Source organism: Methylomonas rosea (assembly GCF_024505055.1).
GTDB classification, from domain to species: Bacteria; Pseudomonadota; Gammaproteobacteria; order Methylococcales; family Methylomonadaceae; genus Methylomonas; species Methylomonas rosea.
This window is the reverse complement of sequence record NZ_JANIBL010000006.1, coordinates 1-57,671: the sequence shown is the minus strand read 5'-3', so window position 1 is coordinate 57,671 and position 57,671 is coordinate 1. Positions and strand designations below refer to the sequence as shown.

Here is a 57,671-nt window from a genome sequence, read left to right as displayed (position 1 = left end):
GGTTGAGCAGACGCCGGGCAGCCATGAGTTTGGTATGTTGATTACATTTATAGAGGTCGCTCCGATTCTGCTAGCCGGCAAAACGCCGGATAAAACTGCACAACCCTATGACGAAATCGCACAAATTCGCCGAGAGTTGGCGGATAGTCGCGAACTTTTACACAGCGTGATTAACCAGCTCGAATCCGCCAATGCCGAATTGCAGATGCTGCGTGAGGAAGTGCAATGCTCCAGCGAAGAGTTACAGGCCTCCAATGAGGAACTGCAAGCCTCGAATGAAGAATTAACCACACTAAACGATGAGTTGCGGGTCAAGTCAGTGGAGTCTGCCCAGCTCAATGCCACGCTAACCAGTATTCAAAACTCCCTGCGTAGTAGTCTGGTCCTGGTCGACAAAGAAGGCCATGTCACGCGCTACAACGCCTTCGCTACCCGGGTGTTCGGTTTAGTGCCGGACGATATCGGGCAGTTTTTGTACGGAATTCCCTGTCATATCCCGATACCTAAGTTACGAGATTACGTAAGCAACGTAGTGCTCAGTGGCGACTCGGTGGTGGAACAGATCCACCACGGCGATTTTCATTTTCTGATGCAGATCGATCCATTCGAGAACGAGGTGGGCGACATTGCCGGCGCGGTATTGAGCTTTTCCGATATTTCCGAGTTGTATTCCGCCGAAGAAGCTCAAAGAAATATTGAAGCCCGCTTTCGGCTGTTTATGGATAACAGTTCCGCTGCGGCTTGGATTAAAGACGAGGAGGGGCGTTATGTTTATTTGAATAAAGTGTATGAGCAGCGCTTTCGGGTAAAGCTCCAGGACTGTCTGAATAAAACCGATTTTGAGGTGTGGCCGCAAAGCGTTGCCGAACAGTTACGCGCCAATGACTTGGTAGTCATGCAGACCGGGCAGGCGTTAGAAATAGATGAAACGATCATCGAAACGGACGGTAGCGAGCAAATTTGGCATAGCAGCAAGTTTAGCTTTTGCGATGTGGAAGGTCGGTGTTATGTCGCCGGGGTGGCGACAGAGGTGACGGCTCAGCGGCAAGCCGAGAGAGTACTGCGCGAAAGTGAGCAACGCGTGCGTTTGGCTATGGATGCCGCCAGAGGCGGTTCCTGGGAATGGGAATTGGCGACTAACCGGAATTATTGGTCTGACGACCTATGGGGTTTGTATAACATTCCCTATGGCTCGGTCGAACCCTGTTATGCGTCTTGGCGGAAAACGGTGCATCCGGACGACATCGCGCGGGTAGAGGCCATCAACGCAGATGCGGTCGCGCGTTCGGCTGCGTTCGAAACTGAATGGCGGGTCGTGCTCCCTGAAGGGCAGGAGCCGCGCTGGCTAATGTGCCGAGGTCGCCCGCTGTCGAATGACGATGGCAGCGTGATTAAATATATTGGTGTGGTCATCGATATTACCGCGCGAAAGAGATCCGAAGAGCAATTGCGCAAAAACGCTTTGCTAGAGGAAGAGCTTAGCCATTTGCAGGGGCTATTGGAGTCGGCTTTTGCGGGCTATTGGGATTGGAATATTCCCAAAGGCAGCGAATATTTTAGTGATACCTTTAAAGCTATGTTGGGTTATGGGGACGACGAATTTCCAAATGTCCCGGAAAGCTGGCAAAAATTTATTTTTAGCGAGGATTTGCCCCGTGTTACCGAAAAGTTCGAGCGGCATGTAGCCAGTCATGGTGCAGAACCGTATTACAACGAAGTGAGGTATCGACACAAGAACGGTTCCACGGTTTGGGTGATTTGCGCCGGCCGGGTGGTGCAATGGGCGGAAACCGGTCAGCCGCTTCGAATGGTGGGCTGTCATATCGATATTACGCAGATGCACCAGCGCTTGGACGAACTGGTTGAAGCGAATCTGCGTGCCGATACCGCCAACCAGGCAAAAACGGCATTTCTGGCCAACATGAGTCACGAAATCCGCACCCCGCTCAACGCCATTGTCGGTCTCACCCATATTTTGTCCCGCAAAGTAAGAGACCCGGAGCAAACGAGTTTTCTGAAGCAAATTGGCGACTCGGCGCAACATTTGCTTGGCGTGATCAGCGATATCCTCGATTTGTCCAAGATCGAGGCGGAAAAGTTGGTGTTGGAATCCGTGGAGTTCGATTTAGGTGACGTGGCGGCCAAGGTTCAGACGATTATGCACGAATTGGCTGAAAACAAAGGCCTGAGCTTAAGCGTGGATTGCTCAACTTTAAACTATCTATTGTGCGGAGACCCCATCCGCTTTAGCCAGGCGTTAATAAACTACATCAGCAACGCGATCAAGTTTACTGACAAAGGTTTTGTTCAGGTCCGGATTTTCCCGGTTAGCGAACAGGGCGATAAAGTGCTGTTGAGGGTGGAAGTGCGAGACAGCGGTCGCGGCATCCCGTCGGATCTGATTCCAAAGTTGTTTTCTGCATTTGAGCAAATCGATAATTCCATCACCCGCAAGCACGGCGGCACCGGCTTGGGCTTGGCAATTACCAAACGGCTCGCTCAATTAATGGGCGGCCAGGCCGATGCCACTAGCTCGGTGGGACATGGCAGTACCTTTTGGTTTACCGCTTGGTTAAGCAAGGGCAGCCATATAAGCGGCACCAGGCAATTGCTGGACAGCGGCGATGACACCGCAGAGCAGATTCTGCGTAGCCAGTATGCCGGCACCCGTTTGTTGCTGGTAGAAGACGAACCGATCAATCAAGCGGTTGGCGTCATTCTGTTGGAAGCGGCCGGTTTTGAGGTCACGGTAGCGGATAATGGCGCGGACGCGCTGGCTCTAGCCAAACAACAGCCGTTTGCTTTGGTGATTATGGACATGCAGATGCCGGTGATGGACGGGCTTGAGGCTACCCGGCAAATCCGCTTGCTGGACGGCTGGCAAAGTGTACCGATTATTGCAATGACCGCTAACGCTTTTGCTGAAGACCGTGAGTTGTGTTTGCAAGCGGGTATGAATGATTTTCTCTCCAAACCGTTTGATCCTGCCAGCCTTTGTGCTCGTTTGTTGTATTGGTTGGAGCACAGTGCGCGGTCTTGAATTGGAAGCTTTGCTGGTGGTTCTCGATGTGCATCATGGTGTTGTTGGTTTCTGCCGTAAATGCCATCAGGCGAGTTGTGATCCCCGGGCTGTCGCAAAGTGGGCTTGAGCCCCCTGGAATCTGCGGAATTGTTTAGGGTATTAATCTCAACTAACTGGAATGACGTTGCCGTGATTAGAAACCCCATGCTTTTAGCCGCTATTGCCGTCCTTAGTGCCTGTACGCAGCCGGATCAAGCCAATCCTAAGATGCCACTGACACTGGAAGCCGCTGTTGCCGGCGAATGGCGGGATCCCGCCAATGCCGCCCGCGACAAATGGCGGCATCCGGCACAAACGCTAGAGTTCTTCGCTGTGAATCCTCGGCAAACCGTTATCGAAATAACGCCGGGTTATGGCTGGTATGCCGAGATTCTGGCGCCCTTTCTCCGCGAAAGCGGCCATTACGTCGCCGCTGTGATAAACCCGGATAGTGCTGTCAAAGACAGCGCCAAAAACTATTATGCAAAACAATTCAACGCGCTTGACCGAAAATTGCAGGCTGCGCCGGGGTTATACGGCAATCCGCAGATTCGGCTTTTTGATGAGGCTACGCCGACGTTCGGCGAACCCGGTTCAGCCGATGTGGTGTTGACGTTTCGCAATGTCCACAACTGGCGAGAAGCGGATACCGTGGCATTGATGTTCAGGGGGTTTTTCGACGTACTTAAACCAGGCGGTACGCTGGGCCTGGTTGAGCACCGGGCGAATAGCGATGTGGCGGACGACGATTTCTCAGGTTATATCGGGCAAAATCAGCTGATTGCCTGGGCCGGCGCTGCCGGCTTTGTGTTGCAGGCTGCCAGCGAGATCAATGCCAATCCGGCCGACAGCAAAGACCAAGAGGGCGGGGTGTGGCGTTTGCCGCCGGCATTCAGCCTTGGCAGCAAGGATAGGGATAAATACGCGGCAATCGGGGAAAGTGATCGCATGACCTTGCGGTTTATAAAGCCCGGAACGGCGCTCGGTGCCGTTCAATAGGCTTTGGAATACCCGCGGCGAAATTAGCCGGCGGATGTCGATAATATTGACTATCTCTAAAAGAAGGGATTTACTCCGTAACAAATTTTCTTTATCAAAGGTGCCGAATCGATGAACGAAACACTAATTGCCGTGGCTGTTGAAAAGGATGGGAATATTGCCCCGCATGCCGGCAGGGCGTCGCGCTGGCTGGTCTATGTCGCCGGAAATGAAGCGGAGGCGAGTCTGGCCTGGACGCTTGATCTCACCGAGATTGGCAGCCTGCATGAATGGCATGTGCGCGGCGACGGCAACCGCCATCCGCTGCATTATGTGGATGTGGCTATTGCCGGATCAGCGGGAGACGGGGTGAAGCGCAACCTGCTGGACAGAAACACCAAGCTCCACACCACTGTCGAGACGTCGCCATCCCAGGCCGTTGCGGCTTATCTCGCCGGAGAACTTGTCGATGGGGCGCCGCATGAAGAACAACACTGCCTAAAATCCAGCGAATAAAACGGTAGTTAGCTGATGGGATTAAGGCGCTCAAAACTCCCAAACCACTTTGCCGTACACGCCGCGTTGCACTTCGGCGGCTTGGGTGAAGGTTTCCTGAATGTATTCCAGATGCTGGTTGTCCAATAGATTTTGTCCGACCAACGATAACTCGACAGCTTGATTGAGCTTCCAGGCCAGACGCAGATCCAGCGTGGTGTAGGCTTTGATATAGGCCGGCCCGCTTAGGGTAAAGGCGCTGGCATTGTCCACATAACGCAGCCAAGCATCCAGGGTAATGTCCTCGGTGGGATTGAGCATCGCGCGCAATGAGGTTTTATGCTGCGGCGAAACCGCTTCCTGGTAATACGGATTGCTGGAAAGCTCGGTTTTCAACACGCTATAACTCAAATCCCAACGCCACCAATCCAACATCTTCCAAACCACAGCGGTTTCCACGCCATAGGTTTTACCCTTGCCGGTATTGTCGATGGTCAAAGGCTGTTTTATAAAAAACGGCACATTTGAAAGATCCGTCGAGCCTGGATGATAGGAGCGCAGATTTTGATAATCGTTATAAAACAGCGATACATCCAAGGAAAAACTATTGCTGGGCGTGTAGCGATAGCCGGTTTCATACGCCAACACCTGTTCGGCTTGGTAAGCGTTCGAACCGGTTACCGCCAAGGCGAGCGGCAAAGGCGTGCTGTTGGGGCTGGTAAGCGGAGGCACGACTTGGCCGATTAGCTCCATATGCGCATCCACCCGCGACGGAATGCGCACGCCTCTGGAAACGGCTGCCCAGAGTCGGTGGTTGGGGTCCGGCCCCCAGAGCAGACGGGCCGTGGGTTGTACTTCTATGCCGGTGTAATCGTTATGTTCCAGTTTGGAACCCAGCGTGAGCCACAGTTGTTCGTCAACTAAGGTCAATTGGTCCTGTAAGAACGTACTGAAATAACTCTCACCGCGTTGCGGTGGAGTAAAATTAACAATACTCTGTTTAACTTGGTTTTCTTTGGTGTAGGTATATCGATAACCAGCCCCCCAGATTATGTCGTTCCAATCGTTCAGGGCAAAGCGGTGTTGAAAATCCACATCTCCGGTATAGCGTTCTTCTTCAATAAAACTCTCTCTGCGGTCGTAACTGTCAAAGTACAGTTGTAGGGCGTAATTGGAGGTGTCGGAAATCCGATGTTGCAGCCGGCCCATCAAATTACCGCCGGTGGCTTGAACCTGGTCGGCGATGGTTTCCCGATAAGGCGCGGTGAGCGAGGCTAAACCGATTTGCTGGTTTAAATTGCTGTGATACACATCGCCTTGCACGGTTGCGGAGTCGGCAGCCGACCAGTCTGAATCTATGCGAAAACCACCCTGCATTTTGCTCCAGGCGTCGCCGGCAGCTTGGCCGGCTGGTCTGCTATGGGCGTCGCGTTCAAAGCCCTTGATATAAGCTCGGCCGCTGGTGGTTTCATTGAGTTTGCCGCCATACCGGAATGCGCCAAACCCGCGTTCTTCGCTGCCGCCGCCGGCGCTGAGCAAGCCGCCCTGCGTGTCGGCAGAATGTTTGGTGATGATGTTAATCACGCCGTTAACGGCATTGGCACCCCACAACGCTGCACCGGAGCCTCGAATCACCTCGATGCGCTCCACGTCTTCCAGCATCACGTCTTGCATTTCCCAATACACGCCGGAGAACGCCGGCGTGTAGATATTTCTGCCGTCGATTAATACTAATAATTTATTGGAAAACCGGCCGTTAAAGCCGCGCGAACTGACCGCCCATTTGTTGGCGTCGATACGGCCGACGTCAATACCGGGCGCCAGACGCAGTGCGTCCGGAATGTTGGTGGCGCCCGCGCGTTTGATGTCGTCGTTGCTGATGACAAATACCGCCGCCGCCGCATCGCCCAGCGCTTGGGCTTTCTTGGAAACGGATGTGATTTTTACCGATAGCAGTTCTTCTATATTCAACTCGGTTAAATCGGTGTCGGCCGAGGCAATTTCCGCATGGACAGCCAAGGATAGCGCGCTTATCCAAACGGTGTAAAAGGTGTTTTTCATTCTGCTGCAAATGGGGCAAGGCGAGAGACATGATGTCTCTTAGTTAATTCTTCAGTTGCAAATGTAGCGCAGCATCGATTTATCACAAAGTTTTTGTAGCATTTAGGTCAGTCTATTGACTGATAGTGTTGCGGATTACACAGATTCGGCGAATGGCGGGCGCGCTTTAAGGCTAAGGAATGGAGGAGTGCAAGCCGAGTGCCCGCTTGCGTGATTGCGGCGGGACGAGCTTAAAGTTTTCAGCGGCCTTCTAGCTTAAGATGCTCAAAACCTTGATCTGAAGCAAGGTGTTATTAACCAGGCTCTACCATAGCCTCCCTCCCGTGCAGGCTGGGGCCCAGTGTCATACTGGATTCGCCACGCGGTAACGGCTCCCGCTTTCCCGTGAACGACGACACTGTGAATTTAAGGGCCGAGTTGATAATTAGGTAGGTTTCATACATCCGCCCACATCCGCAGCAGGTTGTGATAGCAGCCGGTCAGGTTGACGGTTGGGGCGCTGTCGCCTTGGGTGTTGCGCAATTGCAGGATAGCCATATCCATTTCAAAGAGTAAGCGGCGGCGTTCGGTTTCGCGCACCATGCTTTCCAGCCAGAAAAACGAGGCCAAGCGCGCGCCGCGCGTCACCGGTGCTACCCGGTGCAGGCTGGAGCCCGGATATAGCACCATGTCGCCCGCTGCCAGTTTCACTGCATGTTCGCCGTAGGTGTCTTCGATGACCAACTCGCCACCTTCGTAACTGTCCGGGTCGGCCAGAAAGATAGTAGCCGACAAATCGGTGCGCACCCGTTCGCCGCTGACCTGACATTGGCGGATAGCATTATCGATATGGTTACCGAAAGTGTTCTGCTCTCCTGCGTAGCGATTGAATAGTGGCGGGTAGATTTTTTTCGGCAGCGCCGCCGACAGAAATAGCGGATTGCGATTCAAAGCCTCCAGTACGATGGCGCGGGCGGCATGGCTTTGTTCGGTTTGCTCAGGCAATTGCCAATTGTTTTTCACTTGTGCGGACTGCGTGCCGGCGGTGATACGGCCATCCGCCCAAGGAGCGTCGGACAATAGCTCGCGAACTCGTTTTAATTCTGCGGGGGAGAGGACTTCCGGAATTTCGATCAACATGGTCCTAACCCGCAATGGCTTGCATGGCAAAAAACACCGCCAAACTCATTGAACCCAGCCCCAACCCCGCTGCTGCAATGCGATTGCCGTGCAACCGGGTCCATAGCAAAGTGCCGGTCAAACTCAGCAACAGCAAGCCGCCGGCCAAAGTGTCAACCAGCAACACCCAGCCCACGCCCATGCCGGTGCCCTTGTGCAGGTTGTTCAAGGTATTCAACAAGTTTGCTTCGCCTTGCTTGACCGTGACAAAAGCATTGCCTTCCCAGTAGTCCGCAGACAGCATTTTTTGCGGATTGCGGACGTTGATTTGCCAGGAGGCCGGTTGCTGGACCGCTTGATTATTCCAAGTCACGGTTTTAGCGGGTTCCTTGCGGATTTTGGCATGGGCGGTATCGACGCCTAAAGTTTGGCCTAGCCAGGCGGCCAGCGCTTTCGGGTCAGAGGGATGAGGGTCCGGCAATGCCAGTTGAATTTCTTTTTGTTCCATGCGGCCGATGGGTATTTTCAAGACATCGCGGTGATTCATTAAAATCCCGGTAAAACCGAATAGTAAACCCAGCGCCGCGCCCCACAGCCCGAACCAGGCATGGGTGCGGCGCAGCCATTTCAGAAAGGCGCCGCGAGATAGGTTTTTCGGTAAAAACAGGTAACCGCCGTTGGTTTTCTTGGGCGGGCGGTTGGCTGGCGTGGACAGGGGGGCGGTAACTGAATTCATGGCTAAAGTTCCAGAAGCTGTGGCAAACGAATAATGGGGTTGTTCGGTTGTGGTGCCCGCACGGTTGAATGAAACGGTCGCGCAACCGACCAATCGAAATCAACCGTTCAGGCATGCGGAGTTCAATATTTAAAACTCACCGTCAACTGCCCGGATACCGGGGTTCCCGGCAAGGCCGAGTTGGTTTGGCCGGATTCGTAATAGACGGTATCGGTCAGGTTGAACACGTTAAGCTGTACGTCGTAATGTTTTTGGTGATAAGCCACCACCGCGTCCAGGCGAGCATAGCCCGGTAGGACCGCCTCGTTGACGCTGTCGGCGTACCGATGGCTGGCGTAGTAAACCCCGCCGCCGATTTCCCAATTGTCGGTCAAATGATAGGTGCTCCAGGCCACGCCGCTGTGTTCGGGGACGTTGACGGACGTCATCCCTGCAAATGACTTCAACAAGCCGCTGACCGAGCCGGTTGCGGTTGAGCTGGATTTAATGATCTTCGCATCCAGGTAGGCGTAGGTCAGCGACACGTCCCATTTCGGCAAGACTTCCCCCGCCAGACCGGCCTCGAAACCGTCCGTACGCTGTTCGCCGGCCAGGATTTGCAGGTTGGCGTCCAGCGGCGAGGTCGTCCGCGCATTGGTTTTTTCCAAACGGAACAAGGCGGCGGTTGCCGACAGCTTGCCATCGAATAACTCCCACTTGCCGCCAATCTCGTAGTTGTTGTTTTGCTCGGGCGGCAGATTGGCATTATTGGCTGACAGGCTGAGACTTTCGGCAGACGGATTGAAGGATTTGCCGTAGCTGAAGTAATAGGACTGCGCTTTGTCCGGTTGCCAAACGATGCCGCCGCGCGGGCTCCACTGATCGACACTGCTGCTGAAATCGGCAGCGCCAATGCGGTCGGTCTGCTGCGCGTCGAACACGTCGTAGCGGGTGCCGGCCAGTAATTTCCATTCCGGATTGATCTCGAATTGATCCAACACATAGCCGGCATAGGTTTGTGCTTGCGTCAGGCGACTGGTATCCAGTGTGCCGCTGAAATCGTAAGCCAAGCCGGTGACACTGGCATTAAGACGCGGGTTGAAGATCGAGACGCGGCTGACGCCGGTCGAGTTTTTTGATTTGTAATCGTACTCTTCCCAACCGAATTCACTGCCGAACATCAAGGTATTGTTATAGCCAAACAAGGGCTTTTTATAAACAAAATCGGTCTGGTTGTAGACGTTTTCTTGAGTGTTCAGACGCAAGGCCTGCGAGCGGGCGATGGTGCCGGCATTCGCACCGGTATATGCCGCGGCGCCGGAATAAAGATGGGTCAGGTATTTACGTTCGTAATCGCCGTAGCGGATCGAGTTTTTGACCGAAAAATCCTGATTGAAACGGTGCGTTAAGGCCACGGTGGCGACATTGACATCGGTATCCATCAGCCGGTTATCGGTAAAGCCATAGAAGGTGTTGATCGGTACCCCGGCCGGCCGGCCTTGATACATGGGCACGCCGTAGTCGAATACGCCTTCGTCTTGTTGATGCAGCAGGTTTAAGGATAATTCGGTATCCGGGCTGATGTCCCATTTAAAGGAGGGCGCAATCCCCCAGCGGTTGCTGTAGTTATAGTCGCGGTAGGAGTCGGCGTCCTGATACATGACGTTCAACCTTGCCGACAGGTCTTGATACTTGGTCTCGGCATCGATCGCGGTGCGTTTGAAGTCGTACAAGCCATAAGTAAAGCTACCGTTAATCCCCGTTCTGCCGGTCGGTTTTTTCGCGACTTGATTGATCACGCCACCGGTGGCGCCACGGCCGAATAAAATCGACGACGCGCCTTTCAGTACTTCGGCTTTTTCAATGAAAAAGGTGTCGCGGTTGTATTGGCCATTGTCCTTGACGCCATCGAGATATTGATCGGAGTTGGCGGAAAAACCGCGCAGCGTGATCGAGTCGCCGGTGCGGCCGCCTTCGCCGGCGGCAATGGTCAGGCCGCTGACGTTGCGTAATGCGTCGCGCAGATTGAAGGCGTTTTGCGATTCGATCAATTCTTTCTTCACCACGCTGATCGATTGCGGGATGTCGCGTAAGGCCATTTCGGTCTTGCTGCCGGTAGTGGAGGTCTCGGCTTTGAAGCGGGTGGTTTTATCTCGATTGGCTTTGACCTTGACGTCTTTTAATACCACTTCCTGCTCTTCGTTACTATTGGTTTCGACGGGCGGCTCGGCGGCGAATGCCATCCCGCTCAGCGCTGCGCCCAGCGGTAATAGGGCCCCAAGACGCCATTTAGCAGTGGAGGTTTTTTGGGTGGTCGAATGGTCTGCGGACATAGTATTCCCTTGATAAGCATTAATGACGTTGCTGGCTGCCTGGCGGGGAATGCTGGGTGGCTAAGATTTTCGGTGTACTGGCCGGCATATCATTGGCCGGTAATCGATCTTTATTCGAGACGTACTGATCCCAAAAGAGCTGGACATTAGATTGTTCTCAAATAATAACGATTCTCATTTTATTTTTTTTGACGCCAATGTCAACTCCGGAGTTTGTTGCCAGTCTGTTTCCAATACAGAAACGTCTTGGGCCGGGTGGGTATCGACTGGAATTTCGGGAATTAGAATGCACTGTTCTAGAGCATGGGTATTCATCGAGCATGTCACTGCTTTTGCGATGCAAAGTCCAGGTTTTTGCCGATATAGCTGAAGAGAAGTAGTGCTTTACTTTTTAAATGAGAATAATTATCATTTGAATAAAATTCGATCCAGGATGTTTTATCGTGAACAAATTGTTGGCATTTTTTCAGGAACCTTCCGCCGTCAGGTTGGCGATTGCGCCGGAGGTGTTGGCAACGTTGGTTGAAAAAGGCGAATTGCATGCCACCGATTTTAGATGTCTGGATTTGAGATCGAAGCGCATAGTCTGGAAGATGTTTCTATTGCTGGCGATGTCGAAATTGGGTGGGAATCTGCATCACTCGGAGCGGCATTGAGTCTCCAGCACCGAATTTTTTATACAGCTTGAGCTGTCTTATGAAGGAGTAAAATGATGAGTAAGAAACCTTGTACCCACGAATGTCTGGCGGCTACCGAATTCAGTAAAGTCTTGATTTGCCGAGAATGCGGTGTTGTGCATTTACATGTGCAGAACATGTCTTTGCGCCTGGAAGTGAGCGATTTCCTGAGTTTTGCCGATACGATGGCGGAAGCCGCGCACCAGGCCAGAGCCGGTCAAAAAGACAAAAGCAAACGCGCCGGATTTACTGTTGTTAAATCCAGCACCAGACTTAATTAGCAAAACTGCACTAGCCGCAAAATCCCTCGGAGGTTTTTATGAAATACCATCCAGGCGCGATCATGATCGCCTTGATTTCTGTTACGTTGTCCTCGTATTTTGTGGCGGCAATTCTGTTTCCGGATACCGGCGCGAAAATAGTTGCGGGTTTTCAAGGCGAAGGTGCGGTGGTGATGTGGATAGCATTAGTAGCGTTAATGCTCGCCGTGGCTTTTTACGTTAAAACTAATAAAACCCTGATCGACCGTGTGCTTACCGGTCGGGCTAGCACAAAGGAAATCTCAGACTCTTTTTTGACTATCGGTTTTTTCAAGAAAAAAGATTGAGGGCGAGAAGCAGTCAGTGGTTACAGGCACCGGTGTCATTGCGGAGGCATACTCCCGCAACCGATTTTAGCTTTGATAGTAATTTTTTAAGAATACCGGGCCTGTACTGCACCAGCTGAATCCCTTTATTCACCATTGTATCTAGGGATATTAGCTTGTCTGGTCGGCGCTCCTTCCCAGCTATTTGTCGCCTAGCGATTGTTTTTGTGCTCATTCCAGACCTTAGAAAAATTCTGCAATACGAATCATTATCAATTGTATAATGGCCGCACACATAATAGGGGATTGGGTATGAAACGTTTAATCGCGCTAGCTTTACTTTCCACCAGCATGAATATTTTTGCGAATCAGCAACTGAGCCTCGAACAACAATTGGGCGAGCGCCTGTTCAGCGACAAGAACTTGTCTTTGAATAAAAATCAGTCTTGCGAAAGTTGTCATAGTCTAAAACCCGCACGAGCCAAATCGTTAGTAACCAAAATAGTGCCGGGTTTTGTCGACCCTGATAACGTGAAAACAGGTAGCGCGGTATCGGATGGCTCGATTCCAGGCTTGACCGGCGGGCTTAACGCACCTAGCGCCGGTTATGCCGCCTATAGCCCTGAATTCCACTGGCATGTGGAGGACGAGGATAACGATGCGGACGGTTTATATATAGGTGGGCAATTTTGGAACGGCCGAGCCAGTAATCTGATTGAACAGGCCAAGATGCCTTTTCTGAATCCAGTTGAAATGGCCATGCCTAACGAGTTGGCCGTGGTTAGTCGATTACAGCGGGATAAAACGTATCGGCGTCTATTTCGCCAAGTCTATGGATTAAACTTAATTGAAATCGCTGATTCAGAAAAAGTCTCGCAACTCTATCAATTGGTAGCTAAGGCCATCAGTAACTACGAAGAAAGCGCGGTGTTCAATAAATTCAACTCCAAATTCGATTATGTATTGTCCGGTAAAACCAGTTTTACTCCTCTGGAGGCCCAAGGATTCGAATTGTTCAACCGCGAGGATAAAGGTAATTGTGCCGCCTGCCATGTCAGTGAAGCGACTGTCGCAGAAGACGGCACAGTCGAGCCGCCTTTGTTTACCGATTTTAGTTATGACAACATTGGCCTTCCACGTAATGTCAACATACCCGGCAACCCAGAACCAAATCCGGGGCTTGGAGCACGGACCGATTTAACAACCGATGCTGTAAACGAATTAGGCAAACACAAAGTTATGTCCTTGAGAAATATCGCTCTGACCGCGCCTTACGGTCACAACGGTTCGATGGCGAGTTTGGAGCAAATCGTACATTTTTATAACACCCGGGACTCCTTGGGTTACGTCGATGACATCAATCATCCGGGATTCGGCAAAACCGGCTGGCCCGCACCCGAGGTTAGCGAAAATTTGAATGGTGACGAGCTAGGGGATCTTCATTTGAGTGACGAAGAGGAAAAAGCAATCGTCGCCTTTATGAAAACCTTAACCGACGACTATCCAAAATGGGGCCATGATCGTCGTGTCCCACCTTGGTCGCCATCACCTTTTGCGCAACCTAAAAAAATGATAAAAGGCAGACTATCCAAAGCGCACTTAAATCGTATTTTACGTATGAGCAGATAGTTTCAATACACTGCTGTGAGCCAATAGTCTGCTGTAGGTTCAACCGGGCACAGAGAGTTCTTAAACTAGCGGAGGCATAGCCTATTAGTAATTAGTCCCTTATAGGGCCCTGTCTTTTTGCTTTTGTCCAGCAATGGATTTCCAGTAGAGCAATCGCCGACCTACAATTCGAATTCTTTGCCCGGCGGAATAGCCTTTTTTAGTTGACACAGAAACTACCGACCGCGCTATCGTGGCACAAGCTTGAATCCAGACATACGACTCTGTCCGCCATGCCTATGGTTTCCGGTCGATGGGCGATAGTTAGGCGGGTGATGTTTAACGAATTGATTGCCAAATTCACCTTCCGTTCTTTGTCGACATCTAGGTGGCTGGTCGCTTCGTCCAGGACCAGTACCGACGGCACTTTGTAGAGCGCCCGTGCAATGATGAGCCGTTGCTTCTGCCCACCGGAGAAGCTGCTGCCCATGTCGCCCACCTGGGATAGGTAACGCATGGGTAAAACCTCGATTTCATTGTCGACGCCGGCGAGTTGAGCGCTTTGTTTAAGCAGCTCGAAATTGGTTTGTAAGTCGAATCCGGAAATATTTTCCTGAAGGCTCCCGGAGAATAACTGGTCTTCCTGCAACACTGCCCCCACCAGCCGGCGCCAGTTTGCCAATCCGAATTGGCTTAAAGGCATGCCGTCGATTTCAATGACGCCTTCGGTCGGTTCGAGCAAGCCCAAGCAGAGTTTGACCAAGGTACTCTTTCCGCAACCGGAAGGGCCGACGATGGCGATGTGTTCGCCGGGTTGGATGGACAGATGCAAATTGCGAAATACCCACGGCATATTCGCGCCGTAGCGAAAGCCCAGGTTTTTAAACTCGATGCTGGGGCTGAAATCCTTTCGGTTGATGACTTTGTCCGCCGCGAAGCCGTCGGTATGTTCCTTTTCCGCCAAGACAATATCCGCTAAACGCTCCACATGCAGACTGATCATGCGCATCGACATCAGGTTGTCGATCAGCCGTTGCATTCTCGACGTAAAGTCGTCCTTGTACGAAATAAACGCCATCAACATGCCGACGGTCAGGGCGTTGTCCATGACCATGGTCGCGCCCACCGCCAGTACGGTGATGGCTTCGGCGGCAAACACCGCACTATAACCGAGCGAAAATCCAAGTGACATTTTTTGCGCGCCAATGCGTTTATTGACGCCGGCCACGAACAAATTCAGCCAGCGCGCCCGGCGCTGCTCTTCCAAACCCGCCAACTTCGTGGTGTGAACGGCCCGAATGCTTTCCAGAAAATGGCTTTGCGCCTTGGCTTCGAGCGCCAATGCTTCATCGGTTAGTCGGTGGTAAATGCCATGGGGCAAAACGCGGATCAGCAGATAGGCCAATGCGGCGGCGATGGCGAAAGCGCTCAACATGGGGCTGTACAACAACATCACCGCCAGGACAATTAAACCGAATCCGCCGTCCAAGACCACTTCCACTAATTTGCCGGTCAGCGTTTGTTGAATAGCTTGCATCGATTGAAACCGGGACACGATATCGCCGGTGTGCCGCATTTCGAACCAATGCACGGGCAGCTTTAACAGATGGCCAATAATGCGACCGGCCCATTGCAGATTAAACTGCGTCGCCAGCACGATGGCCAGCCAGCTTCTGACGGCTTCCAGGACGATTTTAATCACGGCAATCAAGGCATAAGCCAAGGCCAATACCAGCAGGAAGTCCCGGTCGCCGGACACAATCGCACCGTCCACGATCCATTGCGCGACTATCGGCGTCAACAATGCGAATAGTTGCATGGCAACGGCCAATACCGCTATTTGCGTCAAGCTCCGTATCAGGCCTTCGACCTTGCCGACCAGTTTGGCGATGGGAATATGCGGCGTGGGTGCTATGCGTTCGAACGCCGGCGAGGGCGTCAGCTCCAACGCCATCCCGGTAAACAGTTTGTTGACTTCGGCCGGAGAAACTACTCTTTCGCCCTTGGCCGGGTCATGGATCAGCACCCGCCCGCGCGTCACTTTTTTAAGCACCACAAAATGGCTCATTTGCCAATGCAAAATACAGGGTAGACTGAGTTGGTCGAGTTCGTTCAATTCCAGGCGTAACGGTCTGCATGAGAACCCGAGCGCCGCCCCGATACCGACCAAATCCATCAGAGTGGAGCCGCGTAGTGACACCGCATACTTTGCGCGCAAGTCGCTCATGGTGTGTTCGGCGCCGTGGCAGGCGGCGACATAGCCCAAACAGGCCAAGCCGCATTCGGCCGCGGTGGTTTGCAAGTAAGACGAATAATGTGAGTAGTTACGGTATTTCATTGGTTGCGGCGGCCCTTGGCAATATGGAATCGGACAGTCAATCGTTCAGGGTTCGACCGGTTCACCGCGAACGGCTTCATTTGAGGCATTCGCCGCCGCACCGATTTCGGCATCGACAAAAATCTCCAGTAATTCATCGGGATTGACATGGCGCGCAATCGCCTCGTTCACCTGAGCCAGCGTCAAGGCTTCAACACGGGTATTGAGTTCGGCGTAGTACTGCATATCGCGGCGCAAGCGCAATAGCAGATTCAGCTTAGCAAACAGCTTGTCGTGGTCGAGCTTGCTCAGGTCATTGCGATGACGCCAGTTATCTTTTGCGCTGTTGAGCTCCGCCTCGGTGAGTCCGTTTTTTACCAGCAGCGCCAATTCCTCATGCACGGCTTTTGAGAGCTGTTGCCGCAGCGACGGCGCATAGGTGGCATTGATGGTGAGGGTGGCTCGCGGTTCGAAGGCCGATGCGCTCATCTTGCTGGCCACGCCGTAGGAAATGCCCTCTTGTTGACGCAGACGTTGACCAAGGCGGGATTGCAGCACATCCTCACCCAACACAAAATTAACCAGCGCCAAAGCCATCGCGTCGGTGTCGTCCGCTTGCAAGGGTCGTCTGAGCTGAGCCGTGTAAATGCCGTGCGCGCCCTCGGGTACGGCAATGAAATGCTGGCCGGGAGCCAATGCGGCGTAAGGCACCGGCGGCCTTTGGTAGGCTTGCTTGCTGTGCCAAGAACCTAACAGGCTTTCCAACTGCCGGCGTGTTGCCTTTACATCAAACTCCCCGGACAGTATCAATTCGCCGTTCGTGCCGTAATAATCGGCATGGAAGGCTTTTACATCGGTTAACTCGATACGTTCCAAAGCAGCGAGCGCTTCCACTATGCCTGGTTCACGACGGATGTCACCGATAGGATATTGGTTGGTGAATGCCGTGAGGGCTTCTTCCGCAACGACTTGCGGTTTTGCGCCCTGGCTTTGGTAGGCGACTTGCAACCGGTTTCTGACTTCCGTGAATCCCTGCTCCGGCCATGCCGGATTTCGAAGAACATCAATCAGTATGCCAAGAAATTCCGGCAATGATTTAGCGGGCAGATCGAAACGAATCGACAAGCGGTCGTCCGCGGGCGTCATCGACAAGTGTGCATCCAAAGCAACCAAGCGATCGAACCATTGCTGCCGATCCAAAGTGTTTGAGCCGTGGGCCAACAGACTGCCGGTTACGTCCGCCAAAATACGTTTGCCGAACATACTTTCCGCCGTGCCCATGCGCAGATTCCACAGGCCTTGCACGCGGCCGGTCGGTATCGGCTTAGGCCAGAGGGCGACCGCCAGCGACTCGTGGATGGTAAAGCGCTCCATTTGCGCATCGAGGGCCGCCGCCGTCGCGTCGTTACTCGCTGGGCTTGCAGCTTCCGGCGGATACGTCGGCGCAGAAGCGGGGAGTGACGCGCCGGTTGCTGCGTGCTCTACGACAGATACCTTTTCCGCTGTGAAACCGGCCGCGTGGTGATTGCTCATCAACTGCGCAACCGGGGTGCTCTGCTGGAAAACCGTTTTGGCTATTTGCTGAATCTCCGGCAAAGACATTTCTTGGGTCGCGTCGATGCTCTCGAACCACAGCCGCCAGTCGCCGATGGATGCAAATTCAGCCAATCGGTAGCCGAAGGCGGCGGCTTGAGATTGCACGTGTAAAGCTTCGTTGCGTACCAAGTTTTTGGCACGCTCCAGTTCTTGTTCCGTGAACGGGATATCGCCCAGCGACTGCACTTGGACTGCTAAGGTGTTTTGGAGCTGTTCCAACGCTTCGCTATCGGCTGTCAGCGGGAGCGCAGCTACTTCGAATGCACTCGCATTGCGTAATAGCAACGGCATTGCCGAGACAGAGGCCGCCTGTCCGGCGCTAACCAGCGACTCATGTAAACGACTGGCCGGAGAACCGGCCAGCAACCCGCTCAATAGGCCCATGGCCGCAACATGCTTGGCATCGAACGAATGCTGTAACGGGTAAAATAATGAGACGGAAGCAACGTCGCCGTCGCCGCGAAAACTCCGCTGCGAGTCGCTACTCTCCCCTCCGGATGCCGCCTGGAATGTGGGGGGCGGCCCGATTTTGGAAGATTTAATCCCACCAAAATGAGTTTCCAGTTGCTTCCAGGTTGCGGCAACGTCAAATCGGCCGGTAATGATCAACAGCGCATTGCCGGGGCGATAGTGTGTCCGATAAAAAGCCCGGACGTCGTCGATTGCGATACCGCGTAATTCGGCTTCGTTACCTATCGGCGGACGACCATAGGGGGCAAAGCGAGTGACAGCCGGCAGTACTTGTTGCGCCAATTTTTGCTGATGATTGCTATCGCCAAGCTCCTTTTCTCGCAATACCACGGGCAATTCTCTGGCAATATCCGCTTCCGTAATCGTCAGTTTATGCATGCGCAAAGCCTCTTGTTCCAGCAGCCAGTTCAAAGTGGGCTGGTCGCTTGAAAAGGCCGTGTGGTAGATAGTGCGGTCGAAATTGGTATTGCCGTTATAGGCAATGTTGCGGCGCGCCATCTCGCTAACCAGTGCGTGTTTGCCCTGCGTCGTGGGCGCGCTAAACAGCAAATGCTCCAGCAAATGTGCGAGGCCCGACCTTCCCTGGGGATCGGCGAGCGAACCGCTGAAATACACCAGCGTCACCGCCGTCTGCTCGGCCGTACTATTGGGAACCAATAAGGCCCGGAAACCGTTCTCGAATTGCCGTTCGATCGCGCCGTATTTTTCGGCGGCGGCGCTGTTTGTTTTATTTTCCGTAGCGTGCCCGGTACCAACGTTGACGAGAGTTAGTAATAAACATGCTATTAAGGTCGAGCGGGTACGATTCATGGGCAAGACTCCTTTCTAAGAATAAATAGACAACAGGATAAATAGTTTAAGCAGTCATTAAATTTGGAAAGTTCACGGAAATTTAGTTTTTTCGTCAAGACAAGGCAGATCCAATAATTGAATAGTGTTTGTCAGGATGACAGATTAAAATTCGTCCCACTACGTTTCTATAATCGTACTTAACTACAAAAGAAATTTAATTTTTGAAACAAGACCAAGCAACTAATAAAATTGCAGTGGAATTAAGCGCATGAAGCAAAAACTGCATCCTGCTCATTTTGTCTTCGGACTTTCTTAATGTATTTTTAACCAGCATCTCCAAAGAAATACAGAGTGCCATCACGGCAAAATACAAGCTAACAATTAAGTAAATCATTTCGATAAGCCTAAAAGGATAAATTGTATATTCCTGGTAGCTTCGAATAGCGAAGCGTTTTCCTGGGAATAAAGGCCTCAATTTCGAACGATTACGCTTCGCTAATCTGACTTAAGGCTTTTTGCCAACATTTTCAATTTATATTTCATCGAGGCCTGTCTGTTTGATGGCCAAAATCTCCGATAAATAGCAGCGATGATACTCAATAATAAAAATACCCCTGAGATCATAACAATATTATCGTGCAGCGCTTTGTCTTGTTTAACGAATTCTGAAAAGGCTCCAGCACAAATAAATCCTGCTACTAGGTAGGTTGTTATATTGCGCCGACCTATGAATTCCGAAGTCCGCCTTCCGGTGAATAGCCTTTCGATATAAGGCTTGTTTGTTTTAAAATACAAAAATGCTGCTAGCAATATTAAACATAAGGCTATATACAATACAATCGCCTCCTCGCCATCGAGATGAGAGGCGATATCCGCAGTAGTCTTTGGAAATACGAATATCAATACCGCAAGCGTCGATAGCAGGGCGGAAGCCGACGCGCCGGCAATCAAAAATGGGTTATATTTCATAAGGGGTCCCTATAAATTAAGTTAATATTTGACCGGCAAGAAAGTTTTTCTTTGGTCATCCTTTATCAAATTTATTACCCGCCGTCTCCGTCCTCTCCTCCTAGCAAACTACTCAATACACTTTGAATCGGAGTGTGTTGGTTCAAATACTCACCAATTGTCCAGCCCGCTAGTCCGGCAGCGGTTACTGCCGAAGCGGCCACGCCAAAATATCCGGCGGCGGCTATTTGCTGTGCCGTTGTCAACCCGGCCCATTGCGCCATGCCCATACCTACGCCTGCACCTAAAGCGCCTGAGATTGCTACTGTATCGGCTTCTGACAAGCCGCCGCCGACAACTGACATTTCAGTAATAGTCAATTCACGCATTTCTATCTCCTTAGTTATTGATTAGTTTGTGATTTTTTTTACAGTCCATCCGCCTTCAATATCTGCAATACAGGTCGCAATATTTATTCGCAGTGCCTATATTTATGCCAAATAAAGTCAGCCGAATAAGCAAGTTAGAAAATTTAAACTAGTAGATTGTATGATGGGTGTTTAATTAGTTCATGATAAAAGTTTAATTGTAAGTTGAGTCAAGGCGTTTATATATATAATTGATAGGCTGATCCAAAGTACTCTCTTTCTTATTGTTTCTGAGCTTGGTTTAATAAAATCTGATTTTCCTATAATGGTTGTAATCATCACAAGGATTACGCCGAAAACGAATAAATAAGTCTGTGTCTCGTTCATATCGCAATATCGTCATGTTAAGTTGATAAATATCGCAGTGAATAATAATTTAGTTTCCATCGCCATCTTCGCCGCCACCACTACTCAAAGCACCACCTTCAACCAAGCCATCTCCTATGGCAAATCCACCTAAAATTACGGCCGCCGCCCCGGCCGCAACTACTACAGTGCCCACTTCAGGTGCAGCTGCAACTAGAGCGATGCCGGTTCCTACAAATGCTAAACCACCGCTGACTTCATCCCAATCAACCCCTCCGCTGACAATCTCCATTTCCGTAATAGTTAATTCACGCATATATTTATATCCTTGAATAAATGTTATAAATTTATTTTTTATCGAGTTATCTAAAAAAGCTCGATAAGGTCTAATGCCGATAATTGTTCCAATAATTGATTCTCCTTGTCGGATAATTGGTTGGCATCTTTATTGTTCAGTAAGTTATCGGCGGAGCTGATGTCGGCAAGAAAGTTGGCGCTTTCGGTGTCGAGATTTATCTTGAAGCCGTTTGCTAATAACGTTTTCTGATCGTTTGATATTGGATGAAATGAGTTTATTCGAACTCTATTTTGGAGAATATTGACATTATCCGGTACGCCGATCGGAGACAAATGTTCAATATTAAATCGCGATTTAACTCTTTGTTGTTCCGTAAAAGCGACATAAAAATTATGGAGATTTTCCTGTTCGGCTAGCGTGCTTTGTAATAGCGGGATAAAACTTACAATAAGGTCAGCCGTATTTAGATAAGGGTTGATAGAACCCCGGCTTTCAACTTGATCCGGGAATCGATTGCCGCATAGCCAAAGTAGGTAATCCAATAATTTAGGCGGAAACGTACCAATGGCAATATGAAAAGTTTCCTCGCCGTCGATCGGCAAGGCTTCGTGCCACCACCCTCTTGGGATATAAAGCATATCGCCGGCTTCCAGAACCGTGTCCAATACCGGTTCGGAGGGACATTCGGCTTTGTGATTCAAGCTTGTTTGATGAGGTAACGGCAGTTCGTGCGTGGGCTGGTAAATCTGCCACCTTTTCCGGCCGATCAATTGCAATGCGAATACGTCGTGGGTATCCCAATGTTTGCCAAACGAACCGTCGCCGCCGAATGCCGCATAGGCGTTGGCGTTGGTTTTTTCGCCGACGAATTGCGCCACGTCCATGCAATAGTCGTTAATTTCCGGGAGGTAGAGCTGTAGTTTGTTTAATACCAAGGTTGCGCCGTCCGTTAAATAACGGTACAAAACGTCTTTGACGATTCGCGCGCGTTGTTCGCCCAGTTCCCAATAAGGCTCGGTATAGCGGCCCGGTTCGACCGGTCCGTCTTTAAATAACTTAATCTGCGTATTGGCGTTTTCCATGGCATAAAGCGCGTGGTCGATATGCTTCCAGCTCAAACGGTTCTCGGAAAGCGCCTGGCGCTTCAGCCACCATTGGCTTTGATAATGTGTGTCAAAAAATTGTGTTCTATCGATGCCGAATTGAATCAATGACATAGTGGTCCCTAGTTATATTTGCTTAAGCCGTAGAGCGGTTCGATAATCCATTCGATTAAGTGCCGCGTATCTTGTTCGATGTCCGCTTCCACGATCATGCCGGATACCAGTCGTTTCGACTCGCCGTACACCAAGGCAAACTGCGAATCGAGTTTTACTGTGACGCGGTAATAATCGTCGGGCGGGGAATTGGCGAATAAATTCGGTAACGTCTTCGATGAAACCGGATTTTTCGAGACGCTTGCGACCGTTCCGGAATACTGGCCGAACTTTTGATAGGGGTAGGCTTGGTAACGCAAACGTACTTTCTGGCCGGATTCGACAAAGCCGATACCGCGCGTAGTCACGTACAATTGCGCGGTCAGTTCCGCGCCGTCGCCAAGCAAGGTGGCTAAAACCTCTTTATCCGGAATTTGACCGGGATGCGCGTTAATGCCAGTGACAATGCCGTCTACCGGGGCGACGATAGCCAGGTGATTTTGAATGTGTGCTTCCTGGATTTTTTGGCGAAGTACGCTTAAGTCCTGATCGATATTGGCGATGCTGATTTGGGTTTTGTCCGGCGCGATGCGTTTTTCGTCTTCCAGCTCCAGTTTTTTACGCTCCAATTCGTCGTAATCCCGTTTAAGATCCGCTGCCTGGGTACGTAATAGCGCCAGGTTATCCAACTCCTCATCCAATTTGTCTTTTGCAATAAAGCCGGATGTCGCCAAGCTGCGGTGTTTATTTAGCCGCTGCTCCGCCAAAGTCAATCTTTCGTGATGCTGGTTTATTTGCTGTCTGGCGTCGGAAATCGATACTTTTATCGCGGCCAACTGCCTGGATAGCGCTGAATTGTTTTTGTCCAGTAGGGTGCTTAATTGCTGCTTTTCTCTGAGATTCGCCTCTTCTTCCGCGCGCAGTGCCGCTTCAAGCTGATCGGCAAATCGGCTGCCGCTTGCGTCCGACTGACTGGTGAATGAAGAAAGGTGGCGTTCGTCTCTTAACGTAAATAGCGTGTCTCCCGCCTGAACCGTTTGGCCTTCTTCAACATGAACAGCCGAGATAAGCCCAGGCGAGGGTGTGGCGATAACGATAGCACCGCCGTTCGGAACCAGCATACCGGTGGCGTTGGTTCGTTTGGTATAGGACGCAAGGCTGATAAACAGGACGGTGATTGCGACAAGAGATAACACAATCCCGAATACAAGCCACGACGACCAAGATCTCGCCAACAGGATGTCGCCTTCCAAGCGCCCGACCTGAGCCGCCACGGCTTCGGCGCGATAAAGATTCGTCGAAAACATGCGTTCCGCCTATCGGGTTTCGATGTTTGACAGCGACGCGTTTCGTTGGGCTGCTAAGATTAATGCCGAGCTAAAAATTAGCGGTTTGATGAGATTTGCGGTTTCAGGCTGCCTAAAACCGTTATCTGACGCGGCGAAACAGCTTGAATTGAGAATATAGCGGATGAAATATGATTTTGACACAAGGTCTCCCGGATGAATTGATTAGCACCGTGAAGGCTGGCTAGTCAGGAGACATGGCTGGCGTCAAGCCTTCTGCACGAAGGCTGAGTGGACTTTAAAAAAAACGCTGCTTTTTGTCAACTCAATTTCAACGGTAGGTCGGCAAAAGTCATGGATTAGTCTGTGCACGGTAGGCTAGGGCTGGGCTCGTGGACCCACGGAAAGAGGGGAGATTTTCATATAAATCCCTTCGATGCCGGGCCGCTCGGCGCAAGCCGTCTCGATATGGCCAGGCTTTTCCGCAACGTCGAAGCTGCGCTGTTTGATTTGGAATATGCATGGCTTGAAACCGAACGGCTCGCTTTGCATCTCGCAACACTGCAAGGGCTTGCGTAATAGTTCGAATGTGACCGGAATCGCTACACCAGCCTTGCTGGTGTAGCGCACCGAGTGATCACTACAATCGTCATAGTGCCGCCAAATCATCGTTCTTCTGGATCGTGTTATTCGGGCGTAGTGTCGAATTTATTCGACTAATCTCTTAAGCTATAGCCGTACTGTTTGCCGTTCAATTCGTCTCCCACTTTGCCGTGTCAGCGGTCCGCATCAGGTGCGGAATTGTCAATGGCCGATCCGGATACAAAGGATGAGTGCCGACCGTCACCGGGTAATTGAAAATTTGCCGTATCAATTCGCTGTTTAAAACCTGGCCTGGAGTACCGACGGTAATCAATCGGCCTCGGTGTAATACGGCGATGCGGTCGGCATACAAAGCAGCGAGATTTAGATCGTGCAGGATCGCCAGAACGCCGGCGGCACTGGTGTCGGCGAAGCGCCGGGCAATCGCCAATACCGCGTGCTGATGCGCAAGGTCCAGCGCCGAAGTAGGCTCATCCAGCAGCAAGTAACGATGCAATGGATCGCACGGTTCCCAGATTTGCGCCAGCACCCTGGCCAGTTGCACGCGCTGGCGCTCGCCGCCGGACAGCGTGGTGTAGATGCGCTCGGCGAGATGCGTAGTGTCGGTCAAGGCCAGTGCTTGCCGGACAATGGCGATGTTGTCGGCATGGCTGCGGCTTTGCCGATGGGGGCTGCGGCCCATCATGACCACTTCCATCACGCAAAAACGAAACGCCAGCGCCGATGCTTGCGGCAATACGCCGCGCATTTTGGCGGCTTCTTGGGAGGGCCAAGCGGCCAAGGGGCGACCGTTCATCAATAGCTTGCCGCTCTGAGCGCTCAGTTCGCCGCTCAGGGTGCGTAGTAGTGTCGATTTGCCGGCACCGTTGGGGCCGATAACCGCCAGGACTTCGCCGGGATGTAAATCCAGCGACACACTGTTCAGCAGGATTTTTGCACCAATACGCACCGAAGTGTTTGTGGCCGTCAGCATCGTCAATGCCCCATGATTTTCTGCCGAAACAGCAGCCATAAGAAGAACGGGCTGCCCAGTACCCCGGTGATAATGCCGATAGGCACTTCGGCTGGCGCGGCCAGAGTGCGAGCCAGATAATCCGCGCACAGCAATAGCAAGGCGCCGAGTAAAGCGGAGCCGGGCAATAGCCAGCGATGATCCGGACCGAGCGCCAATCGCAACAAATGCGATACCACCAAGCCCACGAAACCAATCACCCCGGTCAAAGCCACTGCCGCGCCCACGCCGAGTGCCACCAGCGCGATGACCGCGGTTTTCACTCGTTCCACCGGAAAGCCCAGATGGCCGGCTTCCGCCTCGCCCAGCAACAAGGCGTTCATCGCGTCGGCCAGCAGCGGCAGCAACAGCAGATTCACCAGGAGAAACGGTGCAGCCAATGCCATGTCGGCCCAAGCGATGCCGTTGAGGCTGCCCATGCTCCAGAAAGTCAGGGTGCGCAATTGATCGTCGTTGGCAACATAGACCAGCAAGCCGGTGGCGGAACCGGCCAAGGCGTTGATGGCGATACCGGCCAGCAACAAGGAGCCGACATCGACACGGTCATTGCCGCTGGCGATGCGGTACACCAGCCAACTGACCGCAAAGCCACCGGCTATCGCCGCGATCGGCAGTAGATAGCGGCCCAGCAATTGACTCGGAATGGCGAATAAGCTGGTTTGTAGAACAATGACAGCCACCGCCGCCAGCGCCGCGCCGCTGGAAATGCCGATCAAGGCCGGGTCGGCCAGCGGATTGCGAAACAAACCCTGCATCGCCGCGCCGGATACCGCCAGCGCCGCGCCCACTAATAAGCCCATCAGCAAGCGCGGCGCGCGTATCGACAACAGTACCGCCCGTTGTTCGTTGGCATAAGTCCAGGGTAGGTCTATGCCGAGTAGTTTGGCCAAAATCGCCCCGGCTTGGCCTGGCGAAATGGCCACGGCGCCGCCCACCAAAGAGAGTAGGCTGATCAGGATCAGTAATACGCCTAAGCCGACTAATACCGCCGCGCGCCGCCGTTCAAACGCATTAAGCCGCTGCTCCATGGCCGATTTGGATAAGTAGATCGAACTTGTCGTCATGTTCAGCTCAAGGTGCAGTGGCGATATTGGCCGGATTTTGCAAGCGTTCGGCCAGTTCCAGCGCGGTTCGACCGCTACGCGGCCCAAAGCTCAGAAGCGCCAGCGTGTCCATCACGATTACTCGCCGGTTCAGGCCTGCCGGGGTATGGGCAATCCCCGGCAGTTGGTAAAATTTGTCCAGGCCGCCCACTGCGTTAAGGGTGAGTTCGGTCAGCAGTATCAGCTCCGGTGCGGCGGCGATGATGGCTTCGCTGCCGATAGGTTTGTTGCCGGCATAATCGCCGATTGCATTGACACCGCCGGCCAATTGAATCATCGCGTCCGCTGCGGTTTCGCGACCGGATACCAAGGGCGCGCCGTGCGAGACGGCCATGAAAAACATCACGCTGGGGTGCCGGGAAAATTGGCTGCGCAATTGCGCCAAGCGGTTGAAGTCGGCGTGGATTTGCGCCGCCAAGGTGTCGCCGGCATCCGGTTTGCCGAGTAGAGCGGCAATGGTCGATACTTTGTTAAGCACGCTTTGTTCGGCATAGTCTTCGGCCAGGGTTTGCACCGGCACGCCGGCGGAGCGGATCTGCTCCAGTACTGAAGGCGGTCCCGCGTGCGCACTGACCAGTACTAGATCGGGCGCTAAAGACAAAATACCTTCCGCCGAAAGGCTGCGCATGTAACCGACTTGCGGCAGGGCTTTGGCCGCTTCCGGCCACAAGCTGGTGGTATCGACCCCAGCCAGATTGTCTTCACCGTGCAAGGCGTAAATAATTTCCGTCAACGCACCTCCCACCGAGACGATGCGCTTTGGGCTGTCCGCGATGGTCGCAGGTGCGTCCAAGCACAGCCAGACGATGGCTGCGAGCCGGTAAAGCAGGGGGCGAGTCTTTTTCATAAGGGCTTTTTGTGAAGGTTTAAATGATTTTTAAATTGTTCGGAGGCGCTGGAAATATTCGGCAGTGGGTGTAGGTTTGGGCTTTAGAGGAACTCTAAAAATTAAAAAACTCTTTTTCCTTCGGGAGGCCGTCGCAAAAGCCAAAATAGAACTTACCGAATGTCTTGCCTAAACGCGCTACCTCGGTTTGCAATTAAGCGGGCGCGTCAGCCGTGGTTTTACGCGCCTTATGGCCGACATCGTTGACGTGGCGGATTTGCGTTAAATCGTCGCCTTCAATCGAAAATGCCTTGGCAAAACCTTGCACGAAACTGCCGCGTTGCGGACGGATACGGAATAGATGAAAGTCCTGCATTTTTTGTAACTGTTTCATGAATGTGCCGAATTTTTCCTCGAATAAGCCCATGATGTATGCGAAAGCGTCGGTATCGCGGTCGATTTCGCCGGCCGAGCAGTGATAGGTAACCCGTTGCCGGGCGAACAAATGCGCGGCCTTATCCTCGTCTTCGACGAACAACAGACAAACCCGGCCGTTGTTCAACAGGTTTTGGGTGTGAGCCGATAGTTCGCTGATGTAGACGTAATATTGGCCGTCGTGCCGCACATAGGCGGCGTAACTGGCTTCGGGCTCGCCGGATGCGCTGACCGTGGCCATTAGCGCGGAGGAAAATGTTTGCGGCAGAGCGGTATAAGCTGCTCTGACTTGCTCGAGATCGATGGTTTTGTCGTTCATGCTGGTGTCCTGGTTTGGGGAATAAATAAATGCATTGACTATGGGCCTGGGTAGAGAGGCAAAACTTTGCGTCTCTACCCAGGCCCGATAACCGGCAAGGCTTTAAGCAAGTCGCGCCACAACACGTTTTCGCCGTTGGTTTCGTCGTAACCGCCGAAGATGGACATGATGCTTTGTTGGTTTTGGTCGCGAACCAGCAGACCGGTCAAAGCCCGCTGCCCGCCAGTGAGTTGGACGATGTCCGCGCCGGCCACGGCCATTTCGTTGAGGTGCAGATTGAAACCCCGATCCAGGATGTTGAACCAGGGTCCGGTAATTTTCAGGTTTTGAATCGGGCCGTCGTGCAGTTGCATGGCGCCGTGATTGCAGACCAGCACTTGTATCGGCAACAGCAGTTCCGCTAGTTGCCGCATGAACTCGCGTAGCGCCGGCGCGGTGATCCGGTCTGCGATTTCAGCCTCTGTAGTCTCGGCTAGCAGCAAGCGCCGCCAGTGTTCCGGCAAATCCTTGGCTTGGGCGAGGGCGTCAAGCGCCGACATGGTGCCGTCGGTAGGTAGTTCCAGATGTTGCAACTGATCGTCGGCACGAAAGATGTCGATCAAGCGCCGGTAAAGGCCGGCATCGGAATGCTCGGTGAGATAAATCTTGTGTACGGCATCGCCGCTCGTGTCGAAAAATTGCAAACTGTGGCGCGTGCCGTGATGCGTTTCTTCCAGCACGGCGAAACCCGAATGCCAAATGCCGGTCGATAGACACAGCTCGATATGGTGTCCGGAGATCAGGACCATGTCGCCGCAGGGGCATATATCCTCGTAGAGCCCGGTTTTTTCGTGTACCGCGAAAGCGTTGCGCGTCAAGGCCATGACCGGACCCAGCGTACCGACCGCGCCCAGCAGTGCGGGCCAGTGTTCCCGCAAGCGGGTGACCCGGTTGCCGCAGTCGGTTGCCAATAGTTCGGCTTCGCTGACGCCTAATGTCGCCGCGGCGTCGCGAATCCGCATATGCGGGTGATCGGCGCGCAGATCTTGCCAAGCTTGTTTCAAAGTGTCCGCGATGAATTCGGGATGTTTAGTCATGGATTTTGCCATTACGCTGAGCTCCGTTAAGCGAATACGCTGTATGTGTCCAGGGCATCGCACGGTAAGGGGCTTTGCATCCGGGCCGCATGGCCTGGATACAAAGCGGTTACGGGACGACGTTTACGCCGCCAGGCCTTTTTTACGATTTAAACCCAGCAATCCCATGAAGCCGGCGCCGAACATCCAAACTGCCGCGGGCAGCGGGACACTGGTTACGGGATCGGTGCTAGGTCCTATGTCGATAGTCACTTGGCCCAAACTCAAGCTGTGTTCGGCGCTGTTGAACGAGAACAGATAATTGCTTGCCGGTCCGGACAGATCCCAATACGCCAGGTATTGCACCAGTTCGACGGGGCCGAACGAACTTTCGTAGTCGTCATCGTAGAAAGTTTGCGTCGCGAAGGTCGGCGCTACGCCATTCAGTAGCAAGCTGTTGTAGTCCATCTGCACGCCCCAGGTTTCGAATTGCAAGGCCGCTCTTAAGGGCTCGTTGTTGGTAGAGCCGCTCAGCGAAGTCGTGAAATTCTCGGTAACGCTGAAGCTGTAAAGATTGCCTGATCCGGCCGCGAATGTACCTGCATTCCAGCCGATATTGGCGTCGGCGGTACCGGCGCTGCCCACATCCGGCGCTGCGGTGCGGGTGCCCGGATACGAACTGTCGACGAAGCTGTCCCATTCCGTATACAGTGTGCCGGCATCGCCGCGATTCCAGTTACCCCAGGCTGCTTCGCTTGGAGTGTCGAAGCCGTAGCCGGCGGCATACGGATCGGGGCCATTGGTCAAGTCAGCCGAAGCGCTGCCGGAAACGGCCAACAGGCCGGCGATCAAAGTTAGTTTTTGTGCAGTTTTCATGGTTTGTTTCCTATGTGAATAAATTGACGTCTCTCTTCGCCGCGAAAACGATCCGTTGCTTTTGTCAAAAATACCTTCCGCCGTTTCGGCCCCAAGCCGGCTATCCGCGCTAACTGATTGCTGCGCGGTGGCGGAACTTTAAAACTCAGTATTGCTCTCGGTATTCGAGCGGTAGGCTGACATTGGGGCTCCCGGTTGGTACGCCTTGCAACTGATAGTCCAGGACATAGCGGTACTGTTTGCCGCAATAAATGATCACTTCCTTTTGCCCGCGTTTTAATAGCCGCATTTCCACCCGCAAATCCCCATAACCGTCGTGCTCCAGTAATTCTTCGAACAGCGTTTCCAATTTCTTTTGGGCCTCTTTCTTGGCCCTGTATCCCTTGGTCATAAGATTTTTCTCCATCAAAAAGCCAGCTTTACCGTGACGCCGAGATTACGGCCCGGTCGCGAGTAGCGGTCGGCCCAGTGCTCTGCGCCGGCGAAGTTGCCCAGCGTGGTATGCGGATCGCCGGCGCGGGTATTGATGTCTTCCCAGTCGATATATTTCTTGTCGAACAGGTTGAACACCCCGAAGTTGAAGCCGATGCGCTTGCTGGGGTTGTAGTAGGCGTTGAAGTCCACCACGCCGTAACCGCTGGGCAGAAACTGGGCGTCCACCGGTGCGGTGTTGGCTTGTTTGGCGGCGACCAGGGTCAGGTTCAATTCCGTGCCCCAGTCGCCGCCGGCTTGGTCGTAGCGCAGGCCGATGACGGCTTTCATGGGGCTGATCTGTCTGAGGGCGTCGTCGTCGCTGCGTTGGGTCTTTAGATTCATGCCTTCAGTAAAGGCACCGCTGAACAGCAGGCTGGCGCCCTGTAAATAAGGATTTAGCCAGTCCAGATAAAACCGGCTTTTGATTTCGATTCCCTGAATCCGAATCGGGTCCGCGCTATTGATGTTCTGGTAAGTAGTAAAGCCCAACGGCGGACAAGACGCCGTGGCCGGGTTACAAATCACCGCGTTGTAGATGAAGTTGTCGTAATCGTTACGGAACAGGCTGATGTCGAAAGTCCCAGCCGCGCCCTGGCCGCGCAGCCCGACTTCGGCGCCGACGCTGGTCTCCGGCTGAATGTTGTAATTGGGTAGATTGGTGTAACCGCCGGTTATATTGGTAAAACCGAGATTGCTTTCGCTAAAGTTGGGGCCGCGAAACCCATGCGCATACTGGCCGTGCACGGTGAAGTTCCGGTTCAGATGCAGCAAGGCGCCGAATTTGGGTAAAAAGGCGTTGGCATCGATAATGCCGGGCACTATCGGGTCGGCACCTTCCGCGACAGCTGCTGCGGACGCCTTGTCGAACAGATAGTCGGGTGTAGGCAATAAGCGAAAATATTCCCAGCGACCGCCGGGGATCAGCTCTATGCGTTTGTCGAACAAATCGATATTGTCCTCAAGGTAAGCGCCGGCCTTGGTAATGGTGGATAACGGAAAATCCCGGACCGGAAATTCGTCCGGCGTTACGGACTTGCTGATCCGGCCTTTGGGACAAATGTTATTGGGGCGTCCGGTGCGGGGATTGACCGAACCGCTGACGCAGGTAAAGCTGCCGTCGCGTTGTTGCGCTACGTTGTTTTTACTGATTTGGCCACCGTATTGCAGGGTATGCAGGCTGTCAGCGAGATTGAAGGTTTTACCCAGTTTTAATTCGCCGCCGAAGTCGTCGTTGGCAAAATCGAAAATTCGCTCGGTCAGCGTGTTGCCGTCCACGTTGGCGGTGCGATCTTGGAGGGTAATTTGTCCGGTAGCGGATTTTTGCGTGTAAAACTTCCACAGCACATCGTTGAACAGCGGGGTTTCCAGATGTTTCAGGGTGTGATCCAGCGTCAGCCGCCAGCGCGATTGGGTATCGGTGGTGAGCATGCTGTTGACATTGCGCAGGCTGATGTCGGCACCGCGCATATACAAGGCGTCCACGTCGGATTGGCGGTGCAGCCATTCGCCGGTTAGGCGCAACACGTTATCGTCGTTAAAACGGTAGAGCAATTTGGCCAGTAGGTTGTAACTGCCGTTTTCCTGCGGACTGGGCGTGGTGCGGCGGCCGTCGGCGAAATCCGCCGTGCCTTTATTGTCGGTTTCGTTGCTTTGGTTGTGAGTGAATAAGGCCATGCTTTCCCAGCCGCCCAGCGCGCCAGCCACGGTGGCGGTTTGCACGAAGCCGTTGTCGGCGGTGTTGTAATTCAGCTTCAAGCCGGTGTAATAATCCTTGCCGAATACGTTCAAATAATCGCGCGGGTCTTTGGTAACGAAGTTGACGGTGCCGCCCATGGCGTCGCCGCCGTAATAGGCCGAGCCGGAACCGCGGACGATTTCCACCGCTTTTAAGGCATCCATGTCCACCGCGTTGCGGTTGGCGCTGGCGAACGAGCCGATGCGGAACGCTTCCGGCAGGCGCACGCCGTCGATCTGCATCAACACCCGGTTGCCGCCCAGTCCGCGAATGGTAAAGCCGCTGGCCCCGAAGCGCTGCGGGTCGTTGCCGACATTGACGCCGGGTTCGTAACGAATCAGATCCTTGATGTTGCGCACCATGCGCTGTTCCATGGTCGCGGCGTCTATGGTCGATTCGGTACCGGGAGCGAGCTTAGCCGCCGGCTTTTCTACTTTTGCTTTTACCGTTACGGGTGCTAATTCCGCTTCTTGGTTTTCCTCGCTATTCGCAAGTGTTGCATTCTCGGCAGCGCTGGCGCTCATCGGACTTAGCATTAGCGCCAGGGCGTACATTACTAAACCGCAGCGCAGGCAGCAGCGGCGGGCATTCGACCCGGTGCAAATAGACGGGCGACAGGCCTGTCGCGTCAGCGTGCATGGCTCGAAGTTTGTGTGGAGCATAACCGGCAAAAGCCGTGTGTTTAACAATAAAGGCATGGCTGTTTCAACAATCAGTGCAGTCTCAAATGCTGGCTGCCTGGCGCGGAACGGCTAGGTGGCTGTTATTACGGTTTTCGGGGCTCTTAGATGCAAGATGTTGTGTCTAAGAGCTTGGCGCGTATTTACTCTATTTAGCGTTTCATCGCTTTAATCCCGTAACTGGAAGCGTTGGATTTGCCGGCTACATAGCCGGTGTCTGACTGTTTGTTCGACCTTGGGTAGGGTGACTTCCTTGTCTGTCGACTTATCCTTGTCGGCATCCTTTTCGGTGGCCAGCGCCGCGCCGTTCAGCGCGGTTGCCTGCGGCGTTTGGGCTAGCAAGGGCCAGTTACCGGTGATGGTTTGTCGGCCCGTGGTGCGTTGTGTATAAAGCATGGTTTTCCCCGGTTGCTTGGCAATGCCTCAATAAGGGCATGGCTACCTGGCGGGAAGGGCTGGGTGGCTGGATTGTGTTTAGTAAGATGAGGCGACGATTTGTCGGTGCATCTTCGGTCGGTTTCGGGATATCTGCTGTAGGCGTCCTGCTTTGTTCGCCATTACAAGGTCGCGTCCGTGCCTTGCCTACGGCAGATATCCCGAAACCGGTCGATTTTTTGCTTGGCCTTCGTTATCGAGAAGGCCAAGGTTTGTTGGTATTACTTTTTGTCCGGCTCGGAAACGAAACCGATTTTACTGACCCCGGCTTTGGCCGCATCTGCCAGCGTTTCGGCGACGAAGTGGTACGGTACGTTTTGATCGGCGCGGATATGCAGTTCCGGTTGTTGCGGCGATTTTGCAATTTCCGCCAAACGTTGATTTAAGGCCTGGCGGTCGATTGCTTCCTGATTCCAGAATAATTGGCCTTCGCCGTCCACAGATAACGCAATCGGATCGTCGCTGGGTTGTTGCGGTACGCTGCTGGCTTTGGGTAGATCGATTTTCACCGCATGGGTCATCAGCGGCGCGGTGATCATGAAAATCACCAGCAGCACCAACATCACGTCGATTAACGGGATCATGTTGATTTCGGCGACGGTATGGCCGCCGCCCTTGTTTTGATCGAAGCCGCCGAATGCCATTAATGTTCTCCTGTTGCGAAAGCCAATTCGGCGCCGGCAAAGGCGGCCGACTTGGTTTGCGGCACGGCGGACGGATCGCTGGCGATAGTGGCGCCGGTGGTCAGAAAGGCGAATAGATCGTGGGCGAAGCCGTCCAAGCGGGCTAATAATAAGCGGTTGCTGCGCACGCAATCGTTATAAGCCAGTACCGCCGGAATCGCGACTGCTAAGCCCAAACCGGTCATGATCAGCGCTTCGCCCACCGGACCGGCGATTTGGTCCAAACCGCCCAACCCGCCTTGGCCGATGTTGACCAGAGCGTGGTAAACCCCCCAGACCGTGCCGAACAAGCCGATGAAGGGCGCGGTGCTGGCGATGGAGGCCAGTGCGGTCAAACCCCATTCCAGTTGCGCGGTTTCCTCGTCGATAACCCGGCGCATCGAGCGGGTCAGGAATTCGGCGGTCGAACCTGCCTGTTGTAAGCCGTGACTACCATGGCGGGCGTGATGCTGAGAGGCGGCCAGTGCGTGGCGGGTCAGGTTCGAAAACGGGTCTGCCTGGGCGCCGACGGATAAGTGGCCGGCGACATCGGCTAGCGTGTCGCTAGCCCAGAATTTCTGTAAAAACAATTCGGCGCGGCGGCGGACCTGGATGGCGTGCCAAGCCTTGACGACGATGAAATACCAGCTGGCGACCGACATGATCAGCAGCAAGCTAAACAAAAAGGCGCCGACACTGTCGGTTTGCGCCAGGAAATGGTCGAGATTTTGATTGAGTGCCATGATTTATCCTTCGAGAGAGAATGAAACGGGGACCACGACCCAGGCGGAAACCACCTGTTCGCCGCGGCGAGCGGGGACGAAACGCCATTTTTGAACGGTTTCCTGGGCGGCTTGATCCAGGCGGTCGTAGCCGCTGGATCGTCGGAGTGTGACTTGTTCAACGCCGCCGTCGGCATTGACCAGCACCCGCAGCAATACTTTGCCTTGCTCGCCGAGTTGCCGTGATGCGCTAGGGTAGGCTGGCGCCGGGTTGTTCAAATAATCGGCGTTCAGATTAGGCAAGGTCATCGGTGCCGCTGAGGCCTCGCTGGTGCTGGCTGAACTGGGAGCTGGGGCCGGTGCGGAAGTAGGTGCGGCTGGAGTGGGTTCGGCGTGAGGCGGTTCCGGCGTGGGTTCGGGCGCTGCAATTGCCGTTGGTGCACTGCCGGCGGTCGACAAAAGGTTCGGTTTTTTAACCGGTTTGGGTGGCGTTTTCGGTTTGCTGACGGCTTTTTCAACCGGCTGCTGGGGCTGCTGCACCGGTGGTTTGGCGGGTGCTTGCTGAGTTTGCGCATCGCCTATCCATTCCACCATGATCGGCTGCGGAGGGGTGACAGGCTCTTGCATTTCGCTGTTTGGCATCAGGCCGAACCAGGCTAAATGCAGACCAAGCGCGATGAGAAATCCCAGGCCGCGTTCGTTATATTCGGCTTTTTGTATCGTGGATATCGATTTATAAGGCCCTTCGCTGGCTACGAGGCGCATGGGGGCCAGGCAAGCAAGCTGGCGGAAACTGGCGGTCGGTAACATACTGGCCTCTCGATTAACTTTTCTGAAAACGATTGGCTGGCTACCGTGAGGTTGGCTGGCTGGTGTTGTCGGGTCTAGCTGTTTATTTGGTCAAAATTAATTTGCCGTTACTGGTAATGCGTAAGCGATATTCGTCGCCTTGATGTTCGATCACTATTTCGTTTTGCGTGCCGAACAATAAGCGGCTATTCACCCGTTGCCTGCCTTGCGGTATATCCGGCGACGTCTCGGCGGTTAACGGGCCAAGTCGCACTGGGTTAGACGGATTTTTCATAAGACTAAAAATGTTGACGAATAAATGCTAAACCCGCTCAATGCGCTGCTACCGGCTGCTGGCGAGCAGCTTTTCGTTCCACGAGTAGGCTGGTGACTGTTTGCCAGTGCTCCAACAGTTGCAAGTACATATCGCGGCTGGAGGCGCTATGTGCCAGTTCCGGGTGGCTTAGCAGGCGGCCCAGTTGCTGCACGATCAGATGTGCAAGCTTCGGGTTGTGATGGCCGCTGATGAATTGGGTCATTAATACACAGGTCGCGGCATGAATTTGCGCCACATCACGGCTTTTCGGCGCACCGATAGAGTTGTCTTTGAACATGATGACCTCGGGTTGCATAAGTTAGAAATAAATTGCCGCACACTGGATAACTTAGGAGGCTGTGCAGGTGCGGCAATGACAGCACGAGAGATGACTGTCGGATACAAATGATAATGATTATCATCTGCTTGTCAAGCAAAAGTATTTTGCCTTAGTGGTTTGGGTGTTTTTTGAATAAGTTGTTGGCAGGGCCAATGCTGTTCCGCGTGCGGCAGAAGGGTTTTGTTTGCGGTAAAAGAAATAAGAATACGGGGTGCCGGCAGCGGTGTAAGTGGCCGTCATTTGCCCAACTGATAGTGTGGATTTCGTTTAAATTCAGCTTCAGGGCAGTGGTTTATAAGCCAGCAGTCCGGCCAGAGTTTCCAGCAGTTCGCCACGGGTATGGTTCCTGATCCACACCAGCGCGATTTTGCGGCTGGGCCTTTGACGAATGTTGATATATCGAATGTCCTGATCGTCAGGCTGAACGGCCACGGATGGCATCAGCGTAACGCCGACGCCGTTTTTGACCATGAAACGCAAGGTTTCCAGACTGGATGCCCGGAAGTCGTGTTCCACGAAGCGGGAAGGATTGCACAATTTTAGCGCTTGGTCCCGCAAACAATGGCCCTCATCCAGTAACAGCAGATTTTCTTTGGCCACCCTATTCAGGTCTATTTCTTCCAGATCGGCCAGGGGATGATCCGCGCACACCGCCAAGGTGAACGGATCGTCGAATAAGGTCCGAGACTCCAGGCTTACGTGTTCGACAGGTAAGGCCAGCAAGGCCGCATCCAATTTTTTATCGAGCAGCAACGCAACGAGAGCGTTGGTTTTTTCCTCGACCAACTGGAGTTTTAGATCAGGATAATGCTGCTTGATGCGAAATACGTATTCCGGCAGTACGTAACTTGCCAGCGAAGGAAACGCTCCCAAGGACAGCATGTTACGCTGCCGATCGCTGGCGTGGGCGGCGATTTGGCGAATGGAGCGAGCATCGTCAAGTATGCGGCGGGCGAACGGCAAAATTTCCCGGCAAATTTCGGTGGTTTCCACTGCGTTTTTCTCGCGCAGGAACAAGTCCACGCCTAAATAATCCTCGAGTTTTTTGATCTGCGTGCTCAAAGTAGGCTGACTAATCGAGCAATGCTCTGCCGCTTGACTGAAATTTTTCAACTCCGCTACTGCCACTAGATAGCTTAAATCTCGCAAGTTCATCGATTGTTATCCGCCGTTGAGTTAAGTGTGCCGAAAGCCGTCGCCCTGACCGGAATTATATCAGCTAAGGTGCGAGTTTTATTGACCTGGCCTATCGGTCCATCTAAGAAATCAATTTCAGTTTGCAGGCATTATTCGGTTGAATATGTTTGCCGCACGCTTTTGATTGGGGCGATGGCGCCGAACTTTTAAATGTCGCTGGTGTTAATCCTAAGTGGCATCTAAACTGCAAAATCAAAGGCATGTTTTATTTAACCCATAACAAGGAACAGAGGTGCACCATGAAAACCAAACAGATTTTTCTGGTTTCCGCATTGGCGGTAGCCATATCGACAGCATTGACAGCCAATCCGGCTCTCGCTGAAATGCAGCCGACGACCAACAGTTTCTGGTGGCCGGAGCAGCTGGATTTGAAACCGTTGCGTCAAAACTCGGCCGAATCCAATCCCTTAGGTAAAGCCTTCAACTATGCAGAGCAATTCAAAACCTTAGACCTGAAAGCGGTGAAAAAAGACATCGCCGGCGTATTGCATACTTCTCAATCCTGGTGGCCGGCGGACTACGGTAATTACGGGCCGTTTTTCATTCGCATGGCCTGGCACAGTGCCGGTGTCTACCGCATCTTTGACGGCCGTGGCGGCGCCTCCGGCGGGCAGCAACGCTTCGAACCACTCAACAGCTGGCCGGACAACGTCAGTCTGGACAAGGCCCGCCGCCTACTGTGGCCGGTGAAACAAAAATACGGCGCCAAACTGTCCTGGGCCGATTTGATGGTGCTGGCCGGTAACGTTGCTCTGGAAGATATGGGTTTCAAAACCATCGGCTTCGCCGGCGGCCGTGCCGATGACTGGGAAGCCGAGATCGTCAATTGGGGCTCGGAAAAGAAATTTCTTGCCGACGAGCGCCACGATGGCAAAGGTGAGTTGGCCAAGCCGTTGGGAGCCACGCAAATGGGGCTGATCTACGTCAACCCGGAAGGGCCGGGCGGGAATCCGGACCCATTAGCGGCCGCTAAACATATCCGCGAAGCCTTTGGCCGAATGGCGATGAACGACGAGGAAACGGTGGCGCTGATAGCGGGCGGCCATACCTTCGGCAAAGCGCACGGCGCGCATAAACCCGACGAATGTGTCGGCAAGGAACCCGCCGCCGCCGGCATTGAAGAGCAAGGTTTGGGTTGGGCCAACAAATGCGGCAGCGGTCATGGCGTGGATACCGTCAGCAGTGGCCTGGAAGGTGCGTGGTCGACGAATCCCACCCGCTGGACCCACGACTACCTGACCTGGCTGTATACCTTTGACTGGCAACAAACCAAGAGTCCGGCCGGTGCAACGCAGTGGATACCCAAGGACGGCAAGGGCGAAAATTTTGTACCGGATGCCCACGATCAGACGAAACGTCACCCGCCGATCATGTTTACCACCGATATCGCTTTGAAAATGGACCCGGATTACCAAAAAATCTCCAAGCGTTTTTTGGATAATCCCAAAGAGTTTGAGGTGGCCTTTGCCAAGGCCTGGTTCAAACTAACCCATCGCGACATGGGGCCTAAGGCTCGTTATGTCGGTGCCGAAGTACCGGCCGAGGACTTCATCTGGCAGGACCCGCTTCCTAAAGCCGATCATAAGTTAATCGACACCAAGGATACCGCCAAACTGAAATCAGCCATCTTGGCTGCTGATTTGACGATTCCGGAGTTGGTGAGAACGGCTTGGGCATCTGCAGTCACCTTCCGCGGCACCGACATGCGCGGTGGGGCGAATGGCGCCCGGATTCGCTTGGCGCCGCAAAAGGATTGGGATGTCAATGATCCCGCCGAATTGGCCAAGGTACTGGCTCGCCTGGAAACCATTCAAATCGACTTTAACCTTACGCTGAAAGGCGGCAAAAAAGTCTCGCTTGCCGATGTAATCGTGCTGGGCGGTTCCGCTGCGGTGGAAGAGGCCGCGAAGAAAGCCGGTTATAAACTGCAAGTGCCGTTCAAGCCGGGCCGGGTGGATGCTTCGCAGGAACAAACCGACGTGAATTCCGCCGCAGTGCTGGAGCCCAAAGCCGACGGTTTCAGAAATTACTTTGGTAAGGATAATGCGCTATCACCCGCTGAAATGTTGGTCGAACGCGCTAACTTCCTGACCTTGAGTGTGCCGGAAATGACCGTGTTGGTCGGCGGCATGCGAACGCTGGATGCTAATGCCGGTCACGCCAAGCATGGTGTATTGACCGGCCGGTCCGGCACGCTCAGCAACGACTTCTTCGTCAACTTGCTCGATATGTCCACGAAATGGAGCAAGTCCGCTACCGAGGGGATTTACGAAGGACGGGACCGGGCCAGCGACCAAGTTAAATGGACTGCAACGCCGGTTGATTTGATTTTCGGTTCAAACTCCGAGTTGCGGGCCGTCGCGGAAGTCTATGCCTCGGAAGATGGCAAAGACAAGTTTGTTCAGGATTTTGCCAATGCCTGGGGCAAGGTGATGGACTTGGATCGATTCGACAAACGCTGACCTAAGCGTGCACGGCGCTCAATTTGACCGAGATCGGGTCATTTGGGTGCCTTGCGCAAACCACTTAGCGCTGTTTGTAAAATGGGTTTTCTTCGATCAGCAATTACTTCAACTTTTGCCGAAGGTGCCATCGGCCATCATCGGCGTAGGGCAAAAAAAAGGGCAATCCAAGGAACGGATTGCCCTGAGGGGGAAGTCGAAGTGGATTAAATCCAGTCGGAATCGTCGCTTTCGTCCGGAATGCTGTAGTCTGCGTCGCTAAGTGAAAAATCGTCTGGACTGTTGTCCAAGTTGGCTTGCTGGATTGCGTCGTCGCCGTAGTAATTGTTGACCACTGTTTGTTCCTGAGCGCCGGTGTGCTCGCCCATTGCTTGCTGGCCCCAAGGGCTAGAGCCGTGATGTCCCATCAAACTTTCTATACCTTGGAACAAAAACGAACCGGCTACGACACCGGCTGCCGTGGTCGCGACATTGCCCAGAAAACTGCCGCCACCACCACCGAAAAAGCCGGGCGATTGCGCGGGAGCAGCACCCCTCGGCACTTGATAATTGCCTACACCGGGCACCGCAGTATTATTGTTGGCGGGTTGAGCCCACGGATCGCTGCCCAGAAAGCCGCTACGTTGTGAGCTTGCACCCGCTTGCAATTGATTCTGCAACTCGGCGATTTGCGCTTTAGCCGCAGATAAAGCTTGATCTTGCAACAAGGCGCGTTGGACCAACAGATAAGCGGCATCCGGTTGTTTTGCAACCGCATCACTGATCAGCGCTTCGGCTTCGGCATCCTTGTTCGGAAGCCTTACTTCGTTCAGTTGACTCAGAAATTGACTGAGCTGGTTGCGTTCCTGTGAATTCATCTAATAACTCCTATCGTGAGCATGTAACCCGGCAAACTACCGGCATTGGCAAAGACTTCAAAACGGCTGCAAAGTTTCCTTCACAGTTGGGTGTGGCTTTGGAAGTTTCAATAGCCGGATTGAAATAATTGCTCGTGATTCAGCTTCCAGCTGTCTATGCGGTGTGGATTTCGGCATTCCTTATGTGCCACAGAAGGTATACCGATCTGACGATTTTGAGGATATACGAGGTATTCAGCAGAAGCAGCTTGCTAATCAGGTAATTTATTGGGTTTACTGCCCTTTCGGTATTCTTGGGATTACTCGCAATTGTCAGTCAAAGTTACCAGAGGGTTTCCCGCTGTAATGGTCGCCGATTGGCTTGGCTTAGGGGGAAATTAACCAAGCCAACAGGCTTCCGTATGGCCGGATCGATTATTTTACCAGGGTGCCGGTGCTCGCCGGTCCGGGGATAGACATCTCGCCCGGGTTTTGCGGATCGTAATAAATGTCAATGTAAGGTCCGGTTATTGCCGGTTTTACAATAGCTATCAGCCCAGCGTTCTCACAATCCGGATTATCTGTAAATGTCGCGGCGACTTCCGCCGCGCAAGCGTCGGGTTGCATCGGAATCGCAGAAAGATTCAGATTAACCGCACAGCCTTGGTTCGGGCCTGCTACGACTTGATTGTTATCCCAACGCAATACATCCCAGCTAACCGCTAAGGATACGTCCGGATCAGGGGTGCCTTTGCAAGCCGTCGTCAGAGGGCAGCGCACTGAGACGGGATGCTCTCCAGATGAAAAGTGTATGCCGCACGCAATCACTTGCGAGCGTGGCGGCCCTTTGGAACCTAGCCCCAAAGGGCCGGCCTGACTAAACGGGCTAACGAGACAAGCTAAAAAGCCCAATGTCGCACAGTGTTGCAAAATCTTAGAGTTAGTTGTTGTGGTCATGATCGACTCCCGATTAATGTGTAAGGGACTTATTTCACCCGTTCCTAACTCGATATAACGTTTTTTAGGGCCCGGGCGGCTAAGCCATGTTTCAAGCATTGTCACGGTCCTAATGTAGGAGGGTCGGTTAGCAGAATCAGTGAGCTAGTAAACTCCGAAAATGCGAAAAATTTCATTGATTTGGTGCGTTTTTAGCCTTGCCTGTTGGCTAAAAGATCGGCACCGTGTACAGCGGGCGCGCGGCGGTCGAAATAAAAAAATGCTTATATCTTGCCGGAGTAGGGTAAGAAGCAATCCACTTACGTTCTCGGAAAAACGTATGAGAAAAACAGCATTGCCAGTTAATCCGGTTAGCGTACAATCCAAAACGCTTACCGGTAGTCGTTCCAAACCCACTTCAGTCGTTAGTCAGCATCCGGCCGCTAAATCATACGTGATCAGTAACCCGAACACACAGGCAGCAATCCAAGCGGCACAGCTAAGCCAGCTGTTTGCGGCAAGTAATACGTCATTGATTAGCAGCACGCTACTGGCGCTGATTCTGGCCTATATGCAGCGCGACATGATCGCGGCTTCCGTGGTGCTTACTTGGCTTACGCTGATTGTGTTGGTGGCGGTTTCCCGCACCTTGCTGGTCAAGGCTTATCGGTCTGCCGCCCCGGAAGTGGGCGCTGGCACGCGATTTTGGTTGAAAAGGTTTCGCATCGGGGTACTGGCCGTGGGTCTGGTGTGGGGGGCGGCCGGTTTTCTGATGTTCCCGGCCAATAGCTCGCAACATCAACTCTTTCTGGTTTTTATGCTGGCGGGTTTGTCTGCCGGCGGTGTAGTGGCATTTTCCGCCGATCTGCCCAGCGCGGTGCTATTTTCCGTGACCTCGCTGCTGCCCCTCATTATTCGCTTGTTCGTGTCCGGCAATGGTTTGTTTATGGCTATGAGCATGGCGGGGTTTTTATACCTATGCTTCATGGTGGTCAGCTTACGGCGTATCAATCGAAGCATCACCGAGAATATTGTGCTGCATCTGGATGCCGCTGAACGCGAGGAAACCATGCGGACCAGCGAGCAACGCTATCGCTTGCTGCTGAAACATTCGCCCATCGGTATTTTTCATTACGATACCGATCTGGTGGTCACGTACTGCAATGAGCCGTTCGCCGATATTTTGCAGAATAGCGTCGAGGCTATCGTCGGACTGGATATTAAAGGTTTTAAGGACCCCGCGATACTCGCGGCCTTACAGCGGGCGCTGCAAGGCGAAAAGGTGGTTTATGAAGGCGAGTACAAACCCTCGCCGAATGCGGCCGGCATATGGATAGATATGACTTGTGCGCCGTCCCGAGATGGAGCCGGCAAGATTGCTGGCGGTATCGCTATTATCCGGGACATCAGCGAACGCAAACAGGCGGAAGAAATGCTGCGGGTCAGCGCCATTGCCTTCGAATCACAGTCGGCGATGATCGTCACCTCCCCGGACGCGGTGATCCTGCGCGTGAATCGGGCCTTTACCGCGCTGACCGGCTACAAGGCCGACGAAGTGCTGGGTCAAACGCCACAAATGCTCAACTCCGGGCGGCACGACAAGGGATTCTTTGCCGGTATGTGGTCCTCATTGCAGGAAACCGGCCACTGGCAAGGTGAAATCTGGAATCGCCGCAAGAATGGCCTGATCGTCGCCGAATGGCTGACCATTGCCGCCGTGGTCGCACCCGATGGCCGCATTACGCATTACGTTGGTACATTTTCAGATATTACCGAGAACAAGGATGCGGTGGCGGAAATCCACCGATTGGCCTATTACGATCCTTTAACCCATTTACCTAACCGGCGTTTGCTGCAAGATCGCTTGGCTCAGGAACTGGTTGCCGGCGCCCGCAACGGTTTGTATGGCGCTATTCTGTTTTTGGACCTGGATAATTTCAAGACGCTTAACGACACGCGCGGTCATGATGACGGCGACCGGCTATTGGTGGAAGTGGCGCGGCGGTTACGCGCTACCGTGCGCGAGTGCGACATCGTCGGACGCCTGGGCGGCGATGAGTTTTTGGTGTTGCTGGCGGATTTGAGCGCCGATGCCGAGCTTGCAGCAATGCAGACCAAACAAGTCGGCGAAAAACTGCTGGAAGCGCTGGCTCATCCCTACGACTTGAGCGGCTACGAATTCCATTGTTCGGCCAGTATCGGTATTCGTTTGTACCGCGATCAAGAGCTTGCCGAAGAGCTACTCCGGCATGCCGATCTTGCCATGTATCAAGCCAAGGTAGCCGGGCGCAATACTGTGCGTTTCTTCGATCCGAGCATGCAGGCGCTGGCGACTGCCCGTGCCGAGTTGGAAAAAGATTTGCGCCTTGCGCTGGCCCATAATCAGTTCAAGCTGTATTTTCAACCGCAGATGTATCGAAATCATCAAGTGGTGGGCGCCGAAGTGCTGTTGCGTTGGCAGCATCCGGAACGCGGATTGGTGTCGCCGTTGGAGTTTATTGCCTTAGCGGAAAAAACCAGTTTGATTCTGCCGATTGGTCAGTGTGTAGTGGAAGCGGCCTGCGCGCAACTGAAACTGTGGGAGGGGAGTGAAAATTGGCGGCAGTTTCGGCTGGCTATTAATGTCAGTGCGCGCCAGTTTAGAGCGGCGGATTTTGTCGAACAGGTGCGGCGGGCGCTGGATAATAACGGGGTCAACCCGGACTTGCTGGAACTGGAACTGACTGAAAGTCTGGTGCTTGAGAATATCAACGACACTATCCTGAAGATGCAAGCACTCAGGGACATGGGCGTGCGCTTTTCTTTGGACGATTTCGGTACCGGGTATTCGTCGTTTTCCTATCTGACGCAGTTGCCGTTCGATCAGTTAAAAATCGATCGCTCCTTCGTGCATAACATCGGCGTCAAGACCAGCGATGCGGTGATCGTGCAAACCATCATCGGCATGGCCCATAATTTGGGGATAGAGGTGATTGCCGAAGGGGTCGAAACCGACGCGCAGCGCTTGTTTCTCGAACAGCATGGCTGCCATGCCTGTCAGGGGTTTTTGTTCAGCAAGCCGGTGCCGATAGAAGAGTTTATGGCCTGGAGTCGGCGTTTGCCCAAGTGTTAGTCCGGCCCGCAAATATTGACGCTCCCGCTATCAGCGACGTATCTGGCCTTCCGCTGAATTGTTGGTATATTCCCATTCCGTGCCGTTTTTTACTAAATAGGGTTTGCCGGGGCTCCGAATGAAATCGTCCGCTACACCGCCGTACAATTCCAAACAGGCAGTACGCGAGGCCTTGAGAGACGCAACCAACGACTATCACAAGCGCTTAAATCAACACCGTTTACTGGTCGGGCTAACCCAGCCCGGCTACTCGTTGGATCCATACCGAAAATTACTAACGGCCTACTATCATCTCTATCAAGCTTTGGAAGGCCGATTAATTGCCTTTCAGTCTTCTAAAGACTGTCAATTAGACTATTCTCAACGCGTCAAACTTCCGTGGATTTGCCGCGATCTGGCTTTTTTGGGGGTGGACCCGCTGGCCAGCGGACGTGAAACAACGCCAAGCATGCCTGCACCGTCGGTGACTAGCATCGGCGAATATACGGGGGTTTTATACGTGATAGAGGGTTCGATGCTGGGTGGACAGCTTATTTCGCGTAGCCTGGAGTCATATCATGGTTTGAATGCCGAAGCCGGTGCTTGCTTTTACCGAGGCTATGGTCACGACACCGCGCTTATGTGGCAAGACTTTCTGCGGTTTGCGGAAAACATTGCCGGCGATGCTCACCAGCGTGTGGCTGCCGAGCGCGCGGCATGCCAAACTTTTCAATTTTTTATTAAGGTGCTGGACGACTATGAATATTCCTAAGTTACATGTTCTCCGCCTTGGCTAATGGGTGACGTCGATCAGCAGGTCATGCAACAGGCGCTGGAAAAGTGCGCGTCCGAGCCTATTCACCAGATCGGGCAGATCCAGCCTCATGGCGCCTTGTTGGTACTGAGCGCCGATCATCCTTACACGGTATTGCAGGCAAGCGCCAACTTCAGCGAGTTTTTTGCCGAATTGACCGGCGATGTGTGCGGCAAACCGCTGCAAGCCTTGGTCGGCGATAAAATTGCCGGGCAAATCCAGCAAATGTTCCAAGTGGCGCAGAGTAAAAATACAGCCGCCAGCAAACTCAGCATTCCTCAACGTCAAGCCCCCCTTGATCTACAGGCCCATGTCTACGTCAGTGACGGACAATATGTACTGGAACTTGTGCCTGATCGCGACGCCGACCAAGAAGGGCGATTGTCGGAATTGCTGATGCAGATGCAGGAGTCTCTGCTGCGTTACGATTCGAATAGCGATTTTTCACGTTATTTCGACGATGTCGCCATGTTGGTGCGGCGGATGAGCGGCTACGATAGCGTGATGATCTATCGATTCGATTCCAATTGGAACGGGCAAGTGATCAGCCAGAACAGCGTGGACCATGCGCCGTCCTATCTGGGGCTGCACTTTCCGGCCAGCGATATTCCGGCGCAAGCACGACGGCTTTATACCGCTAATTTGGTGCGTTTGGTTGCCGATATTGATGCCGAGCCCGTCGCCATTTTACCTGCCGTCAATCCCGTTACCGAAAAGTCTTTGGATATGACTTATTCGGCACTGCGCTGTCTGTCGCCGATACATATCCAGTATTTGCGCAACATCGGTGTACAGGGTTCGATGGTGATTTCCTTGCTGCAAAACGGTCGATTATGGGGATTGGTAGCCTGCCATCATTTCACGGCAAAACGCGTGTCGATTGCTCAGCGGGAAGCGCTAACCTTTATAAGCCGCATGGTGTCGTCGAAATTGTCGTCGATTGAGGCGCTGGAGCAATACACCTGCGTCGCCAACGCTAACCATGTGATTGGCGAGTTGCTGAATTATATTTTTATCGATCATGAGCAAGCGGTACTGAAGCGCTTACTGCCGCAATTGATGGCCTTGCTGGACGCTAGCGGGATTGTGGCGATTGTGGAAGGCAAGCGGCATGTTTATGGCGAAACGCTGAAGTCCGCCGACCTAAGGGCGCTATTGCTCTGGCTGTGCAAACAAGCCAGTGGTCAAAGTTTTAGTTCCGATCATCTTGCGAATGATTTTCCGCCGGCCGAAAAATATCAGGCTATAGCCTCCGGAATACTCACCACGCCGCTGTCCGGCGATATGCGCAACTGCATTGTTTGGTTACGGCAGGAAAAACCGCGCACCGTAAAGTGGGCGGGCAGGGCCGAGAAAGGCTTGGTGAGAGATCAGAGCGGGAACTACCAACTTACTCCACGCAAGTCATTTGAAATGTGGACGGAATTGTGGCATGGCCGTAGCGAACCTTGGTCGCATGTGCAAATCGACATCGCCAGGATGTTGGCGATGACCTTGCCGGAGGGCTTGGCGCAGAAGTGTCGATTAGAGCAAGCGCTCAAGCAGCAACAGTTGTTGGACGCGGAGTTGCGGATCGCCGCTACTGCCTTCGAGTCGCAGGAAGGCATAGTGGTGTTGGATGCGAATCGCCTGATTTTGCGCGTAAACCAGGCTTTTACCCGGATTACCGGTTACCTGAGCGAGGAAGTCGTAGGCAAGAATCCGCGAGTACTGGAATTGGATTTGCAAGGCGTAGGCTATTACGCGGAAATGTGGGAAAGGGTTGAGAACTCAGGCGCCTGGGAAGGCGAGATTTGCAGTAAGCGCAAGGACGGCACGGTTTTTCCAATCCATTTGGCCATCAGCACGGTAAAGGACCAGGAGGGGTGCGTCAAAAATTATGTCGCCACGTTTGTGGATATTACTTCGATCAAAGCGGCGGCTGAGGAAATCGAGCGTTTGGCGTTTTATGATCCGTTGACCGGTTTGCCGAATCGCCGACTGTTGCAGGATCGCTTGAAGCGAGCGCTGATAGCCGGTGCGCGCAGCGGACGGGAGGGCGCTATCTTGTTTATTGATCTGGATAATTTCAAAACCCTAAATGACACTCTCGGTCACGACATGGGCGATTTATTGTTGCAATTGGTGGCGCAACGCTTGGTGGCTTGCGTACGCGAAGGTGATACTGTTTCGCGTCTGGGCGGCGACGAATTTGTCGTGATGTTGACTGATTTGAGCAATGACGTGCGTGATGCGGTAGCACAAACCGAATTTGTAGCCACTAAAATTCTTAGCACTTTGACGCAGCCCTATCGGCTTGTCGATCATGAATATCGCAACTCGCCCAGTATCGGCGCAGTGCTATTCAACGACCATGAGTCGGACATTGAAAGCTTACTCAAACAAGCCGATATCGCCATGTATCAGGCAAAAAAAGCCGGACGAAATACCATACGTTTTTTCGATCCGGCGATGCAGGCCAGCATCAATGCACGGGTCAAATTGGAGGCGGATTTACACGGCGCTTTGGCGAATAAGCAATTCCAATTGCACTACCAGCCGCAGGTATCGCATAGTCTGGATATTATCGGTGCGGAAGTCTTGATCCGCTTTCAACACCCGGAGCGCGGCTTGATTTCGCCCGCCGAGTTTATTCCGCTGGCCGAGGATATCGGTCTGATAGTGCCGATAGGGCGGTGGGTATTGGAAACCGTTTGCCGCCAGCTGAAGAGTTGGGAAAGCAGCGCGCGCACCCAGTATTTACAATTGGCCGCTAATGTCAGCGCTCGGCAGTTTAGGCAAACTGATTTCGTCGACGTTGTCCGGCAAATCATTCAGGAGAGCGACATCAATCCTAATCGCTTGAAATTGGAGCTGACTGAAAGTCTGGTACTTGACGATATTGATGAGACTATCCGCAAAATGCATGCGCTACGGGAAATTGGCGTGCGGTTTTCGATGGACGACTTCGGTACCGGGAATTCGTCGCTATCTAATCTCAGGAAGCTGCCTATCGATCAATTGAAGATTGATCAAAGCTTTGTGCGGGATATTTCCGTCGATCCCGACGATACCGTGATAGTGCAAACTATTATCGCCATGGCAAATAATCTGGGCTTGGATGTGATAGCTGAAGGGGTGGAAACCGAGGAGCAACGTTGTTTTTTGGAAAAACACGGCTGTCATACGTTTCAAGGTTATTTCTACAGTAAACCCCTGCCATTAGACGGTTTCGAAGCTTTGCTCAGCTAAAACTTGCTGCATTTGTTTTAGTTATGGGGCGCACCGAATCCTGATGGGCACGGGCGGACGAGGTGTAAGCCGGTCAAAAAATTCCCACGGCAAATACTTATCTGTAAAATCTCTCCTTTTTTGCCAAGTGATCCGGGGAGCAAAAGTCGAATGGGTAGAGCGTATCAAAACCGTAAAGTGTCCATGGCCAAAACGGCTGATGCCAAGGCCAAGGTTTACAGCAAATACGGCCGGGAAATCTATATGGCTGCCAAGTCCGGCGGTATCGACCCATCGGGCAATTTGACCTTGCGGGGGTTGATCGATAGAGCCAAAAAAGACCAGGTGCCTACCCACGTCATCGAAAAAGCCATCGATAAGGCCAAGGGTGGCGGTGGGGAGGATTTCGCGCCTGCCCGTTACGAAGGCTTTGGGCCTGGCGGTTGCATGGTGATAGTCGATTGCTTGACCGACAATCCCAATCGCACCTTCGGTGACGTACGCCTGTGTTTTACCAAAACCAAATGCAAGATTGGTACGCAGGGCGCGGTCAGCCATATGTTCGATCATTCGGCAATCCTGGCGTTTAAACACGGCGACGAAGATGCGGTACTGGAAGCTTTGCTGAGCGCTGACGTGGATGTGTCGGACATCGAAAACGAAGACGGTAAATTGACCGTGTTTACACCTCACGCCGATTACGCCAAAGCCAAGCAGGCCTTGACGGATTTGTTGGGCGAGATCGATTTCGAAGTGGATGAAATTCAGTTTATGCCTAGAAGCGTTACTCCTATTGGCGGCGACGATTTGGCGATGTTCGAAAAGTTTTTGGATATGTTGAACGATCTGGACGACGTGCAAAACGTCTTTCATGATGCCGAGTATTAGGTAATACCGTTCAGCAATTTCGCATATTTTATTCAGGAACCTTAGCGTTCCTGACCCCTTAAAATGCGTTGGCATTACTTATTTTAGCGTGGTAACACCACCATTGTTTCCTTTTGTAAAACAAATAATGCATAATCAAGGCCATTGTTAATAAATTATATCTATCTTATAGTGTAAGCGTGTCTATTACGGAGTAGAAAAAATGAATGACTTACAAAAAGATATTTTGAACGGTTTGGCGTTTATCACCGGTGTGATTGGTTTTATGTCAGGCGAATTTATTATTTCATCGGCATTGTTCGCCTCAACAACGGTTGCCAGCAATATCAACGTAAATCGGAAGAAAAACCGCGATTAAGCAAGCTTGAAATAAGGCGTTTTTTTGTTTTAGTAGGGAAACAACGCATCGGCTGAGGCCGGGTGTTTTCCCGAGCTTGCTGCACCCATTCCGGCTTTATCCTATCTGCGCGATAAATAGATTGCAGTTGATCGACCGGTTTAAAAATCTATCCGCTCCGGTGCCACCCGCAACACTTCTTCCATAGTGGTAATACCGGCGGCAACTTTTTCCGCGCCACTCAGCCTTAATGGGCGCATGCCTTCCCTGATAGCCTGACGTTGCAGCAAAAGCGTGTCGCAGCCTTCCACGATCAGTTTTTGCAGAGCCGGGTTGTTTTCGAAAATTTCGTAAATGCCGATACGGCCGGCAAAGCCGGTATTGCGGCAAATCTTACAGCCGACGGCTTTATAAATATGCTTAGGTGCTGCGACTTTAAACGGCGTGACCAAAGCCTGCCATTGCGCTTCATCTAAGGTTGTCGCCGTTTTGCACTGCCGGCATAACACTCTTATCAAGCGCTGCGCCATCACGCCCAATATGGTTTGCTGGATCAAATAGCCTGGAACGCCAAGATTTAACAAACGGGTCACTGCTGCCGGCGCGCTATTGGTGTGCAGTGTGGAGATCACCAAATGTCCGGTCAGCGAAGCTTGTACAGCCATTTCCGCCGTCTCCAGGTCGCGAATCTCGCCGACCATGATAATGTCCGGATCTTGCCGCAGTAGGGTGCGAATACCGCTGGCGAAGTCCAAACCGATATTGGCCTGGGTCTGCATTTGATTGAAAGCCGGTTCGATTTGTTCGATCGGGTCTTCCACGGTACACAGGTTGATTTCCGATGTTGCCAGCCGTTTTAACGTGGAATACAAGGTGGTGGTTTTGCCGGAACCGGTCGGACCGGTCACCAAAATAATGCCGTGGGTCTGGCCGGTCATCCGGTTCCAGATCGCCAGCTCCTGCTTATTAAAGCCCAGCTGCTCGTAATCGCGCAGCAGCACTTCCGGGTCGAATATTCGCATCACAAGCTTTTCGCCGAACGCAGTCGGCATGGTGGAGAGCCGCAGTTCAATTTCTTTGCTGTTGCTATTTTGGGTTTTGATCCGTCCATCCTGGGGCAGACGCTTCTCGGCGATATTCATCCGGCCCAGAATCTTCAAGCGGCTAAGTACCGCATTCATAATCGGCATTGGCAGTTGATAAACATTATGCAGAATGCCGTCTATCCTAAACCGCACATTGCCTTGCTGGCGGCGCGGCTCGATGTGAATATCGCTGGCGCGCTGGTCGAAGGCATATTGCAGCAACCAGTTGACCAGATTGACCACATGTTGGTTGTTGGCGTCCAAATCGGCGCTTTTACTCAGTTCGACCAACTGTTCGAAGTTTTGGCTTTCCGCGGCGCGGCCATCGTTATGGGTTTGCGCGCCTTTCAGCGATTTGGAAAAGTTATAAAACTCGTCCAGATAGCGCCTGATCTCGTCCGGGTTGGAAAACACGCAGCGAATCTTGCCGTGATGCATCTTCGCCAAGTCGAGTTGCCAGGCGCGGACGAAGGGTTCGGCGGTGGCGACCACGATTTCATCGGCGTCTATCTTGATCGGCAGAATATTGTAATTGCCGGCGTAAGCCTTACTGAACAAGGCAGTGACCGTGGGTACGTCTATTTTTAACGGGTCGAAGTAGTAGTAAGGCATCGCCAGCTTTTTTGCCAGCCATTGCGTCAAGTCTTCCTGGGTCAGTAGGCTACCAAGTTGGCTTTGATCGGCCAGCTCACACTCGGCCAACACCTTTAACGGATGCTTGTTTAGATTGATTTTGGCGACCGCGTACTGCCGGCATTTTTCGACATCCTTGGCGGACAACATGCCGTCCTCTTCCAACCACTTAATGACTTGGTTGATGTCCAGCTTTCTGTCTTCGGATTTGTGTTCTTCCCGCATGCGCCTGGTTTGCTATGATATATGAGTTTAGTCTAGCCAAATATGCCGGACGCTGCGTAGATTTAAAGCTTGGTGGTGGGTGGTGGAATTTCCGTGCAGAGCATGGAACACTGCAAAAAACGCGTAGCGAGACGACGACAAGGGCTATAATAGCGAATCGATTCTTTAATGTGAGGGCGGCTTAAGCCTTAACCCTAAATTTAAAGCTTCCAGAAACAATATACTTTCAGGATTTTTAAGCGATGTTTACCCAATTGCATCCAGGCAAAGACCGGGCACTTTTGATCGAAGTGTGTTTATTGACCAGTGCACTGCTGATGCCCGGATGCGCGAGCACCGAAAAGCGTGACGAGCTTTCGGTTTACGAGGCGGGCCATGCCGATCCTTACGAGGGATTTAACCGGTCAATGTACGGGTTTAATATGACGCTGGACAAATATTTTTTTAAGCCGGTTTCCGATGGTTATAAATTTATTACGCCCGATTTCATGGAAACCGGCGTGAATAATTTTTTCACCAATCTGAAGGGCATTAATGTAGTGCTGAACGATGTACTTCAAGGTAAATTCCAACAGAGCGCGTCGGACGCCGGACGCTTTTTAACCAATACCACCGTCGGTGTGGGGGGATTGTTCGATGTCGCCAGCGAAGTCGGTTTAAAAAACAACGTTGAAGATTTCGGGCAAACCTTGGCCGTGTGGGGAGTCGGGCAGGGCGCGTATTTGGTGTTGCCGGTTTTTGGGCCTACCACTATTCGTGATGGTGGTGCGGGTATCCTCGACAGAGCCGCTAACCCAGGCACCTATGTGCCCGGCACCGGCATTCTCGAGGGGATTAATGATCGCGCAAACGCCGAAGGGGCATTGAACTTTATCAACGAGGCCGCTTTAGACCCTTACGTATTTACCCGGGAATCCTTCCTGCAATACCGGCGTAATTTGGTCAATGACGGTAAAAGCGACAGCGCGAGTTATGATCTGGATATTGATCCCACTGCTGACGTTTCGGCGGAACCGAAACCCAAAACCCCCGAGCTTGCTCAGCCATCGCTAGACACGACCAGTAAGGTTGAAGAAAGTCCGGCAGCATCCGCTCAGCCTGCTGTCGCCGCTACTAGCAACGTCACTGCCTTTGACAACATGTTGCAATCGTTTGAAGAAGCCTCGAACAAACTGGATCAATTAAGCAAACACAGACGCAGAAAGTGAACTGATTGGCAAGCTGCTTCAGCCGAGTTGCCTAACGCATCTTCAAAATCGTCTTTCGGCATACCCTCTACGGCATAAGGGGGAATGCCGAAATTGAGACTTGGATAGCTCGAAGCTTGTAATCCATCGCATCTGGATACCTTTTTCGCTGCGGGTATGACGCACTTTTGGGTTTAGCTGAAGCAGGCTGTTGATCAGGCCCAAGTTTGTCATTGCGTACTCGGATAATTCGGGATGGGCTTGGCAGTCACTTGGTTTGACAGCCGCTTATTTCGCTGAATAAAACGGCGAATGCATACCGATATTGGCATCTTGGGTGACATCGCCGTCAAACAATTTCACCGACAGATTACCGTTAACTTGTTTGGTAAACGGCAGTAACAAACCATCGATATAGTTTTGTGCATTCTCGATCGAATCGAACTCGTAAAAGCCGCCGACGGTTTTATTGTTAACGCCGCTTAACCAGGTTTTCGATTTCAAACCCGGAAATTTCTTCATCTCGACATTGATAGCTTGCCAATCGATTTGCTCGAAAGGGATGGCAACTTGAAATTCCGCATACAAAAATATCTTCATCAGTCAGTCTCTGTAAGTAATTGAGTTATAGCCGGTTGAATGCTCAAAATGGCTCTTTAAAAGGTCTTAAATCCAGTTCATGCGTCCAGGCGCTGGGATGTTGTTGGTGTATCGCCCAATAGGTTTGGGCGATGGCCTCCAGGTTTAACAAGCCATCCGCACCTTTGGCGGCGACGAACCGGGAAAACTGCCGGTGCGCGCGCTCGCCGTTAATCACGCCATCGATGATGGCATGCACCACATGGATACCTCGCGGGCCAAATTCGCGTGCCATGCCTTGTGCCAAGGCCCGCACGGCGGCTTTGGCCGCGGCAAACGCGGTAAACGGCGGTTTGGCCCGTAACGATGCGGTGGCGCCGGTGAAAAACAAGCTGCCCTGTTGTTGCGGCAACATGTGTTTGACGGCCTCGCGGCCGAATAGAAAAGCGCCGAGACTGTTTTGTTGCCACAAGGTGGTGAACATAGCCAGGTCGGTTTCCAGCAGCGGTGCGGCCAAATTACTATCGACATTGTAAACAGCGATATCCAAAATCCTGCCGTCCGCCGTGGCTGCTTCGAACAAGCGTTTTACGTCGCTTTCGCTGGTGGCATCAGCCACCACCGGGATAGCCATGCCACCCGCGTCGGCGATGGCGTCCGCCACCAGGGCTAGTTTCGCCGAACTGCGCCCGGCGATAACCACTTGTAAGCCTTCCATGGCAAAATGCCGGGCCAATGCCGCTCCCAAGCCCTGCAACGGACCAACGCCCAGCACCAGCGCCATTCTGTTCGTCGTCATCAGCTTGCCCGTCCGGCCTCGGTAGCGGCGGGTACTTCCAGCAAGCGCCCGGATTTAACGTCGTAAATAAAGCCGTGGACCGGAATATCCGCCGGTACCAATGGATGAGATTTGATACGTGCCACATCTTCCAAAACACTCTCCGCCTGATCGTTGATGGTTAGCCAGTTGATATATTTGCCTTCGCAGCAACCCGGACCTTCACCGCTATCGTGCCAGCCTGTCGCATCGACACGGGCGGTTTTCAGGCTCTTGCTTAACAAGTCGCCCATGATGTCGTTATTGAAAGTTTCCATGCCGCAATCGGTGTGATGGATCACGAACCATTCGCGGGTGCCCAGCAGTTTGTAGGAAATCACCAACGAACGAATCGCGTCGTCGCTGGCCCGACCACCGGCATTGCGGATTACGTGCGCATCGCCTTCCGACAAACCGGCATATTTAGCCGGGTCCAAGCGGGCGTCCATGCAGGTCAAAATGGCAAAACGGCGTCCCGGCGGCATCGGTAAACCGCCTTTGTCGAAACCGGCGCTGTAGCCTTGATTGGCTTGTAAAACTTCTTTCAGTATCGTGCTCATGTCTGTTCCTGTTAGCCGCGGCCGAAAACCAAGGAAAAGTTATTGGCCGGCATGTCGATGATTTCTTTCAATACCATGCCATGGCTGGCGGCGGCTTTTTTCAGATCGGCGACGTCTTTCAAACCCCATTCCGGCACGTCGTATGACGACAAGGTGCTATGAAATTCTGCATTGGACTCGGTAGTGAAACTGCCTTCCACTTTGAACGGTCCATAAATCAATAAAATGCCATCTTCGTTAAGCAGATGCGACGCGCATTCCATCATGCCGTCGGCAATCGAAATCGGCGCGACCTGGAAAATATTGATACAGAAAATGGCGTCGAAACTGCCTTTGTCGCCGGGATTGAACCAGGTGTCGGGATCAGTCAAATCCAAATGCACCGGGTCGGCGATGTTGTCGTTGCCGTGGTCGCCGGTCAATTTCTTGATGTTATCGAATACTTCCTGGTCCTTGTCGGTCGGGTGAAAGTGTAAGTGATCGAAATGCGGTGCGAAAAAGTTGATATGCATGCCGCTGCCGGTGGCCATTTCCAAAACCCGGCCTTTGTCTTTGGGAAGTTTTTCTTTTAACACGCCCAAGATAGGTTCGCGGTTGCGATTGCCGGCCCAGGCTACATATTCGCTCAGCGGGTGCGGGTTCAATGGCGGTTTGTTGTCACTCATGATGATCTCCTCGAAAGATGTTTTATAGTTTTAGTGTTCAGCCAAGTTCACTGGCTGGCTGTGAAAGCTGCCTATTGGGCTTTCCGTTTGTAGTAGAGCAATCCCTGGGCCAATATTTTTAAAGGCTATAGTCTATAAAAATCATAGGCTTATAAAAACCAAGTGGGTGGTGAACTGAATCTATGTTTCAATATGTGAAATCTAATTTCATTTTTTTCGGGCTTTTATGAGCGGACACGATTTTTCCCAGATTTCGCCGGTATTTTTTCTGCAAACCTTCATTCTGGAACTGATGCACGCCTGCGAGCAGGAGGGCGGTGACTATTGCGAATCGCTGATTGAGCGGATTGCCAAGAGCGCCGGGCTGTACTTCGAGCAGACCTATCGGGATGAATATCAACGCCAAGGTGAATTGGGCAATGAAGAGTATATCGATTTGATTCTGGCCCTGAAAAATCATATCGGCGGTAACTTTTCCTTGGCCTCGGTCGAGGCCGGCACCATTACTGTGGTGAATAGCCGCTGTCCGTTCGGCGATGGTGTGACTAATTTTCCGGAGCTGTGCCGGATGACCTCCAGTGTGTTTGGTGGGATCGCCGCCCGAAACTTTGGCTATGCCAAGGTGGAAATTCGCCAGAGTATCGCCAAGCAAAACGGCGGTTGTGAAGTCTGTATTCACACCCAGCGCGATGCCGCCGTCGATATGCCGGGTTTGGAATATCGACGCGAAGATCAACCTGAAGAAAAACAGGAAATGGCAGCGCTACATTCGCGCATAGAAGAACGGATGCGCAACGTCTGGTGGAGTTTGCCCAAACAACATGCCGCCAAACCGGCCCCGGCCATCATCGCCAAATCGCCGGCGATGCAAAAAGTACTGCAGCAAGTGGAAGTGATCGCCCCAACCAAGGCCACGGTGTTGATTAACGGCGAAACCGGCGTCGGTAAGGAATTGATTGCCCGGGCCATACACGCGATGAGCGACCGTGGTCACAAGCCATTCGTGGCGATCAACTGCGGGGCGATTCCGGAAAGTCTGATAGAAAGCGCGCTATTCGGCCACGAAAAAGGCGCATTCACCGGCGCTATCGAAGTGCATCAAGGCTTTTTCGAACGCGCTGAGGGCGGCACCTTGTTTCTGGATGAAGTGGACGCCTTGTCGCCGGCCGCGCAAACGCGCTTGCTGCGGGTGATTCAGGAGGGTGAGATGGAGCGGGTCGGCGGCAAACACACTTTGCATGTCGATGTGCGTATCGTGTCTGCCAGTAATCGCTCCTTGGAGCAACACGTCGAACAGGGCTCGTTTCGGCAAGATTTGTTTTATCGCCTGAACGTCGTGCGGCTATGGATACCTCCATTGGCGCAGCGTCCGGAAGACCTGCCGCATCTGGTGCAGTTGATTCTGAAACGTCTGAACGAAAAATACGGGAAAAACGTGCAGTCGGTCAATCGCGAGGTGATGGGGCAAATCCGCGCCTACGCCTGGCCCGGTAATGTGCGCGAGTTGGAAAACACTCTGGAGCGCAGTGTATTGTTCTGTAAAGGTAGTGATTTGACCCGTCTGGAACTGGATCAAAAACCGCTTGTTGCTGCTGGCAACGACTGGAACGCCCAAAAACAAAATCTGCTAAGTGATGCCGAACAAGTCTATCTCAAGCAAGCGATGCAAAGCCATCGCGGCGACGTCAAGCAAGTTGCGGCCGCCATGGGGCTGACGTCAAGGGCGGTATACGTCAAACTGAAAAAGTACGGGATTAACGCCGGCCAATTCAGATAGGTAAATCTTGCGTGGCGCCGACTCATATAGGTGTAGAGCAATCAATCGGTATCAGCCGAAAAATGCATCCCATCTAACGTAATTCTGAATATGTGGCGAAAACTGTCGAACTGGACAAGCTTGATTTTTGGCAATAAGCTGCCGATTTTTTTTAATACTCTGGAGCGAATCATGGATACCACTTGCTATCGCGGCATGCCGAAATTCATCGGTGCATTTATCGATGCCTTATATCAAAATCCAACGCTAATGTTTGTTGCCATGGCTGGTGTAACGGCGTTGGCAGGGCTTTGGTGGTACAAAGCCAATAACAAAACCCAATAGGCAGCGTCGGTTGAACGGTGGCCTTGATTGTATTCTCTGCATTGAAGGCATAGTTTGATGTTTTAATGAAAATCTCTGGATTTGCTTGCCAAATCGCCGATCCAACTGCTCCAGTCCTCCAGTTTTCCGGCCACCAGATGCAGTACACCGTCTTCTTGTTGGATGGTGCCGGTTACCGATAACAAGCGAGCTTTCAGCAAGGGTTTCCGCTGAGCCAGCGCGGTGGCCGGCCAGACCACCAGGTTGACTTGGCCTGTTTCATCTTCCAGCGTCACAAAAGTCACGCCGGATGCGGTCATCGGTCGCTGTCGGCAGATTACCAGACCGGCGACTTGGGCGATGCTGCCGTTGCGTCTTTGCCATAAGGAGGCGGCGGTGGTGACGCCGCGGCGGCGCAGGCGTTCGCGCAGCAGGCC

At 52.8% G+C, this 57,671-nt stretch carries 51 protein-coding genes (1 of these 51 running past the window's edge); 16 read left to right on the top strand and 35 right to left on the bottom strand.

The genetic code is table 11. From position 1 onward, the window contains the following. The 3 genes from NP589_RS03285 to NP589_RS03275 form a co-directional block, all read left to right on the top strand. Positions 1-3,040, top strand: the 3' portion of a protein-coding gene (locus NP589_RS03285; protein ID WP_256605680.1) for a CheR family methyltransferase. Its footprint begins 1,796 nt before the window's first position; the window shows 3,040 of its 4,836 coding nt (coding positions 1,797-4,836); its start codon lies beyond the left edge, outside the window; it ends in the stop codon at positions 3,038-3,040. A 186-nt stretch (positions 3,041-3,226) separates the two neighbouring features. Further along, entirely contained in the window at positions 3,227-4,060 is an 834-nt protein-coding gene (locus NP589_RS03280; protein WP_256605679.1) for a class I SAM-dependent methyltransferase, read from the top strand. Between the two features lie 111 nt (positions 4,061-4,171). Beyond that, a complete protein-coding gene (locus NP589_RS03275) occupies positions 4,172-4,555 on the top strand; it encodes a NifB/NifX family molybdenum-iron cluster-binding protein (RefSeq protein WP_256605678.1) in 384 nt (127 codons plus the stop codon). A 30-nt stretch (positions 4,556-4,585) separates the two neighbouring features. On the opposite strand, the gene NP589_RS03270 is transcribed toward NP589_RS03275, so the two are convergent. The 4 genes from NP589_RS03270 to NP589_RS03255 all read right to left on the bottom strand — a co-directional run bounded on the left by NP589_RS03270 (position 4,586) and on the right by NP589_RS03255 (position 10,741). Next, positions 4,586-6,595: a TOL_0244 family TonB-dependent receptor gene (locus NP589_RS03270; RefSeq protein ID WP_256605677.1), complete on the bottom strand. Its 2,010-nt coding sequence runs from the start codon at positions 6,593-6,595 to the stop codon at positions 4,586-4,588. 435 nt (positions 6,596-7,030) lie between these two features. Next, positions 7,031-7,714: a Fe2+-dependent dioxygenase gene (locus tag NP589_RS03265; protein WP_256605676.1), complete on the bottom strand. Its 684-nt coding sequence runs from the start codon at positions 7,712-7,714 to the stop codon at positions 7,031-7,033. Between the two features lie 4 nt (positions 7,715-7,718). Beyond that, positions 7,719-8,429: a PepSY-associated TM helix domain-containing protein gene (locus NP589_RS03260; RefSeq protein ID WP_256605675.1), complete on the bottom strand. Its 711-nt coding sequence runs from the start codon at positions 8,427-8,429 to the stop codon at positions 7,719-7,721. Positions 8,430-8,551: 122 nt separating this feature from the next. After that, the gene (locus NP589_RS03255) at positions 8,552-10,741 is read right to left on the bottom strand and encodes a TonB-dependent receptor (protein ID WP_256605674.1); all 2,190 of its coding nucleotides are present in this window, start codon (positions 10,739-10,741) and stop codon (positions 8,552-8,554) included. A 443-nt stretch (positions 10,742-11,184) separates the two neighbouring features. Between NP589_RS03255 and NP589_RS03250 the strand changes: the two genes are divergently transcribed. From NP589_RS03250 to NP589_RS03235, 4 genes are all read left to right on the top strand, one after another. Next, the gene (locus tag NP589_RS03250) at positions 11,185-11,397 is read left to right on the top strand and encodes a hypothetical protein (RefSeq protein ID WP_256605673.1); all 213 of its coding nucleotides are present in this window, start codon (positions 11,185-11,187) and stop codon (positions 11,395-11,397) included. A 56-nt stretch (positions 11,398-11,453) separates the two neighbouring features. Next, complete coding sequence (locus NP589_RS03245) at positions 11,454-11,699, top strand: hypothetical protein (RefSeq protein ID WP_256605672.1); 246 nt, start codon at positions 11,454-11,456, stop codon at positions 11,697-11,699. 38 nt (positions 11,700-11,737) lie between these two features. Beyond that, a complete protein-coding gene (locus NP589_RS03240; RefSeq protein ID WP_256605671.1) occupies positions 11,738-12,025 on the top strand; it encodes a hypothetical protein in 288 nt (95 codons plus the stop codon). 291 nt (positions 12,026-12,316) lie between these two features. Further along, positions 12,317-13,633 (top strand): cytochrome-c peroxidase, encoded by a 1,317-nt coding sequence (locus NP589_RS03235; protein WP_256605670.1) that lies wholly within the window; start codon positions 12,317-12,319, stop codon positions 13,631-13,633. Positions 13,634-13,832: 199 nt separating this feature from the next. Here the strand turns inward: NP589_RS03235 and NP589_RS03230 are convergent, their stop codons facing one another. The 23 genes from NP589_RS03230 to NP589_RS03120 form a co-directional block, all read right to left on the bottom strand. Continuing rightward, on the bottom strand, positions 13,833-15,950 hold the full coding sequence (locus NP589_RS03230; protein WP_256605669.1) for a peptidase domain-containing ABC transporter: 2,118 nt from the start codon (positions 15,948-15,950) through the stop codon (positions 13,833-13,835). Positions 15,951-15,995: 45 nt separating this feature from the next. Next, positions 15,996-18,806 (bottom strand): M16 family metallopeptidase, encoded by a 2,811-nt coding sequence (locus tag NP589_RS03225; protein WP_256605668.1) that lies wholly within the window; start codon positions 18,804-18,806, stop codon positions 15,996-15,998. A 477-nt stretch (positions 18,807-19,283) separates the two neighbouring features. Next, complete coding sequence (locus tag NP589_RS03220; RefSeq protein ID WP_256605667.1) at positions 19,284-19,757, bottom strand: hypothetical protein; 474 nt, start codon at positions 19,755-19,757, stop codon at positions 19,284-19,286. Positions 19,758-19,831: 74 nt separating this feature from the next. Beyond that, positions 19,832-20,125 (bottom strand): hypothetical protein, encoded by a 294-nt coding sequence (locus NP589_RS03215; protein WP_256605666.1) that lies wholly within the window; start codon positions 20,123-20,125, stop codon positions 19,832-19,834. A gap of 415 nt (positions 20,126-20,540) precedes the next feature. Further along, positions 20,541-20,786: a hypothetical protein gene (locus NP589_RS03210; RefSeq protein WP_256605665.1), complete on the bottom strand. Its 246-nt coding sequence runs from the start codon at positions 20,784-20,786 to the stop codon at positions 20,541-20,543. A 50-nt stretch (positions 20,787-20,836) separates the two neighbouring features. Next, positions 20,837-21,985: a cupin domain-containing protein gene (locus NP589_RS03205; protein ID WP_256605664.1), complete on the bottom strand. Its 1,149-nt coding sequence runs from the start codon at positions 21,983-21,985 to the stop codon at positions 20,837-20,839. A gap of 8 nt (positions 21,986-21,993) precedes the next feature. Continuing rightward, entirely contained in the window at positions 21,994-23,271 is a 1,278-nt protein-coding gene (locus NP589_RS03200; RefSeq protein WP_256605663.1) for an HlyD family secretion protein, read from the bottom strand. Between the two features lie 357 nt (positions 23,272-23,628). After that, positions 23,629-23,919, bottom strand: a complete 291-nt coding sequence (locus tag NP589_RS03195) for a hypothetical protein (protein ID WP_256605662.1) — start codon at positions 23,917-23,919, stop codon at positions 23,629-23,631. Positions 23,920-24,001: 82 nt separating this feature from the next. Then, positions 24,002-24,826 (bottom strand): heme ABC transporter ATP-binding protein, encoded by an 825-nt coding sequence (locus NP589_RS03190; RefSeq protein WP_256605661.1) that lies wholly within the window; start codon positions 24,824-24,826, stop codon positions 24,002-24,004. Between the two features lie 2 nt (positions 24,827-24,828). Next, positions 24,829-25,929 (bottom strand): FecCD family ABC transporter permease, encoded by a 1,101-nt coding sequence (locus NP589_RS03185; RefSeq protein WP_256605660.1) that lies wholly within the window; start codon positions 25,927-25,929, stop codon positions 24,829-24,831. 7 nt (positions 25,930-25,936) lie between these two features. After that, positions 25,937-26,815 carry a heme/hemin ABC transporter substrate-binding protein gene (locus NP589_RS03180; RefSeq protein WP_256605659.1) on the bottom strand — a complete coding sequence of 293 codons (879 nt, stop codon included), beginning with the start codon at positions 26,813-26,815 and terminating at the stop codon, positions 25,937-25,939. 193 nt (positions 26,816-27,008) lie between these two features. Next, on the bottom strand, positions 27,009-27,548 hold the full coding sequence (locus tag NP589_RS03175) for a HugZ family pyridoxamine 5'-phosphate oxidase (protein WP_256605658.1): 540 nt from the start codon (positions 27,546-27,548) through the stop codon (positions 27,009-27,011). A gap of 74 nt (positions 27,549-27,622) precedes the next feature. Continuing rightward, the gene (locus NP589_RS03170) at positions 27,623-28,624 is read right to left on the bottom strand and encodes a ChuX/HutX family heme-like substrate-binding protein (protein ID WP_256605657.1); all 1,002 of its coding nucleotides are present in this window, start codon (positions 28,622-28,624) and stop codon (positions 27,623-27,625) included. Positions 28,625-28,747: 123 nt separating this feature from the next. Further along, positions 28,748-29,479, bottom strand: coding sequence for a VPLPA-CTERM sorting domain-containing protein (locus NP589_RS03165; RefSeq protein ID WP_256605656.1), 732 nt, complete (start codon positions 29,477-29,479; stop codon positions 28,748-28,750). 145 nt (positions 29,480-29,624) lie between these two features. Further along, the gene (locus tag NP589_RS03160) at positions 29,625-29,870 is read right to left on the bottom strand and encodes a hypothetical protein (protein WP_256605655.1); all 246 of its coding nucleotides are present in this window, start codon (positions 29,868-29,870) and stop codon (positions 29,625-29,627) included. Positions 29,871-29,884: 14 nt separating this feature from the next. Continuing rightward, the gene (locus NP589_RS03155) at positions 29,885-32,212 is read right to left on the bottom strand and encodes a TonB-dependent hemoglobin/transferrin/lactoferrin family receptor (RefSeq protein ID WP_256605654.1); all 2,328 of its coding nucleotides are present in this window, start codon (positions 32,210-32,212) and stop codon (positions 29,885-29,887) included. Positions 32,213-32,536: 324 nt separating this feature from the next. After that, a complete protein-coding gene (locus tag NP589_RS03150) occupies positions 32,537-32,764 on the bottom strand; it encodes a hypothetical protein (RefSeq protein WP_256605653.1) in 228 nt (75 codons plus the stop codon). 260 nt (positions 32,765-33,024) lie between these two features. Then, positions 33,025-33,447 carry an ExbD/TolR family protein gene (locus NP589_RS03145; protein ID WP_256605652.1) on the bottom strand — a complete coding sequence of 141 codons (423 nt, stop codon included), beginning with the start codon at positions 33,445-33,447 and terminating at the stop codon, positions 33,025-33,027. After that, positions 33,447-34,208 (bottom strand): MotA/TolQ/ExbB proton channel family protein, encoded by a 762-nt coding sequence (locus NP589_RS03140; protein WP_256605651.1) that lies wholly within the window; start codon positions 34,206-34,208, stop codon positions 33,447-33,449. Before NP589_RS03140 ends, NP589_RS03145 begins: the two co-directional genes overlap by 1 nt. A gap of 3 nt (positions 34,209-34,211) precedes the next feature. Then, positions 34,212-34,997: an energy transducer TonB gene (locus NP589_RS03135; RefSeq protein WP_256605650.1), complete on the bottom strand. Its 786-nt coding sequence runs from the start codon at positions 34,995-34,997 to the stop codon at positions 34,212-34,214. 82 nt (positions 34,998-35,079) lie between these two features. Next, positions 35,080-35,271 (bottom strand): hemin uptake protein HemP, encoded by a 192-nt coding sequence (gene hemP / locus NP589_RS03130; RefSeq protein WP_256605649.1) that lies wholly within the window; start codon positions 35,269-35,271, stop codon positions 35,080-35,082. A gap of 37 nt (positions 35,272-35,308) precedes the next feature. Next, on the bottom strand, positions 35,309-35,590 hold the full coding sequence (locus NP589_RS03125; RefSeq protein ID WP_256605648.1) for a hypothetical protein: 282 nt from the start codon (positions 35,588-35,590) through the stop codon (positions 35,309-35,311). Positions 35,591-35,911: 321 nt separating this feature from the next. Then, on the bottom strand, positions 35,912-36,787 hold the full coding sequence (locus NP589_RS03120) for a LysR substrate-binding domain-containing protein (RefSeq protein WP_256605647.1): 876 nt from the start codon (positions 36,785-36,787) through the stop codon (positions 35,912-35,914). A 281-nt stretch (positions 36,788-37,068) separates the two neighbouring features. Here NP589_RS03120 and katG point away from each other — a divergent pair, with 281 nt between their 5' ends. Beyond that, on the top strand, positions 37,069-39,291 hold the full coding sequence (gene katG / locus NP589_RS03115; RefSeq protein WP_256605646.1) for a catalase/peroxidase HPI: 2,223 nt from the start codon (positions 37,069-37,071) through the stop codon (positions 39,289-39,291). Positions 39,292-39,497: 206 nt separating this feature from the next. Here katG and NP589_RS03110 read toward each other — a convergent pair whose 3' ends face one another. Then, complete coding sequence (locus NP589_RS03110) at positions 39,498-40,148, bottom strand: DUF2076 domain-containing protein (RefSeq protein ID WP_256605645.1); 651 nt, start codon at positions 40,146-40,148, stop codon at positions 39,498-39,500. Positions 40,149-40,562: 414 nt separating this feature from the next. Continuing rightward, positions 40,563-41,084 carry a hypothetical protein gene (locus NP589_RS03105; protein WP_256605644.1) on the bottom strand — a complete coding sequence of 174 codons (522 nt, stop codon included), beginning with the start codon at positions 41,082-41,084 and terminating at the stop codon, positions 40,563-40,565. Between the two features lie 319 nt (positions 41,085-41,403). Here NP589_RS03105 and NP589_RS03100 point away from each other — a divergent pair, with 319 nt between their 5' ends. The 5 genes from NP589_RS03100 to NP589_RS03080 all read left to right on the top strand — a co-directional run bounded on the left by NP589_RS03100 (position 41,404) and on the right by NP589_RS03080 (position 49,424). Further along, the gene (locus tag NP589_RS03100; protein ID WP_256605643.1) at positions 41,404-44,175 is read left to right on the top strand and encodes a bifunctional diguanylate cyclase/phosphodiesterase; all 2,772 of its coding nucleotides are present in this window, start codon (positions 41,404-41,406) and stop codon (positions 44,173-44,175) included. A gap of 118 nt (positions 44,176-44,293) precedes the next feature. Further along, positions 44,294-44,926, top strand: coding sequence for a biliverdin-producing heme oxygenase (locus tag NP589_RS03095; RefSeq protein WP_256605642.1), 633 nt, complete (start codon positions 44,294-44,296; stop codon positions 44,924-44,926). A 24-nt stretch (positions 44,927-44,950) separates the two neighbouring features. Then, the gene (locus NP589_RS03090) at positions 44,951-48,199 is read left to right on the top strand and encodes a bifunctional diguanylate cyclase/phosphodiesterase (RefSeq protein WP_256605641.1); all 3,249 of its coding nucleotides are present in this window, start codon (positions 44,951-44,953) and stop codon (positions 48,197-48,199) included. A 150-nt stretch (positions 48,200-48,349) separates the two neighbouring features. Further along, positions 48,350-49,066: a YebC/PmpR family DNA-binding transcriptional regulator gene (locus tag NP589_RS03085; RefSeq protein WP_256605640.1), complete on the top strand. Its 717-nt coding sequence runs from the start codon at positions 48,350-48,352 to the stop codon at positions 49,064-49,066. Positions 49,067-49,268: 202 nt separating this feature from the next. Then, positions 49,269-49,424: a hypothetical protein gene (locus NP589_RS03080; RefSeq protein ID WP_197491495.1), complete on the top strand. Its 156-nt coding sequence runs from the start codon at positions 49,269-49,271 to the stop codon at positions 49,422-49,424. A gap of 140 nt (positions 49,425-49,564) precedes the next feature. On the opposite strand, the gene tfpB is transcribed toward NP589_RS03080, so the two are convergent. After that, the gene (gene tfpB / locus NP589_RS03075) at positions 49,565-51,346 is read right to left on the bottom strand and encodes a type IV pilus assembly ATPase TfpB (RefSeq protein ID WP_256605639.1); all 1,782 of its coding nucleotides are present in this window, start codon (positions 51,344-51,346) and stop codon (positions 49,565-49,567) included. Positions 51,347-51,588: 242 nt separating this feature from the next. Here tfpB and NP589_RS03070 point away from each other — a divergent pair, with 242 nt between their 5' ends. Continuing rightward, positions 51,589-52,554: an MlaA family lipoprotein gene (locus NP589_RS03070; protein ID WP_256605638.1), complete on the top strand. Its 966-nt coding sequence runs from the start codon at positions 51,589-51,591 to the stop codon at positions 52,552-52,554. Between the two features lie 267 nt (positions 52,555-52,821). On the opposite strand, the gene NP589_RS03065 is transcribed toward NP589_RS03070, so the two are convergent. Genes NP589_RS03065 through NP589_RS03050 form a run of 4 tightly spaced genes read right to left on the bottom strand, consistent with a single transcriptional unit; the run spans position 52,822 to position 55,154 of the window. Beyond that, a complete protein-coding gene (locus NP589_RS03065; protein ID WP_256605637.1) occupies positions 52,822-53,133 on the bottom strand; it encodes a YdhR family protein in 312 nt (103 codons plus the stop codon). A gap of 43 nt (positions 53,134-53,176) precedes the next feature. Continuing rightward, positions 53,177-53,911, bottom strand: coding sequence for an SDR family NAD(P)-dependent oxidoreductase (locus NP589_RS03060; protein WP_256605636.1), 735 nt, complete (start codon positions 53,909-53,911; stop codon positions 53,177-53,179). After that, on the bottom strand, positions 53,911-54,489 hold the full coding sequence (locus NP589_RS03055) for a beta-class carbonic anhydrase (RefSeq protein WP_256605635.1): 579 nt from the start codon (positions 54,487-54,489) through the stop codon (positions 53,911-53,913). Before NP589_RS03055 ends, NP589_RS03060 begins: the two co-directional genes overlap by 1 nt. Positions 54,490-54,500: 11 nt before the next feature. Further along, entirely contained in the window at positions 54,501-55,154 is a 654-nt protein-coding gene (locus tag NP589_RS03050; protein WP_256605634.1) for a DUF938 domain-containing protein, read from the bottom strand. 226 nt (positions 55,155-55,380) lie between these two features. On the opposite strand from NP589_RS03050, the gene NP589_RS03045 reads away from it, so the two are divergent. Both NP589_RS03045 and NP589_RS03040 read left to right on the top strand, forming a co-directional pair. Further along, entirely contained in the window at positions 55,381-56,931 is a 1,551-nt protein-coding gene (locus NP589_RS03045) for a sigma 54-interacting transcriptional regulator (RefSeq protein WP_256605633.1), read from the top strand. A gap of 171 nt (positions 56,932-57,102) precedes the next feature. Continuing rightward, complete coding sequence (locus tag NP589_RS03040) at positions 57,103-57,255, top strand: hypothetical protein (RefSeq protein WP_157204842.1); 153 nt, start codon at positions 57,103-57,105, stop codon at positions 57,253-57,255. A gap of 62 nt (positions 57,256-57,317) precedes the next feature. On the opposite strand, the gene NP589_RS03035 is transcribed toward NP589_RS03040, so the two are convergent. Further along, positions 57,318-57,671, bottom strand: a 354-nt coding sequence (locus NP589_RS03035) for an OB-fold nucleic acid binding domain-containing protein (RefSeq protein WP_256605632.1), incomplete at its 5' end; no start/stop codon positions are given.

Bases quoted from the DNA above. Each gene is read 5' to 3' on its own strand.
- NP589_RS03190 (WP_256605661.1), bottom strand. From the start codon at position 24,826: ATGCTGACGGCCACAAACACTTCGGTGCGTATTGGTGCAAAAATCCTG.
- NP589_RS03120 (WP_256605647.1), bottom strand. From the start codon at position 36,787: ATGAACTTGCGAGATTTAAGCTATCTAGTGGCAGTAGCGGAGTTGAAA.
- NP589_RS03050 (WP_256605634.1), bottom strand. From the start codon at position 55,154: ATGAGTGACAACAAACCGCCATTGAACCCGCACCCGCTGAGCGAATAT.
- NP589_RS03170 (WP_256605657.1), bottom strand. From the start codon at position 28,624: ATGACTAAACATCCCGAATTCATCGCGGACACTTTGAAACAAGCTTGG.
- NP589_RS03195 (WP_256605662.1), bottom strand. From the start codon at position 23,919: ATGATTTGGCGGCACTATGACGATTGTAGTGATCACTCGGTGCGCTAC.
- NP589_RS03085 (WP_256605640.1), top strand. From the start codon at position 48,350: ATGGGTAGAGCGTATCAAAACCGTAAAGTGTCCATGGCCAAAACGGCT.
- NP589_RS03225 (WP_256605668.1), bottom strand. From the start codon at position 18,806: ATGAATCGTACCCGCTCGACCTTAATAGCATGTTTATTACTAACTCTC.
- NP589_RS03200 (WP_256605663.1), bottom strand. From the start codon at position 23,271: ATGTTTTCGACGAATCTTTATCGCGCCGAAGCCGTGGCGGCTCAGGTC.
- NP589_RS03070 (WP_256605638.1), top strand. From the start codon at position 51,589: ATGTTTACCCAATTGCATCCAGGCAAAGACCGGGCACTTTTGATCGAA.
- NP589_RS03060 (WP_256605636.1), bottom strand. From the start codon at position 53,911: ATGACGACGAACAGAATGGCGCTGGTGCTGGGCGTTGGTCCGTTGCAG.
- NP589_RS03280 (WP_256605679.1), top strand. From the start codon at position 3,227: ATGCTTTTAGCCGCTATTGCCGTCCTTAGTGCCTGTACGCAGCCGGAT.
- NP589_RS03205 (WP_256605664.1), bottom strand. From the start codon at position 21,985: ATGTCATTGATTCAATTCGGCATCGATAGAACACAATTTTTTGACACA.
- NP589_RS03040 (WP_157204842.1), top strand. From the start codon at position 57,103: ATGGATACCACTTGCTATCGCGGCATGCCGAAATTCATCGGTGCATTT.
- NP589_RS03095 (WP_256605642.1), top strand. From the start codon at position 44,294: ATGAAATCGTCCGCTACACCGCCGTACAATTCCAAACAGGCAGTACGC.
- hemP (WP_256605649.1), bottom strand. From the start codon at position 35,271: ATGAAAAATCCGTCTAACCCAGTGCGACTTGGCCCGTTAACCGCCGAG.
- NP589_RS03210 (WP_256605665.1), bottom strand. From the start codon at position 20,786: ATGCGTGAATTAACTATTACGGAAATGGAGATTGTCAGCGGAGGGGTT.
- NP589_RS03145 (WP_256605652.1), bottom strand. From the start codon at position 33,447: ATGGCATTCGGCGGCTTCGATCAAAACAAGGGCGGCGGCCATACCGTC.
- NP589_RS03220 (WP_256605667.1), bottom strand. From the start codon at position 19,757: ATGAAATATAACCCATTTTTGATTGCCGGCGCGTCGGCTTCCGCCCTG.
- katG (WP_256605646.1), top strand. From the start codon at position 37,069: ATGAAAACCAAACAGATTTTTCTGGTTTCCGCATTGGCGGTAGCCATA.
- NP589_RS03105 (WP_256605644.1), bottom strand. From the start codon at position 41,084: ATGACCACAACAACTAACTCTAAGATTTTGCAACACTGTGCGACATTG.
- NP589_RS03255 (WP_256605674.1), bottom strand. From the start codon at position 10,741: ATGTCCGCAGACCATTCGACCACCCAAAAAACCTCCACTGCTAAATGG.
- NP589_RS03135 (WP_256605650.1), bottom strand. From the start codon at position 34,997: ATGTTACCGACCGCCAGTTTCCGCCAGCTTGCTTGCCTGGCCCCCATG.
- NP589_RS03080 (WP_197491495.1), top strand. From the start codon at position 49,269: ATGAATGACTTACAAAAAGATATTTTGAACGGTTTGGCGTTTATCACC.
- NP589_RS03140 (WP_256605651.1), bottom strand. From the start codon at position 34,208: ATGGCACTCAATCAAAATCTCGACCATTTCCTGGCGCAAACCGACAGT.
- NP589_RS03045 (WP_256605633.1), top strand. From the start codon at position 55,381: ATGAGCGGACACGATTTTTCCCAGATTTCGCCGGTATTTTTTCTGCAA.
- NP589_RS03165 (WP_256605656.1), bottom strand. From the start codon at position 29,479: ATGAAAACTGCACAAAAACTAACTTTGATCGCCGGCCTGTTGGCCGTT.
- NP589_RS03275 (WP_256605678.1), top strand. From the start codon at position 4,172: ATGAACGAAACACTAATTGCCGTGGCTGTTGAAAAGGATGGGAATATT.
- NP589_RS03215 (WP_256605666.1), bottom strand. From the start codon at position 20,125: ATGCGTGAATTGACTATTACTGAAATGTCAGTTGTCGGCGGCGGCTTG.
- NP589_RS03270 (WP_256605677.1), bottom strand. From the start codon at position 6,595: ATGAAAAACACCTTTTACACCGTTTGGATAAGCGCGCTATCCTTGGCT.
- NP589_RS03090 (WP_256605641.1), top strand. From the start codon at position 44,951: ATGGGTGACGTCGATCAGCAGGTCATGCAACAGGCGCTGGAAAAGTGC.
- NP589_RS03265 (WP_256605676.1), bottom strand. From the start codon at position 7,714: ATGTTGATCGAAATTCCGGAAGTCCTCTCCCCCGCAGAATTAAAACGA.
- NP589_RS03125 (WP_256605648.1), bottom strand. From the start codon at position 35,590: ATGTTCAAAGACAACTCTATCGGTGCGCCGAAAAGCCGTGATGTGGCG.
- NP589_RS03110 (WP_256605645.1), bottom strand. From the start codon at position 40,148: ATGAATTCACAGGAACGCAACCAGCTCAGTCAATTTCTGAGTCAACTG.
- NP589_RS03100 (WP_256605643.1), top strand. From the start codon at position 41,404: ATGAGAAAAACAGCATTGCCAGTTAATCCGGTTAGCGTACAATCCAAA.
- NP589_RS03150 (WP_256605653.1), bottom strand. From the start codon at position 32,764: ATGCTTTATACACAACGCACCACGGGCCGACAAACCATCACCGGTAAC.
- NP589_RS03180 (WP_256605659.1), bottom strand. From the start codon at position 26,815: ATGAAAAAGACTCGCCCCCTGCTTTACCGGCTCGCAGCCATCGTCTGG.
- NP589_RS03245 (WP_256605672.1), top strand. From the start codon at position 11,454: ATGAGTAAGAAACCTTGTACCCACGAATGTCTGGCGGCTACCGAATTC.
- NP589_RS03240 (WP_256605671.1), top strand. From the start codon at position 11,738: ATGAAATACCATCCAGGCGCGATCATGATCGCCTTGATTTCTGTTACG.
- NP589_RS03175 (WP_256605658.1), bottom strand. From the start codon at position 27,548: ATGAACGACAAAACCATCGATCTCGAGCAAGTCAGAGCAGCTTATACC.
- NP589_RS03185 (WP_256605660.1), bottom strand. From the start codon at position 25,929: ATGACGACAAGTTCGATCTACTTATCCAAATCGGCCATGGAGCAGCGG.
- NP589_RS03055 (WP_256605635.1), bottom strand. From the start codon at position 54,489: ATGAGCACGATACTGAAAGAAGTTTTACAAGCCAATCAAGGCTACAGC.
- NP589_RS03230 (WP_256605669.1), bottom strand. From the start codon at position 15,950: ATGAAATACCGTAACTACTCACATTATTCGTCTTACTTGCAAACCACC.
- NP589_RS03065 (WP_256605637.1), bottom strand. From the start codon at position 53,133: ATGAAGATATTTTTGTATGCGGAATTTCAAGTTGCCATCCCTTTCGAG.
- NP589_RS03155 (WP_256605654.1), bottom strand. From the start codon at position 32,212: ATGAGCGCCAGCGCTGCCGAGAATGCAACACTTGCGAATAGCGAGGAA.
- NP589_RS03160 (WP_256605655.1), bottom strand. From the start codon at position 29,870: ATGACCAAGGGATACAGGGCCAAGAAAGAGGCCCAAAAGAAATTGGAA.
- NP589_RS03235 (WP_256605670.1), top strand. From the start codon at position 12,317: ATGAAACGTTTAATCGCGCTAGCTTTACTTTCCACCAGCATGAATATT.
- tfpB (WP_256605639.1), bottom strand. From the start codon at position 51,346: ATGCGGGAAGAACACAAATCCGAAGACAGAAAGCTGGACATCAACCAA.
- NP589_RS03260 (WP_256605675.1), bottom strand. From the start codon at position 8,429: ATGAATTCAGTTACCGCCCCCCTGTCCACGCCAGCCAACCGCCCGCCC.